The 57,671-nt window shown below is 61.5% G+C and carries 50 protein-coding genes, 1 tRNA gene and 2 pseudogenes (1 of these 53 running past the window's edge); 33 read left to right on the forward strand and 20 right to left on the reverse strand.

The features are described from left to right. Window positions 1–340: 340 nt before the first annotated feature. Window positions 341–730 carry a heavy metal-responsive transcriptional regulator gene (locus HMPREF2943_RS11550; RefSeq protein ID WP_004601215.1) on the reverse strand — a complete coding sequence of 130 codons (390 nt, stop codon included), beginning with the start codon at window positions 728–730 and terminating at the stop codon, window positions 341–343. Between the two features lie 108 nt (window positions 731–838). On the opposite strand from HMPREF2943_RS11550, the gene merA reads away from it, so the two are divergent. The 3 genes from merA (at window position 839) to HMPREF2943_RS11565 (ending at window position 3,926) form a co-directional block, all read left to right on the forward strand. Next, complete coding sequence (gene merA / locus HMPREF2943_RS11555; RefSeq protein ID WP_046648249.1) at window positions 839–2,263, forward strand: mercury(II) reductase; 1,425 nt, start codon at window positions 839–841, stop codon at window positions 2,261–2,263. 146 nt (window positions 2,264–2,409) lie between these two features. Then, on the forward strand, window positions 2,410–2,973 hold the full coding sequence (locus HMPREF2943_RS11560) for a TlpA family protein disulfide reductase (protein WP_070711742.1): 564 nt from the start codon (window positions 2,410–2,412) through the stop codon (window positions 2,971–2,973). Continuing rightward, complete coding sequence (locus HMPREF2943_RS11565; RefSeq protein ID WP_070711745.1) at window positions 2,970–3,926, forward strand: cytochrome c biogenesis CcdA family protein; 957 nt, start codon at window positions 2,970–2,972, stop codon at window positions 3,924–3,926. The genes HMPREF2943_RS11560 and HMPREF2943_RS11565 overlap by 4 nt, the downstream gene beginning before the upstream one ends. A 433-nt stretch (window positions 3,927–4,359) precedes the next feature. Here HMPREF2943_RS11565 and HMPREF2943_RS11570 read toward each other — a convergent pair. From HMPREF2943_RS11570 to HMPREF2943_RS11585, 4 genes and pseudogenes are all read right to left on the reverse strand, one after another. Further along, window positions 4,360–4,739, reverse strand: a pseudogene (locus HMPREF2943_RS11570) (transposase); the annotation flags it as partial. Between the two features lie 202 nt (window positions 4,740–4,941). After that, window positions 4,942–6,228 (reverse strand): MFS transporter, encoded by a 1,287-nt coding sequence (locus tag HMPREF2943_RS11575; protein ID WP_070645313.1) that lies wholly within the window; start codon window positions 6,226–6,228, stop codon window positions 4,942–4,944. Window positions 6,229–6,275: 47 nt separating this feature from the next. After that, window positions 6,276–7,628, reverse strand: a complete 1,353-nt coding sequence (locus HMPREF2943_RS11580) for a dicarboxylate/amino acid:cation symporter (RefSeq protein ID WP_070446994.1) — start codon at window positions 7,626–7,628, stop codon at window positions 6,276–6,278. Between the two features lie 117 nt (window positions 7,629–7,745). Next, a complete protein-coding gene (locus tag HMPREF2943_RS11585; RefSeq protein WP_070711749.1) occupies window positions 7,746–8,816 on the reverse strand; it encodes a lipoate--protein ligase family protein in 1,071 nt (356 codons plus the stop codon). Window positions 8,817–9,285: 469 nt separating this feature from the next. Between HMPREF2943_RS11585 and HMPREF2943_RS11590 the strand changes: the two genes are divergently transcribed. The 5 genes from HMPREF2943_RS11590 (at window position 9,286) to HMPREF2943_RS11615 (ending at window position 16,715) form a co-directional block, all read left to right on the forward strand. Beyond that, window positions 9,286–10,152 carry a PRC and DUF2382 domain-containing protein gene (locus tag HMPREF2943_RS11590; protein WP_070711751.1) on the forward strand — a complete coding sequence of 289 codons (867 nt, stop codon included), beginning with the start codon at window positions 9,286–9,288 and terminating at the stop codon, window positions 10,150–10,152. A 124-nt stretch (window positions 10,153–10,276) separates the two neighbouring features. Next, entirely contained in the window at window positions 10,277–13,549 is a 3,273-nt protein-coding gene (gene fdnG, locus HMPREF2943_RS11600) for a formate dehydrogenase-N subunit alpha (RefSeq protein ID WP_246817315.1), read from the forward strand. Between the two features lie 9 nt (window positions 13,550–13,558). Then, window positions 13,559–14,602: a 4Fe-4S dicluster domain-containing protein gene (locus HMPREF2943_RS11605; protein WP_070711760.1), complete on the forward strand. Its 1,044-nt coding sequence runs from the start codon at window positions 13,559–13,561 to the stop codon at window positions 14,600–14,602. Then, entirely contained in the window at window positions 14,599–15,684 is a 1,086-nt protein-coding gene (gene nrfD, locus HMPREF2943_RS11610) for an NrfD/PsrC family molybdoenzyme membrane anchor subunit (RefSeq protein WP_070446985.1), read from the forward strand. The genes HMPREF2943_RS11605 and nrfD overlap by 4 nt, the downstream gene beginning before the upstream one ends. A 128-nt stretch (window positions 15,685–15,812) precedes the next feature. Next, window positions 15,813–16,715, forward strand: a complete 903-nt coding sequence (locus HMPREF2943_RS11615) for a GDSL-type esterase/lipase family protein (protein WP_070446983.1) — start codon at window positions 15,813–15,815, stop codon at window positions 16,713–16,715. On the opposite strand, the gene selD is transcribed toward HMPREF2943_RS11615, so the two are convergent. Further along, window positions 16,712–17,692: a selenide, water dikinase SelD gene (gene selD, locus HMPREF2943_RS11620; protein ID WP_070711763.1), complete on the reverse strand. Its 981-nt coding sequence runs from the start codon at window positions 17,690–17,692 to the stop codon at window positions 16,712–16,714. The genes HMPREF2943_RS11615 and selD overlap by 4 nt on opposite strands. Before the next feature lie 35 nt (window positions 17,693–17,727). Between selD and HMPREF2943_RS11625 the strand changes: the two genes are divergently transcribed. The 3 genes from HMPREF2943_RS11625 to selB all read left to right on the forward strand — a co-directional run bounded on the left by HMPREF2943_RS11625 (window position 17,728) and on the right by selB (window position 20,921). After that, a tRNA-Sec gene (locus tag HMPREF2943_RS11625) sits at window positions 17,728–17,822 on the forward strand. 24 nt (window positions 17,823–17,846) lie between these two features. After that, window positions 17,847–19,130: an L-seryl-tRNA(Sec) selenium transferase gene (gene selA, locus HMPREF2943_RS11630; protein WP_210384592.1), complete on the forward strand. Its 1,284-nt coding sequence runs from the start codon at window positions 17,847–17,849 to the stop codon at window positions 19,128–19,130. Then, on the forward strand, window positions 19,131–20,921 hold the full coding sequence (gene selB, locus HMPREF2943_RS11635; RefSeq protein ID WP_070446976.1) for a selenocysteine-specific translation elongation factor: 1,791 nt from the start codon (window positions 19,131–19,133) through the stop codon (window positions 20,919–20,921). 71 nt (window positions 20,922–20,992) lie between these two features. Here selB and HMPREF2943_RS11640 read toward each other — a convergent pair whose 3' ends face one another. Then, entirely contained in the window at window positions 20,993–21,859 is an 867-nt protein-coding gene (locus HMPREF2943_RS11640) for a hypothetical protein (RefSeq protein WP_246817316.1), read from the reverse strand. 79 nt (window positions 21,860–21,938) lie between these two features. On the opposite strand from HMPREF2943_RS11640, the pseudogene zupT reads away from it, so the two are divergent. After that, window positions 21,939–22,737 (forward strand): annotated as a pseudogene (gene zupT, locus HMPREF2943_RS11645) (zinc transporter ZupT). A 3-nt stretch (window positions 22,738–22,740) separates the two neighbouring features. On the opposite strand, the gene HMPREF2943_RS11650 reads toward zupT, so the two are convergent. Genes HMPREF2943_RS11650 through HMPREF2943_RS11660 form a run of 3 tightly spaced genes read right to left on the reverse strand, consistent with a single transcriptional unit; the run spans window position 22,741 to window position 24,960 of the window. Next, complete coding sequence (locus tag HMPREF2943_RS11650; protein WP_070711765.1) at window positions 22,741–23,661, reverse strand: DUF808 domain-containing protein; 921 nt, start codon at window positions 23,659–23,661, stop codon at window positions 22,741–22,743. Window positions 23,662–23,704: 43 nt separating this feature from the next. After that, a complete protein-coding gene (locus tag HMPREF2943_RS11655; RefSeq protein WP_070645292.1) occupies window positions 23,705–24,241 on the reverse strand; it encodes a ribonuclease FAU-1 family protein in 537 nt (178 codons plus the stop codon). After that, window positions 24,241–24,960 (reverse strand): Rv1157c family protein, encoded by a 720-nt coding sequence (locus HMPREF2943_RS11660; protein WP_070711768.1) that lies wholly within the window; start codon window positions 24,958–24,960, stop codon window positions 24,241–24,243. The genes HMPREF2943_RS11655 and HMPREF2943_RS11660 overlap by 1 nt, the downstream gene beginning before the upstream one ends. Window positions 24,961–25,229: 269 nt before the next feature. Here HMPREF2943_RS11660 and typA point away from each other — a divergent pair, with 269 nt between their 5' ends. The 8 genes from typA (at window position 25,230) to HMPREF2943_RS11700 (ending at window position 33,010) form a co-directional block, all read left to right on the forward strand. Further along, window positions 25,230–27,140: a translational GTPase TypA gene (gene typA, locus HMPREF2943_RS11665; RefSeq protein ID WP_070711771.1), complete on the forward strand. Its 1,911-nt coding sequence runs from the start codon at window positions 25,230–25,232 to the stop codon at window positions 27,138–27,140. 81 nt (window positions 27,141–27,221) lie between these two features. Continuing rightward, a complete protein-coding gene (locus HMPREF2943_RS11670; protein ID WP_070711775.1) occupies window positions 27,222–28,823 on the forward strand; it encodes an ABC transporter family substrate-binding protein in 1,602 nt (533 codons plus the stop codon). Next, window positions 28,819–29,682, forward strand: a complete 864-nt coding sequence (locus HMPREF2943_RS11675) for a PIG-L family deacetylase (RefSeq protein WP_070711816.1) — start codon at window positions 28,819–28,821, stop codon at window positions 29,680–29,682. The genes HMPREF2943_RS11670 and HMPREF2943_RS11675 overlap by 5 nt, the downstream gene beginning before the upstream one ends. Next, window positions 29,679–30,071 (forward strand): hypothetical protein, encoded by a 393-nt coding sequence (locus HMPREF2943_RS11680; protein WP_070443195.1) that lies wholly within the window; start codon window positions 29,679–29,681, stop codon window positions 30,069–30,071. The genes HMPREF2943_RS11675 and HMPREF2943_RS11680 overlap by 4 nt, the downstream gene beginning before the upstream one ends. Before the next feature lie 50 nt (window positions 30,072–30,121). Next, window positions 30,122–30,445: a ferredoxin gene (gene fdxA / locus HMPREF2943_RS11685; protein ID WP_070443193.1), complete on the forward strand. Its 324-nt coding sequence runs from the start codon at window positions 30,122–30,124 to the stop codon at window positions 30,443–30,445. A gap of 3 nt (window positions 30,446–30,448) precedes the next feature. Continuing rightward, window positions 30,449–31,534 (forward strand): succinyldiaminopimelate transaminase, encoded by a 1,086-nt coding sequence (gene dapC, locus HMPREF2943_RS11690; RefSeq protein WP_070443191.1) that lies wholly within the window; start codon window positions 30,449–30,451, stop codon window positions 31,532–31,534. Continuing rightward, window positions 31,535–32,341, forward strand: a complete 807-nt coding sequence (locus HMPREF2943_RS11695; RefSeq protein ID WP_070711778.1) for a pseudouridine synthase — start codon at window positions 31,535–31,537, stop codon at window positions 32,339–32,341. 105 nt (window positions 32,342–32,446) lie between these two features. Beyond that, window positions 32,447–33,010 (forward strand): GtrA family protein, encoded by a 564-nt coding sequence (locus HMPREF2943_RS11700; protein ID WP_070711780.1) that lies wholly within the window; start codon window positions 32,447–32,449, stop codon window positions 33,008–33,010. A 492-nt stretch (window positions 33,011–33,502) separates the two neighbouring features. On the opposite strand, the gene HMPREF2943_RS11705 is transcribed toward HMPREF2943_RS11700, so the two are convergent. From HMPREF2943_RS11705 to HMPREF2943_RS11735, 6 genes are all read right to left on the reverse strand, one after another. After that, window positions 33,503–33,985 carry a hypothetical protein gene (locus HMPREF2943_RS11705; protein WP_070645320.1) on the reverse strand — a complete coding sequence of 161 codons (483 nt, stop codon included), beginning with the start codon at window positions 33,983–33,985 and terminating at the stop codon, window positions 33,503–33,505. Then, on the reverse strand, window positions 33,978–34,187 hold the full coding sequence (locus HMPREF2943_RS12590) for a helix-turn-helix transcriptional regulator (RefSeq protein WP_070443181.1): 210 nt from the start codon (window positions 34,185–34,187) through the stop codon (window positions 33,978–33,980). The genes HMPREF2943_RS11705 and HMPREF2943_RS12590 overlap by 8 nt, the downstream gene beginning before the upstream one ends. Window positions 34,188–34,256: 69 nt before the next feature. After that, window positions 34,257–35,102 carry a type IV toxin-antitoxin system AbiEi family antitoxin domain-containing protein gene (locus tag HMPREF2943_RS11715; protein WP_070711783.1) on the reverse strand — a complete coding sequence of 282 codons (846 nt, stop codon included), beginning with the start codon at window positions 35,100–35,102 and terminating at the stop codon, window positions 34,257–34,259. 480 nt (window positions 35,103–35,582) lie between these two features. Beyond that, entirely contained in the window at window positions 35,583–37,013 is a 1,431-nt protein-coding gene (locus HMPREF2943_RS11725; RefSeq protein WP_070711789.1) for an amino acid permease, read from the reverse strand. A gap of 123 nt (window positions 37,014–37,136) precedes the next feature. Then, a complete protein-coding gene (gene dapD, locus HMPREF2943_RS11730) occupies window positions 37,137–38,108 on the reverse strand; it encodes a 2,3,4,5-tetrahydropyridine-2,6-dicarboxylate N-succinyltransferase (RefSeq protein WP_070443173.1) in 972 nt (323 codons plus the stop codon). 18 nt (window positions 38,109–38,126) lie between these two features. Next, the gene (locus HMPREF2943_RS11735) at window positions 38,127–39,485 is read right to left on the reverse strand and encodes an amino acid permease (RefSeq protein ID WP_070711790.1); all 1,359 of its coding nucleotides are present in this window, start codon (window positions 39,483–39,485) and stop codon (window positions 38,127–38,129) included. Window positions 39,486–39,576: 91 nt separating this feature from the next. On the opposite strand from HMPREF2943_RS11735, the gene dapE reads away from it, so the two are divergent. The 7 genes from dapE (at window position 39,577) to HMPREF2943_RS11770 (ending at window position 44,519) form a co-directional block, all read left to right on the forward strand. Beyond that, entirely contained in the window at window positions 39,577–40,665 is a 1,089-nt protein-coding gene (dapE, locus tag HMPREF2943_RS11740) for a succinyl-diaminopimelate desuccinylase (RefSeq protein WP_070711792.1), read from the forward strand. A 7-nt stretch (window positions 40,666–40,672) separates the two neighbouring features. Then, window positions 40,673–41,443: an LOG family protein gene (locus HMPREF2943_RS11745; RefSeq protein ID WP_070645270.1), complete on the forward strand. Its 771-nt coding sequence runs from the start codon at window positions 40,673–40,675 to the stop codon at window positions 41,441–41,443. A gap of 26 nt (window positions 41,444–41,469) precedes the next feature. Next, entirely contained in the window at window positions 41,470–42,282 is an 813-nt protein-coding gene (gene folP / locus HMPREF2943_RS11750; RefSeq protein WP_210399741.1) for a dihydropteroate synthase, read from the forward strand. 3 nt (window positions 42,283–42,285) lie between these two features. Next, entirely contained in the window at window positions 42,286–43,023 is a 738-nt protein-coding gene (locus HMPREF2943_RS11755) for a glucosyl-3-phosphoglycerate synthase (RefSeq protein ID WP_070711797.1), read from the forward strand. 3 nt (window positions 43,024–43,026) lie between these two features. Beyond that, on the forward strand, window positions 43,027–43,323 hold the full coding sequence (locus tag HMPREF2943_RS11760) for a DivIVA domain-containing protein (protein ID WP_070443162.1): 297 nt from the start codon (window positions 43,027–43,029) through the stop codon (window positions 43,321–43,323). Between the two features lie 131 nt (window positions 43,324–43,454). After that, a complete protein-coding gene (locus HMPREF2943_RS11765; protein ID WP_010187237.1) occupies window positions 43,455–43,622 on the forward strand; it encodes a DUF3117 domain-containing protein in 168 nt (55 codons plus the stop codon). 9 nt (window positions 43,623–43,631) lie between these two features. Continuing rightward, entirely contained in the window at window positions 43,632–44,519 is an 888-nt protein-coding gene (locus tag HMPREF2943_RS11770) for a methyltransferase domain-containing protein (protein WP_070645263.1), read from the forward strand. Window positions 44,520–44,859: 340 nt separating this feature from the next. Here HMPREF2943_RS11770 and HMPREF2943_RS11775 read toward each other — a convergent pair whose 3' ends face one another. After that, the gene (locus tag HMPREF2943_RS11775) at window positions 44,860–46,317 is read right to left on the reverse strand and encodes a GH32 C-terminal domain-containing protein (RefSeq protein WP_070711799.1); all 1,458 of its coding nucleotides are present in this window, start codon (window positions 46,315–46,317) and stop codon (window positions 44,860–44,862) included. Window positions 46,318–46,328: 11 nt separating this feature from the next. Then, on the reverse strand, window positions 46,329–47,483 hold the full coding sequence (gene glgA, locus HMPREF2943_RS11780) for a glycogen synthase (RefSeq protein ID WP_070711802.1): 1,155 nt from the start codon (window positions 47,481–47,483) through the stop codon (window positions 46,329–46,331). Window positions 47,484–47,649: 166 nt separating this feature from the next. Between glgA and glgC the strand changes: the two genes are divergently transcribed. Further along, complete coding sequence (glgC, locus tag HMPREF2943_RS11785) at window positions 47,650–48,867, forward strand: glucose-1-phosphate adenylyltransferase (RefSeq protein WP_070443154.1); 1,218 nt, start codon at window positions 47,650–47,652, stop codon at window positions 48,865–48,867. A gap of 395 nt (window positions 48,868–49,262) precedes the next feature. Here glgC and HMPREF2943_RS11790 read toward each other — a convergent pair whose 3' ends face one another. Next, a complete protein-coding gene (locus tag HMPREF2943_RS11790; RefSeq protein WP_070443206.1) occupies window positions 49,263–49,910 on the reverse strand; it encodes an O-methyltransferase in 648 nt (215 codons plus the stop codon). 162 nt (window positions 49,911–50,072) lie between these two features. Here HMPREF2943_RS11790 and sigE point away from each other — a divergent pair, with 162 nt between their 5' ends. The 3 genes from sigE to HMPREF2943_RS11805 all read left to right on the forward strand — a co-directional run bounded on the left by sigE (window position 50,073) and on the right by HMPREF2943_RS11805 (window position 51,929). Then, window positions 50,073–50,738 carry an RNA polymerase sigma factor SigE gene (gene sigE, locus HMPREF2943_RS11795; RefSeq protein ID WP_070443151.1) on the forward strand — a complete coding sequence of 222 codons (666 nt, stop codon included), beginning with the start codon at window positions 50,073–50,075 and terminating at the stop codon, window positions 50,736–50,738. Window positions 50,739–50,832: 94 nt separating this feature from the next. Further along, window positions 50,833–51,282 (forward strand): anti-sigma factor family protein, encoded by a 450-nt coding sequence (locus tag HMPREF2943_RS11800; RefSeq protein WP_070711804.1) that lies wholly within the window; start codon window positions 50,833–50,835, stop codon window positions 51,280–51,282. 68 nt (window positions 51,283–51,350) lie between these two features. Then, window positions 51,351–51,929 (forward strand): twin-arginine translocase TatA/TatE family subunit, encoded by a 579-nt coding sequence (locus HMPREF2943_RS11805; protein WP_070711806.1) that lies wholly within the window; start codon window positions 51,351–51,353, stop codon window positions 51,927–51,929. 7 nt (window positions 51,930–51,936) lie between these two features. Here the strand turns inward: HMPREF2943_RS11805 and HMPREF2943_RS11810 are convergent, their stop codons facing one another. After that, entirely contained in the window at window positions 51,937–53,076 is a 1,140-nt protein-coding gene (locus HMPREF2943_RS11810) for an Mrp/NBP35 family ATP-binding protein (protein WP_210398911.1), read from the reverse strand. A 161-nt stretch (window positions 53,077–53,237) separates the two neighbouring features. Here HMPREF2943_RS11810 and HMPREF2943_RS11815 point away from each other — a divergent pair, with 161 nt between their 5' ends. Beyond that, entirely contained in the window at window positions 53,238–54,014 is a 777-nt protein-coding gene (locus HMPREF2943_RS11815) for a hypothetical protein (protein ID WP_070645250.1), read from the forward strand. Window positions 54,015–54,400: 386 nt separating this feature from the next. Next, window positions 54,401–57,671, forward strand: part of the annotated coding region (locus HMPREF2943_RS11820) for a G5 domain-containing protein (protein ID WP_168166191.1) (this coding region is incomplete at its 3' end). 2,807 nt of the annotated region lie beyond the right edge of the window; 3,271 of its 6,078 annotated nt are in view.

Raw genomic sequence — 57,671 nt, forward strand, 5'->3', positions numbered from 1 at the left:
CGAAGGCGGGCCAACCCACCCGAAGAACCTGGTTTTCGCCTGTCGATCATGGTGGTGATGGTGCACAGAATTATGAACGCAAGGGCCCACCAACTACCTGCTCGCGAAGACTGTTCTTGTCCACCGGGAACTGTCTTATTTCCGTCTTCCCGTAGGGGACTATTTTTACTTTGGCTCAAAATGCACCAAAGGTATTATCCTCAACCGCCAAAATGTTACTTCCAGGTAAGAAATAGTCCCTATTTATAGATAGCTCCTGGCGGTTAATCCTGTCATCCTGGCTCTCGTCGAGCTGCAACTCTCGCATAGCGTGGTTGCTAAGGAGGTGTGCCCAATTGGATTACAAATACCTACACACTTGATCGGTGCTGCACGTTTCAGGGTCCGGGTGTGCGGCGTCCTGTCTGAGGTCCGCGATAGTGTCGCGCAGCACGGAGAGCTGCGCGATCTGCTGCTCGATCTCAGCGAGGCGCACGTCAAGCAGGTCGCGCACGTGCTCGCAGGGCGCCTGGCCGCCGTCGCGGATGTCGAGGATCTGGCGGATCTGGGCGAGGGTCAGCCCGGCGGCCTGGCCCCGGTGGATGAACCCGACCCGACCCACGGCATCCTCGGCGTAGTCCCGATAGCCGGAGGCCAATCGCTCGGCCGGAGGGAGCAGCCCCGACTCCTCGTAGAACCGCAGGGTCTTGGTCGTGGTTCCGGTTGCTTCCGCAAGCTGTCCGATCCTCATGTTCGCCGATTCCCCTTCCAATGGCCACCACACTTGACCTTCCATTGTACTGGAAGGTTCACAATGGTTCCATAGGAACTTTTGAACCACAGGGAAGAGACATCTGGAATGACAAACGAAAAGTTCGATCTGGCGATTATTGGTTCCGGCGGCGGAGCGTTTGCGGCCGCGATCCGGGCCACCGGACTGGGCAAGCGCGTCGTGATGGTGGAGCGCGGCACCGTGGGCGGGACATGCGTGAACACGGGCTGCGTCCCGTCGAAGGCGCTCCTGGCTGCCGCGGAGGCCCGCCACGTGGCGTTGGATTCGGCCCGCTTCCCTGGGGTGGCGGCCTCGGCGGGCCCGGTGGACATGCCGGCCCTGATTCAGGGCAAGGCCGCGCTGGTTGAAAGTATGCGCACGGAGAAGTACGTCGATCTGGCCGCGGACTACGGGTGGACGATGATCTCGGGGGACGCGTCGTTCACCGGAACCCAGGACGCACCGCTGCTCCGGGTGATCTCCCCGGATGGTGCAGTGAGAACGATCGAGGCCGGGCACTACCTCGTGGCCACTGGCTCCGCACCCTACGTGCCGCCCGTTCCCGGACTGGCCGAGGCCGGGTACCTGACCTCGACGACGGCGATGGAACTGGACGAGGTGCCCGAATCAATGCTGATCCTGGGCGGAGGCTATGTTGCCCTGGAGATGGCACAGCTTTTCTCCCGGCTGGGCTCCCGGGTGACCATGCTGGTCCGTTCCCGGTTGGCCTCGCAGGAGGAACCGGAGGCATCCAAGGCGTTGGCGGGGGTGTTCGCCGACGAGGGGATCCGGGTGGTCCGGCGGGCCATGGCCGACTCCGTGGCCTCCGGCCCGGACGGGGTCTCGGTGACGGCAAACGTGGCCGGGGGCGAGGAGGTGTTCCGCGCTTCCCGCATCCTCGTGGCACTGGGCCGCCGCCCGGTGACCGAGGGACTGGACCTTGACGCCGTCGGGGTGAAGACCGGCGCATCCGGCGAGATCGTGGTCGATTCCCGCCTGGCCACGTCCAACCCGCGGGTTTGGGCCGCCGGGGACGCGACCGGCCATCGGGAGTTCGTTTACGTCGCAGCGGCCCACGGCGCCTTGGCCGTGGACAATGCGTTCACCGATGCCCTGGCCGAGGTCGACTACCGGCACCTGCCCCGGGTCACCTTCACCAGTCCCGCCATCGGGGCGGTCGGGATGACGGAAAAGGAAGCTGTCGCCGCCGGGATCAGCTGCGAGTGCCGGGTCCTCCCCCTGGAGTACGTGCCGCGAGCCGTGGTCAACCGCGACACCCGCGGCTTCATCAAGGTTGTCGCGGACCGCGACACCGGACGGATCCTGGGCCTCTCCGCGGTGGCCAAGGACGCCGGGGAAATCGCCGCCGCCGGCGTCTACATCCTCGAAGCGGGCATGACCACCGCGCAGGTCGCCGCCGCCTGGAGCCCCTACCTGACGATGGCCGAGGGCATCAGGATCGCCGCCAAGGCCTTCACCACCGACGTCTCCGAGCTCTCCTGCTGCGCCTGAGCTCCAGCCCCCACTACCGAAGCAAAGGAATGCCCTGACCGCCACCGACCAGGCCCTCACCTATCTGTTGTCCCCGAGCACCACCGCACCGACCACGGCACCGCCTGAGTCCCCATCCCCATTCCTGGAAGGAACCACCAGACACCATGACATCCCCGAGATCCCGCCGTTCTCTGTCCGTTCCCCGGCCCAGGCACCTCGCCTCCGCCCTGTTTCTGGCAGCGGTCATGGCACTGACAACCGCCTGCGCCAGCTCACCGGGCGGCCCGTCGGCCGCGCCAGGCGGTTCGTCGCCCGACGCGGCCGGTGCCGTTGCTGTTACGGTCTCCGACATTGACGGCACTACCCGGACCATCCCGGACGGTAAGCCCGCAGCACTGTTCTTCTTCTCTGCCGGATGCGGTGAGTGTGCGGAAGGGGCCGATTCCCTGAACAAGGCCTCCACGGCCCTGGGAAGCTCGGCCGACTACCTCCTGGTGGACGTGGACCCCCGAGAACCGAAGGAGACCATCAACGGATTCCGCGATTACATCAAGGCCCCTGAGCTCCCTGCCGTCATCGACACCGAGGCCACACTGACCACCCGGTACAAGGTCACCTCCATAAGCACCCTGGTGGTGGTCGACGCGAAGGGCGACGTTACCTTCCGGGCCACCGACCCGTCTGCGGAAAAGATCCAAGAAGAACTCACCAAGGCCGGTGCCCAATGACAGCCCTGCTTGCCCTGGCCTTCGCCGCTGGAATGATTGCCCCGGTCAATCCCTGCGGTTTCGCCCTCCTGCCCGCCTGGATAGCCCAGACCATCGGGGACGCCCGGACGCGCCCGCTCGCGCTGCGTCTGGCCCACGGGCTCCGGGCCGGGCTCGCGCTCAGCCTCGGCTTCGCCGGGACCCTGGCAGCCTTCGGGCTGATCGTCAGCGCGGGCGCCAGGACCCTGATCAGCGCAGCGCCCTGGCTGGGAATGGCCACCGGGGTGATCCTTCTCCTGCTGGGCCTGGCCATGCTCACCGGACTCACACCACGGCTCCGTCTGCCGGCCTGGGCCACGAAACCCCGCACACAAGAAGCCGCAGGGGCAGGTCACAAAACCGGGCGCATGGTGGCCTTCGGGATCGGATACGCCGCAGCATCCCTCGGCTGCACCCTCGGGGTGCTCCTGGCCGTGATCGCCCAAGCCCAGGCCGTCGCCAGCTACGCCGGGCTGCTCGCGGTCTTCGCCGCCTACGCCGCAGGCTCGGCCACTGTCCTGATGCTCGTTTCGGCAGGCACGGCCATCGCCGGGGCCGCCCTCGGGCGAAGAATCACCGGCCTGGCCAAGCACAGCAACCGCATCGCCGCCTTCATCCTCACCATAACCGGCGCCTACCTCAGCTGGTATTGGTATCCCGCCGCCACCGGCGGAACCGCACAGGCCAACAGCCTCGCCGTATGGTCAGCCGCCGCCAGCGCCTGGATCAGCGACAACAGCACCCTGATCGCAGCCCTCGCCGCAGCCGTGGTGCTCGTATCGGCATTGGCCGCCCTCAACCGGCGCAGGAGACTGCGCATCAGACAGGGAACGCCGCCCACAGGCGAGGGCCCCGGGCAAAGCGGGGAACCCGACTGCTGCACACCAACTCCGGACAACAACTCGACCGAGGACCGGCCAGGCACGATCCCGTAGCTGGCCGAGGACTCCCAAAAAGCAAGGGGGAGAGGGAACCTTGCCCATCTTCTGGCAAACGAGGCGCCCGCCTATCAGGACAGGTTGGTACAGCGGCATCAGGCCGGAAGTCAATTCGTGCAGAGGACTTCGGGCAATCCGTCAGGAGCCCTCTGTACCGCCCCCGCAATGATGGGAACGTCAGTGTGGTGGACTTCGGAAAGCCACAGTGACACCCACTAGTTGTACTCGACCGTGACGTTGGTGGCACTTTCGGTCTTGTGAAATAGCTAGGCCTCCTGGCTTAGTGGAGCTGTGTTATGTCCAAAACCCTATGGACATAACATGGTTAGTGTTTGTGCTGATGGTGTCTATATTTCTCGGGGTAGAAGTGGGGTGTAGTGGTTGAGGAGGTTGCCTAAAAGCCCATGGCCTCAAGGGTAGAGGCCAGGCCCGAGCGATTGAGCTTTAACACGTGGCACATCCGCTTAACCGAGTACTCGGTTCGATGGTCATAGACAAACTGGAAGCGGATCACCAGCGTGTCTCTTCGGCAAAATATTTCGCGGCCTTACGCAGGATGTCGCGTTCTTCGCGCAGCTTCGAGACTTCTCTTTCTAGCTGGCGGATCCGCTCAGAATCAGTCGTCTCCTGGGCCTTGTCACGCATGGTCTTCGTGCGGGCACGCTTGCCGGTGCCGTACTGCTTAAGCCAGGAATAAAGTGAGGAACGATTGACTCCAAGCTCTGCTGAAGCCGCGTGGAGTGAAAGGTCCTCATTGTTTTCGTAGAGGGCCACAGCATCACGTTTGAACTGTTCGGAGTACCTAGGCATGGTGGTAGATTACCTTTCTTCCCAACCCAACCGGGCTGGATATCAGGTGTCTACCTAACAGGGTTCAGGTCCCCTGGCCCTGCTCGTCGTCTGAAACGACAATTCGGATCGCCAGCGGTCGGGCGATTGACGCTGCCGCTGAAGCTCAAGTGTGGGTCGTTGATGGAAGTTACTACCAGGAGGGGGAGAGTGAGGCGGTGGGCTAGATCTCTTTTAGGCGATTCCGCTTGGAGGCGAAGAGAACGCCTCCGCCGGTGATGATTGCGGCGGCAACAAGGTAATACGCCGGGGCGAGTTGGTTGTCGGTTTTGTCAATGAGCCAAGTGGCGATCATGGGCGCTGTGCCGCCGAAGACAGCGTTTGCCGTGTTGAAGGTGAGAGCAAAGCCGGAAAGGCGAACATGGGTGGGGAACTGTTCGGAGAGGAAGGAGGGGAGGACGCCATCGTTAAGCGCAAGTACGCCGCCGAGGCACACCTGGATGATGATGACCAGGAGGATCCCAGCGCCGTCCAGGAGCATGAAGGCAGGAACAATGAAGAGTCCCATGAAAAGTGCAGCACACAGCATGGTCGTGCGGCGACCCAGGCGGTCTGATAGCAGGCCGGTGAGAAGTGCGAAGCCGACATAGAAAGCGGAAGCGACCGATGACGCAATGAAGGCAGGTGTTTCCGCCATGCCCAGCTCCTGGGAGAGATAGGTCGGCAGGTAAGTCAGGATGACATAGAAACCGATGGCGTTGAGAACTGCGCCCGAGAAGGCGATTGCCAGGGCCTTGGGGTATTTGATGACCTCGCGAAGAGGGGATTCCTCCGTGTCATCTTGATTCTCAAAGCGGGAAGACTCATCGGCGTTGCGGCGAATCCACAGGCCGTAAAGGCCCAGGGGTAGTGCGATGAGGAAGGGGACGCGCCAACCCCAGGAGATGAGGGCATCGTCGTCAAGCACGCCGGTGAGTAGTGCTGCGATGAGGGAGCCCAGTAGCAGGCCGGATGCTGTGGCGGAAGGCACGATTGCGGCGTAGATACCCCGCTTATGCGTCGGAGCGATTTCTGCGAGGTGCGTGGCTGCCCCGGCATATTCGCCAGCCGCGGAGAAACCTTGGACCATGCGCGAAAGCAGAAGTAGCAGGGTGGCGGCGAATCCGATTGCTTCGTAGCTGGGGAGGAAGCCGATCACGGCTGTCGCCAGCGACATCATCGTGATCGATACCGTCAGGGTTTGAATTCGTCCGTGTTTGTCACCAAAGTGTCCCCACACAATTCCGCCGAGCGGGCGGACGAGGAAGGAAAGCGCAAAGAGTGCGAATGTCATGATGAGCGCGCGGCGCCCTTCCATCTCCGGAAAGAAGACTCGGGAGATAATGGCCGACATATAAATGTAGGCCGCATAGTCGAACCATTCGATGAAGGTTCCTATGAAGGAGGCCTTGATGGCGCTGCGGTGTTGTGTGGAATCGGGGTCTGGTGGTGCTTGGGTTGACGTGGACATAGCTTCCACCGTACAGAAACTATGTGTGTTCCACGTCACTTATGTTCCTAAACGTTCACGCTGTCCCGTTCGTTCTCATCAGCGTTCATGATGTCATTGACGCCACCCTCGGCAGCATCCCAGGTTGCTTGGTCTTGGATGCCGGCGCGCTTGGCTACGATCGTGGCACACAGTGCCTGACCGGTGACATTGACGGCGGTGCGGCCCATATCAATGATGGGCTCGATGGCGAGCAAGAGGCCGACGCCTGCCAGCGGGAGGCCCAGCGTGGAGAGCGTCAGTGTCAACATGACGGTGGCGCCTGTCGTGCCGGCAGTAGCTGCGGAGCCAATGACGGAAACGAAGATGATGAGAAGGTATTGGGTCGGAGAAAGGTCAATTCCGTAGAACTGAGCGATGAAGATGGCGGCGATAGCCGGGTAAACGGAGGCGCAGCCGTCCATCTTCGTGGTAGCGCCGAGCGGGATGGCGAAGGAGGCGTATTCGCGAGGCACACCCATGGCCCTCTCCGTAAAGCGCTGGGTAACCGGCATGACTCCCATGGAGGAACGGGTGACGAAGCCGAGGGAGAATACTGGCCATACGCGCTTGTAGAAGCCGATGATTGGAATGCGGTTGAAAGCAAGGACGGCAGGGTAGACCACAACAATGACAAGGGCGAGTCCGACATACATCGCGAGGACGAACTTGCCTAAGGAGCTCAGCGCATCCCAGCCATAGGTGGACACGGCTTTGCCGATGAGGGCGGCGGTGCCAATCGGGGCGAGGCGAATGATCCACCAGAGGACCACCTGGATAACCTTGAGGAAGGACTCGGTAAAGCGCAGGAAGGGATCGGCTGCTTTGCCAGCCTTGACCGCAGCGATGCCCAAGGCCAAGGAAATGACAAGGAGCTGAAGGGCGCCGAAGCTGAGGGAGACTTCGCCGTCGCTAAGCGAAGCTTTGAGTCCAAAGAAGTTGGCGGGGACGAGTTGCTGGAGGAATGCGGTCCAGGAGCCAACGTTGGAGGGATCGGCGGCGGTGGAGGCGTCGACAGTCGTGCCTACGCCTGGCTTCATCACGAGGGCGACGAGAATGCCAGCCAAGACGGAGAAGAAGGCCGTAATGGCGAACCATACAAGAGTGGAGATTGCCAGCGAGGCGGCGTTAGCCACCTTGCGCAGGTTGGCAACCGAGGTGACGACAGCCGCGAAGATGAGCGGCGGGACCATCACTTTGAGCAATTGGACGTACGCGCCGCCGACGCCGGACAAGGTATCGGAGAGCCACGAGGACTCCATGCCGGAAGCGATGAATCCGAGAATAAGGCCGATAATGAGGCCGGCGATGACCTGGGCGCCAAAGCCGGTGGCCCACGAGGGCAGCGTGCGCGAGGATGCGCGGGAGGAAGTGTCGGACACGAGATTTTCCTTCTAGACAGTGTTGTATAGAAATGGACCATTTGGTTCGGTAAAGTCATACCGATCGGTTCATTAGAACATGTAACACCGTACGCTGCCCAGAAATTCCCCCGCAAATTATGGGATGCGCTTGGTCCACTCGTCGTTGAGGAACTTGGTGTCGACGAGGTGGCGGGCGGCGGCGAGTGTGTCGTCGGAAAGCTCGGCGTCGACGGCGCCATAGCGGGTGGCAAACTCGGTAGCCATAGTCTCGATGATTTCCTCGCGCGGCACGCCGGTTTGGCGGCGCAGCGGGTCCACGCGCTTCTTTGCGCTGGCTAGGCCCTTGGAAGAGACCTTGACCTTGCCGATGCGCAAGACCTCCATCATCTTGTCTGCATCGATGTCATAGCTCATCGTGGTATGGTGGAGCACCGCGCTCTTGCGGCGCTTTTGGGCGGCACCGCCAATCTTTCCGCCGTCCGACGTGATGTCATTAATCGGCACGTACCAGGCGTTGACACCAAGCTTTCCGAGCGCCGCGAGAACCCATTGGTCCAGATACTCGTAGCTAGCCTCGTAGGAATAACCGGCTACGAGCGAGTCTGGGGCGTACAGGGAATAGGTTACGCAGTTGCCGCCCTCCATGAACATTGCGCCACCACCGGAGATTCGGCGCACTGGAACAATGCTGTGCTTGTCGACGCCCTCCTGGTCCAACTCATTGGAATAAGACTGGTAGGAGCCGAAGACCACGGCGCGGTCTTCCCACTCCCAGAAGCGGAGCGTAGGGCCGCGTTTTCCTTCCGCGACTTCGTTGAGGAGGACCTCATCGAGGGCGACGTTGACTGGGGTTGGGAGAACTCCTGGGCGCAGGATCTCCCAGTTGTGGTCGGTGAAATCGGTACCGCCGGACAGTGCACGTCTAACTGTGACGGCTAGGTGGTGGGTGTCAAAACCATGGAGAGCCACGGGTGAGTCGATTCGCGCAAGCGCGGCATCGAGCCGGGACTGGACGTCCTCGGTACTTGTGGCGGTAGTGATGCCAACCAGTGCTGGGGCTAGTGTCTCGTAGGCCTCCTCAGGCTCAAGAAAGAAATCGCCGGAGACCTTGGCTGCGGTAACGGTGCTGTGGGTGTCAATATCAAGATCTACGACGAGTAGTTTGCCGCCCGGGACTTTGAGTTCGAAGTGTTTCGTCTGGTTCATGATGTTCAGGGTACTCAATGGTGGAGTTGTGATGATTGGGAATGTAGACCAATTAAGGAATGCGCCGAACGGGGTGGGGGTAGATACCGTTTATTGGTTGTCCCTGTGGGCAACGTAAAGAATTGTATAGAGGATTGCCGTTGGGTGCTGTTTGCGGGTGCAGGTTGATGTTCTTTTGTTTCGGTCTGGGTATGGGGAGGGGGAGAGCTTCGTCGTTCTGGTAAGCTTGTGAGGTGCGTAAATGATCTCGTAATCTAATCGTTATAGCTAATGTGACCTGCGGCAAAGCGCGATTTTGGCAATGGGGTGGACTGCAGCGGTGGCGCATTGTTTATTTGTCCGTATGGTGGGTGACAGCGCAAACGAAATAGCAAATCGCCCCCACTTCTTATGGCATGTGGGGGGTGGTGTCGATGGCTGTGGTTTGCCAGTTTCATATAGACCAAATATAGAAAGGTTTAGAGAAATAATGGGTAAGAATATCAAGGATCTGTTTAACGCAACCGCATACGACAAGACCGGCGACAAGCTGGGCTCTGTCAAGGAGGTCTTCGTCGACGAGCAGTCCGGTCAGCCGACCTTCGTTGAGGTCAACCACGGCCTGTTCGGCATGAGCTCCAGCTTGGTTCCACTCCGTGGTCACGATTTCACCGGTGAAGAGCTCAAGCTGGCCTTCTCCAAGGACCGCATCGAGAACGCACCGGACTTTGACTCCGATAAGCCGCTGACTCCTGAGGCACAGGCGGACATCTTCAAGCACTACAACCTCGAGAACGCACAGGATGTCACCACCTACCGTGACGAGCGTGATGAGCGCGCTGGTGCTGCCGGTGCTGGTGTGGCTGGCGCTGGCGTTGCCGGCGCTGGAGCAGGTGCGCACGCTAAGGATGAGACCGCTGCTACCGACCGTCTTGACACTGACCGCGCTACTGCTACCGGTAACGGCGTCTCCAACAACGAAGGTGAAGTTATCCGCTCCGAGGAGCGCCTAGACGTCAACAAGGAGCGCGTGGCCACTGGTGAGGCTCGCCTGCGCAAGTACGTCGTGACCGATACTGAGACTGTTGAGGTTCCGGTCGAGCGCGAAGAGGTTCGCGTCGAGCGCACCCCGATTTCTGAGGCTGACGCTGCCAACTACACCGGCACCATTGGCGATAACGGAGCAGAAGAAGCCTCCGTCACCCTGCATGAAGAGCGTGTGAACGTAGAGAAGAAGACCGTCCCGGTGGAGAAGGTTAACCTCTCCAAGGAAACCATCAAGGACACCGAGACCCACACCGAGGATCTGCGCAAGGAGCAGATCGATACCGACGGCATCACCGAGACCCGCAAGTAATCTCGGTTAAGGGCTAAGCGGCTGGAGCTGCAAAGCTCCGGCCTGCTGTCGTTTTAGTTCCTTTTCAATTTTTGCTGTCATGAACAGGGTGGAAAACATGGTGGCGAAGCAGTAGGTTTAAGGCATGTCACGTTTTAGCCCACTGAACTGGCCCGTCGTACGCCAAATCCGCAACAAGGATGCCTTCGGCCGCGACCTGTCTACGCAGTCAGCTAAGAGTGAGGACCTGCAGGGACGCACCGTCGATGCGGATCGCGTCGTGCAGTCGGTCTGCCCCTACTGCGCAGTGGGCTGCTCCCAGCGCGTCTACGTGAAGGATGACAAGGTCATCCAAATCGAGGGCGATCCGGATTCCCCGATCTCCCGCGGCCGCCTCTGCCCCAAGGGCTCTGCTTCTGAGCAACTCATTAACTCCTCGACCCGCATCACCACGATCAAGTACCGAGCGCCCTATGCCACTGAATGGCAGGAGCTCGACGAAGAAACCGCGATGGATATGATCGCGGACCGTTTTGTGGAGGCACGCGCGAGGCATTGGGAGGGCGTCGATAAGCACGGGCGTCGTCTCAACCGCACCATGGGCATCGCCGGTCTGGGTGGCGCGACGCTAGATAATGAGGAGAACTACCTCATTAAGAAACTGTTTACCGCGACTGGTGCTATTCAGGTAGAGAACCAGGCGCGCATATGACACTCCGCCACTGTTCCTAGTCTAGGAACATCGTTTGGCCGCGGCGGCGCGACCCAACCGCTGCAGGATATGGCGAATGCGGATTGCATCGTCATCGAGGGTTCTAATATGGCCGAATGCCACCCCGTGGGTTTCCAGTGGGTCGTCGAAGCCAAGAAGCGTGGTGCGCGCATTATCCACGTGGATCCGCGCTACACGCGTACGTCTGCCTTTGCGAACCGCCACATCGGCATTCGCGGTGGCACGGACGTGGTGCTGCTCGGCGCCATTATCAAGTACGTTCTGGATAATGACCTGTATTTCCACGATTACGTGGTGAATTACACCAACGCGGCGTCGATCATCTCGCCGGATTTCCAAGACACCGAGGACCTGGAAGGCCTGTTCTCCGGGTACGACGCGAAGAAGGGCAAGTACGTCACGGACTCGTGGCAGTACGTGAAAAAGCCTGAGGGCTCCTCGTGGAACGTGGAGAAGGACATGACGCTGGAGGATCCAAACACGGTCTTCCAGATCCTCAAACGCCACTACTCGCGCTACACCCCGGAGATGGTGGAGGAGACCTGTGGCATTGCGCCGGAGGACTTCTACTACTTGGCAGACTCGATTGCGCAGAACTCCACCCCGGAGCGCACCACGTGCTTCGCCTACGCGCTGGGCTTTACCCAGCACACCCTGGGCGCACAGTTCATCCGAACCGCGGCGATTCTGCAGCTGCTCATGGGCAATGTGGGCCGCCCTGGCTCGGGCATCATGGCCTTGCGCGGGCATGCCTCGATTCAAGGCTCGACTGATATTCCGACTCTCTTCAACTCGCTTCCGGGCTACCTGCCCATGCCACACGTGGATCAGGAGACCTGGGCGGATTACCTGGATTCCTTCCGGCAGGAAGACCAGAAGGGCTTCTGGCAGTTGGGTGAGAACTACGCGGTCTCGCTCATGAAGTCCTATTGGGGCGACGCCGCTACCAAGGACAATAATTGGGGCTTTGACCTTATGCCGCGCCTGTCCGGCGCGCACTCAACCTATGAGACATTGCTGGCCATGCTGCGCAAGGAAGTGGAGGGCTACTTTGTCTTCGGTCAGAACCCAGCGGTGGCGCAGTCCAACGGTGGTATGCAGCGCCGCGGACTGGCCGCGCTGAAGTGGTTGGTTGTCCGCGATTTCCAAGAGATTGAAACGGCAAGCTTCTGGAAGGATTCGCCGGAAGTCAAGAACGGCGAGCTCAAGACCGAGGAGATCGCTACCGAGGTATTCCTCATGCCTGCGGCAACGCACGTGGAGAAGTCCGGAACATTTACCCAGACCCAACGCATGGTGCAATGGCGCTTCCAGGCGACTCCGCCGCCGGGCCAGGCCCGCAGCGAGGCGTGGTTCTTCTACCACTTGGGCAAGAAGATTAGGGAGCGCTTGGCGGATTCGACCGACCCGCGCGACCTGCCGATTAAGTCCGTGACGTGGGATTACACCGAGGATGAACACGGGGATCCCAGCTCAGATGAGATTTTGCGTGAGATCAACGGCTACTACCTCGATGGGCCAAAGAAGGGCCAATTGTTGCCGAGTTTCACCGAGATGCGCGCCGACGGTTCTACCTCCGGCGGCTGCTGGATTTACACCGGCGTGTATAAGGACGGCATCAACCACGCCGCGAAGAAGGTCCCGGGCTCTGAGCAGAACGAAGTAGCACTCGAGTGGGGTTGGGTATGGCCGGCTAACCGACGCATCCTGTACAATCGCGCCTCCGCCAAGCCGGATGGCACTCCATGGTCGGAGCGCAAGAAGTACATCTGGTGGGATGAGGACCAGGGCAAGTGGGTTGGTGACGACGTCCCGGACTTCCCGGTGACGAAGCGCCCAGACTATGTTGCGCCTGTCGACGCCGTCGGCCCCGACGCCCTCGACGGCGATGATCCCTTCATCATGCAGGCCGACGGCCTAGGTTGGCTGTTTGCCCCGAAGGGGCTGTCCGACGGCCCGCTGCCGACTCACTACGAGCCGCAGGAATCGCCGGTGCAGAATGCGCTGTACAAGCAGCAGCAATCGCCGACGCGGTTGACTATCAAGCGCGCGGATAACCTTTCCCGCCCCGAGCCAGGGGAGCGCGGTGCTGAGGTCTTCCCGTTTGTCTTCTCGACCTACCGTCTGACGGAGATGTACACCTCCGGTGCGATGTCGCGCCGCTTGCCTTACTTGGCGGAGCTGCAGCCGGGCTTGTTCTGCGAGGTGGACAAGGAACTGGCCGCCAAGCGTGGACTTGTCAACGGCGAGTGGGCCACTATTGTGTCGCCGCGTGGTGTCATAGAGGCGCAGGTTTTGGTGACGGACCGCATGGAGATGCTCACCATCAATGGTGAGGACTTCCACCAGATTGGCCTGCCCTTCCACTACGGAGAATCAGAGACCACCGAGGTGGCCGGCGATGGTGCCAACGATCTGTTGGGCCTGACCTTGGAGCCGAACGTGTTTATCCAGAACTCAAAGGTGGGCGCCTGCGATATTCAGCCGGGCCGGCGCCCGCGGGGCGAGGCACGAGTGCAACTCTTGCGCGAGTACCAAGAGCGGGCGCACCTTACCGTTGACTCGGGCAACCGGATCCTGGACGTCTCAGATGCTTTTAGCACGAAGAGCGATGCTTCTGAGGAGAACACCGGCGATGACGCCACCGCAGGCAATGTGGCGGACTATGAAGGCAAAGAAGGCTAAGGAGGACTAATGGCTAATCTTTTCACCGAAAAGGCTGATAAACACGGCTATGAGTCCTATCAGCGCATGGCGTTCTTTACCGATACCTCGGTATGCATCGGCTGCAAGGCTTGCGAGGTGGCCTGTAAAGAATGGAACCGCAACCCGGTGGAAGGCTATGCGGTCACCGGCAATTCCTATGACAACACAGTCTCGCTGGGTGCCAATACCTGGCGGCACGTGACCTTCATTGAGCAAAGCAATGAGCGTATTGAGCAGGCGCGCGAGGATGGGCGCAAGCTCGTCTCACTGGGTCTGCCCACAGTCTCCGCGCCAAGCGTCATCCCAGATACCGATGATTTTCGCTGGCTCATGTCCTCCGATGTGTGCAAGCACTGCACCAATGCTGGATGCTTGGACGTGTGCCCGACGGGCGCGCTCTTTCGTTCCGAATTCGGCACCGTTGTGGTGCAAGATGATGTGTGCAATGGCTGCGGGACCTGCGTTGCTGGGTGTCCTTTCGGCGTCATTGAGCGCCGCGATGACGGCGGCGTGACGCTGAAGGCGGACAAGACCGCCACCGTGGATTACGAGGTGCCTGACCACGCGGGTGTGAACGTGCTGGCAAAGCTGAAGCAGCTTAAGCCGCAAGGTCCAGACCATACGCCGGGACAGGCCATGCCGATCAAAAATTTGGGTGTAGCTCAGAAGTGCACCATGTGTTATGACCGGCTCAAGATTGGTGAACAGCCTGCTTGCGCTAAGACCTGCCCGACGGATTCTATCCAGTTTGGCCCTTACGAGGAGATGCTCGCGGCAGCGCAAGAGCGCGTGCGCGCCCTCCATGAGCAGGGGCTGACCGAGGCCCGTCTCTATGGCGCCAATTCCCAGGATGGAGTTGGAGGGACCGGGTCCATATTCCTGCTCCTCGATTCACCAGAGGTCTATGGTTTGCCGCCGGATCCGCGCGTGCCCACGGCGGATCTGCCGCAGATGTATAAGACTGCCGCGAAGGCAATTGGCGGCATGGCGTTAGCCGTGGCCGGGGCATTCATGTTGGGAGGCCGCAAGTGAGCGAATTTGATGAGTACCGCCCGCCGCAGGAGCCTAGGCGTCGTCGCGGCGGTGGCAAGAAGCGCCGGCGTGGACGAGTCGGCGCCGGCGCACAGGATGGGTCCAAAGAAGCGCGCATGGCGGAGGACTTCGAGTTCTCCTCGTATTACGGCAAGCCCGTAGTCAAGGCCCCGCCGTGGGAGTGGCCAATTGGTGGCTATCTGTTCCTCGGTGGACTTTCGGGAGGCTCGGCATTACTCGCCGCTGGCGCGCAGGCTACGGGTAACGCGCCTCTCAAACGTTCTACCCGATTGACGGCGTTCTCTGCGGCCTCGGTGGGCTCTGTCTTTCTGATCCTCGACCTTGGGCGCCCAGAGCGTCTGCTCAACATGTTCCGCGTTTTCAAGGTGACCTCTCCGATGTCCATCGGCTCGTGGATTTTGGGCAGCTTTGCTTCTGCCGCGTCGCTGCCTGCAGTCGTCGAGGCTGATGAGCTGGTCGGCGGTGTGCTGCCGAAACCGCTTCGCCGATCCCTTGATAAGGCAGCCGGCCCAGCGGGGGCCGTTGCGGGAGTTCTCGGCGGACCACTCGCTGGCTATACAGCGGTGCTGTTGGCTAATACCTCTAACCCGACATGGAACGATGCGAAGAAGCACTTGCCCTATGTCTTTGTTTCCTCGGCGTCGGCCGCGGCGGCGGGTGCCGCCATGGCCTTTACCCCGGTGAAGAACGCTGGGCCTGCACGCGCCCTGGGCATCACGGCTGCAGTGAGTGACCTAGTCGCGACGCGGATCATGGAAAATCACATGGAACCGGAACCCAGGCGGCCGCTGCATGAGGGATTGCCGGGAAAGCTCATGAAGGCTTCTGAATGGCTCATCGCCTCCGGTGGTGTGGGAACGGCCGTAGCTGCGGCGACCAAGTCACGCACCGTGTCGGTATTGTCCGGCCTTGCGCTCATGGCGGGATCTGCGTGCACCCGCTTTGGTGTGCTCAACGCGGGACTGGAAGCGGTGAAGGACCCAGCCACCACGATTGCTCCACAGAAGCGGCGTGCTGAAGCGCGGGGTGACTACGGCACTTCCGTCGTGACGGGCGGATAAGAACCCTCATTTTGTGACGGGAAAGAATTGCAAGAATGGCAAAGGGTTAGCAAAGAGATAGACCAATGTGATTGAGTAGAACGAGGTAAACATTCTCTCGTTCTCCCTAATCGTTCTGTTAAGGAATCATGTCTCTCTCCTTCTCCCAGCGCATCAAGCGTTTTTCCGTTGCTCTTTCCGCAACCGCTTTGGCCTGCAGTGCCGTGACCTTCTCTACCGCTACGGCCTCCGCAGACCCGCACCGCGGCGCCGACGCCGTGTTCTTCGGTGATTCTTTCTTTGCTAACCCCGGCTACAAGCAGGTGGCTGGCGTGCGGTCCGATCTTGTGCGTGCGGGCCTCAGCAGCATCGAGGGCAGCGGCTCGGAAGCAGGCGCTCCATCACCACAAGGCTGCCCGCAAGGAAAGAAGACAGTGGCCGCGGAGTACGGCAAGATCACGGGGCGCTCGGTGGCGAACTATGCCTGTTCGGCCGCCAAGGCTAGCGGGGGCTCCTTCCGGAAGGACTTTGATCAGCAGGTCGTTGGTGCCATTGCCAATAAACACCTCACTGCCGATACCAAGAATGTCTTTGTGCAATTCGGCGCCAATAATCTGCAGGACATTGCTGTCTCGCAATTTAATAATGATTCCTACCGGCAGGCCATGGTGAATAACACGAATCGCATCCGTCAGGCTGCGCCGCATGCCACCATCACGTTTGTGGGGTACCCAGCTATCTCTGCCGCTAATGGCGCGATGTGCCCCGTGCGCTCTGGTACCAGCAGCGAGGTGGGTTTCAACATGGATGTGCTGGGCTTGGTTCGTTTGGGAGAGGACACCATTAACTCCGCGATGCGCACTGCGGCCTCCGCTGCTGGTGCCAATTACGTTGACCTCCGCCGCGCTTCCATCGACCACAACATGTGTGCTCCGGACTCTATTCGCTGGGTATCCGGCATCAGCGAGAAGTCCGTGACACACAATTTGTCCAATCACCTCACGCATGCCGGAGTCGATGGCGTCGCGCGCATTCTGAGCGCGCGTTCCTAAGCAGAGATAGAAATCCGCGCCTCACCCGGCACGGTCCGCCCGATAACTGGGTAGCCGGGTACCTCGCCGATGAGGAGGAGGCCACCGGAGGTTTGGGCATCGGCGAGGAAGCCCAGGTCCTCTTCGCTCAAGTCCGAATCGAGGTGGGGGCGGACCCAATCTAGATTGCGGCGCGAGCCGCCCGGGATGAAGCCCTCCGCCAGGGCTTCCTTGGCGCCGTTCACCGCAGGAACAGCGGAGAAGTCGAGCTCGGCGCCGATACCGGAGGCACGGCACATCTTGTAGAGGTGGCCCAAAAGACCAAACCCGGTGACGTCGGTTGCTGCACGCACTCCTGCCTCCACCGCTGCCGCAGCTGCATCGCGGTTGAGCGTGGTCATGGAATCTACCGCGGCCTGAGAAACCTCACCGGTGGCCTTGTGCTTATTGTTGAGGATGCCCACACCAATCGGCTTGGTCAGCGTGATGGGAAGACCAGCCTCGGCGGCGTCATTGCGCATAATCTTGTCGGGGTGGACGGTGCCCGTGGCAGCCAAACCATAGGTGGGCTCCGGGGCGGTGATGGAGTGCCCGCCAGTAATCGAGATCCCTGCTTGGCTGGCCACATCCATGCCACCGCGCAGGACCTCGCGCAATATATCGAGGCTGAGCTTTTCGCGCGGCCAGCCCACGAGGTTGATGGCGGTGATGGGCGTGCCGCCCATGGCGTAGACGTCGGAAAGCGCATTGGCGGCCGCTACCCGGCCCCAGTCATAGGGGTCGTTGAGCATCGGGGTGAAGAAGTCCGCGGTGGAGATGACCGCCAGGCCGTCCTGGATGCGTACGGCGGCGGCATCGTCGCCGTCGTCAAGCCCCACCAGCACGTTGGGGTCCGCGGTGCCTACCAGGCCCGCCACAGCAGATTCGAGCTCACCCGGGGGAATCTTGCAAGCACAACCGCCACCGGCGGCAAAGGACGTAAGTTTAATGTCAGTCATAAGTACTACTTTAGCCCCGTGTAAGGTGAGCAGACGGAGGCGTACGTGTCCTGGTGGGCGCCCCGGTCTTCAAAACCGGTGAGGCCGAGTATCTCGGTCTGGCAGGTTCGATTCCTGTCCGTCTCCGCCATGAGCGCAGCTAGGAGGAACTTTGATGACTGACCCCCGCCGCTTCATCCCGAAGATGGATGAGATCCTCCAGTACCCGGCAGTGCGCACTGCGCAGGAGCGCAGTGCACCCCATAAGGTGCGCGCGATCATCGACGCCGTGCTTGCCGACGCCCGCTCCGGATCCCTCGACCCCACCCGTTTTCAGCAGGAGCTGGCCGACAGACTCGAAAGCGCACAGCCCTATTCCTTGCGCCGCGTCATCAATGCCACCGGTGTGATCATCCACACGAACTTGGGTAGGGCGCCATTGCCACCAGCCGCGGTGGATGCACTGGTGGCAGCAGCCGGCTATACGGACGTTGAGATGGACTTAGACAGCGGTCAGCGCTCGCGGGATAGGGGACGCGGCGCGGTCGAGGCTGTCCTGGCCGCCTGTCCCGGCGCGGAGGATGCGCTGGTGGTTAACAATGGAGCATCCGCGCTGCTGCTGGCGACCGCCGCCTTGGCCCCTGGCGAGGAGGTCATCATTTCCCGTGGCGAACTTATTGAGATTGGTGCGGGCTTCCGTCTGCCGGAGCTCATCGAGTCCACAGCCACCCGCTTGCGTGAGGTGGGCGCGACGAACCGAACTCACCTGGCGGACTATGAGCGGGCCTTGGGGGAGAACACCGGGGCGATACTCAAGGTGCATCCCTCCAACTTTGTGATCAGTGGCTTCACGTCTTCTGTGCCGGTTGCTGAGTTGCGTGCGCTTACGGATGTGCCACTCATCGTGGATATCGGATCCGGGTTGCTCGCTCCCGATGCGGTGCTGCCTGAGGAACCCTCGGCCAGCGTGGCTCTTCGAGATGGCGCAGACGTGGTGCTCTTTTCGGGGGATAAGCTTCTCGGCGGACCGCAAGCCGGGGTGCTTGTGGGAAAGAAGGAAGCGATCGCCGCGTGTAAGAAACATCCGCTGGCGAGGGCGGTGCGCATCGATAAGCTGCGGCTCAACGCCCTTGAGGCCTCCCTTGCCGCTCCTTCCAATGCCGTGCAGAATGCGCTGCACATCGACGCTCAGCGCCATCGCGAGCGCACCGAGAAGGTCGCTGCGGCGGTAGGCGGCGTGGTTGTCGAGCATGCCGGGCGTGTTGGTGGCGGCGGGGCGCCCGAGGTACCGCTGCCGGGCTGGGCTGTGGCGTTGCCAGAAGAGCTGGCCCGTCCGCTGCGGTTGGGCGAGCCTCCTGTGGTGGCGCGCGTGAACCAGGGCCGCTGCCTGGTGGATGTGCGCTGCGTGCCGGAGTCGCAGGACGCGGAGCTTATTGCTGCGATTCAGGCGGTGATGTAGGTGTACGTTGTGGCTACCGCCGGCCATGTCGACCACGGCAAGTCGAGCCTGGTCAAGGCATTGACGGGGATGGAGCCGGACCGCTGGGAGGAAGAGAAGCGGCGCGGCCTGACCATTGACTTGGGCTTCGTGTGGACGAAGCTTGACTCCGGCGCCGATGTGGCTTTTGTCGATGTGCCGGGGCATGAGAAGTTCCTGGGCAACATGCTGGCCGGGGTGGGGCCCGCGCCGGTGGTGCTCTTTGTGGTGGCGGCCGATGAAGGCTGGCAAGCGCAGTCTACTGACCACCGGGATGCCCTGCGCGCCGTGGGAATCGAGCACGGAGTGGTGGCGCTGAGCCGCGCGGACAGGGCAGATGCCGCCCGCCGCGCTGAGGTAGCCGCGCAGGTCAAGGCAGAACTGGCTGGAACAGCGCTTGCCGACGCCCCCATCGTCGACGTCTCCGCAAAGACCGGCGAGGGCGTGGGGACATTACGCACTGAGTTGGACCAGGTACTCGCCGCTATGCCCGCGCCTGATCCCCAGGCGCGCGTGCGGTTGTGGGTCGATCGCGGCTTTAGCGTGAAGGGTGCGGGCACCGTGGTGACAGGAACGCTGGCGGCGGGGACTGTCTCGGTGGGGGATGAGTTGGAGCTTCATGGGCAACGCGTGACGGTGCGCGGAGTGCACAGTGAAAACAAGTCGGTGGATAGCGCCGGTCCAGTCACGCGCGTGGCCCTCAACCTTCGCGGGGTGGCCGCCGACCAGGTTCATCGCGGGGATGCACTGCTGAGCCCTGGGGGCTGGCGGGCGCTCGAAACCGTGGATATTCGCCGCACCTTTGGTACTGAGATGGCTGAGCTTCCCCAGAACCTCGTGGTGCATATCGGCACCGCGGGCGTTGGTGCCCGTCTGCGGCCATTAGGAGGTGAGTTCGCGAGGTTGACACTGGAAAGCCCGCTATCTCTCACGCTGCTTGATAGGTTCGTGGTGCGCAGCCCCGGCGGGCGACATGTAGCGGCAGGCTTCGAAGTCGTGGACATGCACCCGGCCGCGCTGAGTAGGCGCGGTGCTGCGAAGAAGCGCGCAGCTGAGCTAGAAGCCTTAGAGCCGACCAACCCGTCCGAGTGGCTCAAGCGCTGCGGCTACGCTTCGCGCGACGACCTCCTGCGCGATGGCTTTTCGGTGGAGGAAAAGCCGGCAGGGGTCATTGTTTTCCGCGAGTGGTGGATTGCCGCCCGCCAGGTAACCGCGTGGAAGAATGCCCTCGTTGAGGCAGTGGAAGCACATGCTGCGGCGAACCCGCTGTCCCCGGGGCTGACGAAGGCAGCGGCCATGGACACCCTGAACCTGTCGGAGCCGGCCCTGCTGGGGTTGGCGGTAGCGGCAGCCAAGCTCGAATCAGTAGATGGTGTGCTGCGCGTTCCCGGCAAGACCGTCGACCTTGGCCCTGCAGAGAAGGCAGTAGCTGAGCTCGAGCAACGCCTGCGCGCTGAGCCCTTCGCTGCCCCGGAGGCTGCTGACCTCAAGGAATGGGGACTGGGCCCCAAGGAGCTCGCCGCCGCCGAGCGCGCCGGGCGCCTGCTCCGCCTGGCCAAGGGCGTTGTGCTTCTGCCTTCAGCTCCGCGTGCGGCTTTCGATGTGGTGGCACAATTGGAACAGCCCTTCACCCTCTCGGCGGCACGTCAGGCCCTGGCCACGACGCGCCGGGTTGCCATCCCACTGTTGGAGCACCTCGATGCCACCGGCGCGACCCGCCTGGTCGAAGGTAAGCGCTTCGTGTGTGGGCCAAGGGAAAGAGCACCAAAGTAAAGGCACCATTTGCGGGCGGGTTTCAGAGAAATCCCAGGTCAATGAATTAGTGTAAGCGCATAAGGTGCCAGTTAAAAGGTGTCTTTAGGGGACGTGAAGGTACGCGAGCCGGTGGGCAGTGGTGAGGCAAGGGGATCCGCAGGCGTGGTGAACTCCCAGTCGGCATCAGGGTCGAGTGCCGGCGGGATGGCGGGATTGTTTGGGTCGAGCGGCAGCGGCGGGACCACAGGTGCGAAGAGCTCGGCAGACTGAGCCGGGGCAGCAGCGTCTTCGGGGGCGAGGGGAAGGTCCACTGCGATGCGCCCCGCGGCAGCATAAGCCCGAGCGGCCAGGGAAGCACCTGATTGGGAGGCGGCCGCGAATGCGGTGGCCAGCGCCGGGGTATCGGAGAGCTCCCCGCACGGGCCGAGGACGAGGTTGTCGTGGGTGGCGAGGACGGTGTCGTCGAGAAGCGCAAGCGTCACGAAGAGCTGTTCGGTTCCCATCTCGCGCAGCTGATGTGTAGTGAGCTCTCCCTCCGCGACACGAACGAGAGCGCCGTGCCCACCGCTGAGCAGGGCAGTACCCGCTGGCTGATTGTTCGCGGGAATCATCCACGGGTCGAGCCCCAGAGCAACGGCCACCTCCACCTCAGCGTCCACGATCTCGACGGTCGCATGTGTTGCTGGAGTCATCGCCGCTGTGCGCAGCCGGTTCAGCGCTGGATACTCAGCGGACTCTTCGTCATCGAGCGCACCGAGAAAACCGAAATCCGAGCGCACGCGCCAGCCACCCGTAGTGGGGTCGGGGAGCAAGGAAACGTCGACGAGCGTAGGCTGTTGCGCCAACCCCGGAATGCTCAGTGCGGTGGAAAAGTTGACGTGCTCAAGAATCGCGACGTGCTCGACACCAAAATAGGACGGAGCCAGCGGATACAGCACCATGGTTGCGACAGTCACCTCGTGAGTCAGATGGGAAGCGATGGACTCCTTCCAAGCTTACGCAGAGGCCGGGTTAGACACGCTATAGTTTCCCACTATGGACTTAGCTACCATTGCCTTCGCTTTCAGCCTTGTGCTGCTGTCGGGCTTGTCGACGTCCATCGGAGGCGCCCTGGCCGTCGGAAAGCGGGAGCCAGGCCCGAAGTTCATGGCCACTGCTTTGGGGCTGTCTGCGGGCGTAATGCTCTACGTCTCCTTCATGGAAATCCTGCCGTAGGCCCTGAAGAAGCTAGAAAGCACCCTCGGGGACGAGGCGCGCGCCACCTGGACGATGATGGCGGCATTCTTCGCGGGTATTGCGATCATTGCCATCATTGACCGCCTTGTGCCCGAGGAGATTAACCCGCACGAGCCGGCCACCACCGAGGAGGACGCGCGGCGCAAACGGCTGATGAAGACCGGCATCTTTACCGCCTTCGCGCTGGCCATCCACAACTTCCCGGAAGGCTTTGCCACGTCTCTCTCGGGCCTGGAAGCCCCGGAGATCGCTATCCCCGTTGCCGTGGCTATTGCCATTCACAACATCCCCGAGGGCATTGCGGTAGCGGTACCTTTGCGCAGTGCAACGGGCTCACGCAAGAAAGCCTTCTGGTGGGCCACGCTATCTGGCTTGGCCGAGCCCCTCGGCGCTCTCATTGGCTTCAGCGCTGCTGATGCCTTTTATCGGGCCGATGACTTTCGGCATCAGCTTCGCCGTCATCGCCGGCATCATGGTGTTCATCTCCTTGGATGAGCTTTTGCCCACGGCGGAGGAGACCGGAGAACATCACTGTGCCATCTACGGACTGATCGCCGGGATGGCGGTCATGGCCGTCTCCCTCGCGCTGTTTATCTAAGGTCTATTTCACGCGCTCGGCGGTGGCCTTGACCGCCATGATGATGGTGACGATAACGGCGCCCAGAATAAAGCCGCACAACATCGACAAGCCGGTGTCCGCCAACCAGGCGAGGGCACCGTTGTTGATGCTCTCGGTCACGTGGTGGATAAAGCCATAAGGCTGTTCGGCGCCGAATTCGCTCAGACCCTTGACCACAATGTGGCCGCCGACCCACAGCATGGCGGCGGTGCCGATGATGCCGATGATCTTGAGCACAATCGGCATGCCCTTCACCAAGGCGGTGCCCAGGGCGGAGTCACCATCGTGACGCTTGAGCAGGGCGACGCCGATGTCATCCATCTTGACTAGCAGCCCGACGGCGCCATAGACGCCCAACGTGAGGAGGACACCAACGGTGACCAAGGCGCCGAGGCGCAGCCAGAAGGGCTGATCAATGACCTCGTTGAGGGAGATCACCATGATCTCGGCGGAGAGGATGAGGTCGGTGGTGATAGCGGATTTCACCAGGGAGTCTTCGGCGTCGGGCCCTCTTTCTTCGGCGGGCTTATCGTCTTTTTCCCCGCGGTGGAAAACAGAGTGGAAAATCTTTTCTGCGCCCTCGAAGCACAGGTAAGCACCACCGCACATGAGGATAGGGGTGAGCGCCCACGGCGCGATCCACGAAAGGATGAGCGCAATCGGCAGGATGATGACGAGCTTGTTGATGAGCGAGCCCTTGGTGATGCGCCAAATTATGGGCAGCTCACGCTGCGGCTTGACGCCCTGGACATATTGGGGCGTGACAGCGGCGTCGTCGACAACGACCCCGGCGGCTTTCACCGAAGTCTTTCCGGCCAATGCTGCCACGTCGTCGACGCTGGAGGCAGCGGAGCGGGCGATCAGGGCGACGTCGTCAAGCAGGGCAAAGAGACCACCGGCCATGGCTCACATCCTTTTAAGGTGGGGGAGAAGTACTCACCCTAGGTTACTCGGCGGGAACGAGCTCCACATTTTCTGCCCAAGTAAGGTCCATTCCCAGCGTGCGCAACCAATTCATGGCGTCATCGCCGTAGCGCGTGATGCCTTCGACGGCGGTCAGGGTCCGCTCCATGGCGCGCTCGGCCTCCTCGGCACTGATGAGGCCGTTGGAGGTGGCGGCGGCTAGCTCGTCAATATCGAGTACATCGACTGGCTCGCCAGAGGTGGAGACCAAGTCGACGTAGAGATCGCGGGTGGTCCACACGTCCCCGTCAATATCGATATCGGCAACGTCGATGTAGAAGTCCTGGTGCACATCGACGCCCTCGCGGAAGTGGAAGATGTTGGCGCGCAAGCCAAGGTCCGGCAGCAGCCAAGACTCGAGGTAGCCGAAGCGCGGGTGATTAGCGCCGCGGGCCATGTAGAGGCCAAAGTCGGTGACCCGGTAGGTGTCTACCTCGCGCTCGAAACCTTTCGGGTCGACGTTGATGTTGTCGGTGGTATTAAAGGTTTCTTGCTTGACTGGGTGCAGGTCTGTGCTCATTAGTTCACCTCGAGGTAAGCCGCGGTAGGTGGGAAGGAACACGAGGATTCAGCAGTGTTGACCGCACCGGAGAGGACTGCCACGACGGTACCCTTGCCAGTCGTGGCACGGCCCGAGACCGTGGTTGGCCCATCGGTGTTGATGCCATTGTTGAACAGGGGAGTGGTGCCAAACTGGAAGGTGTCCAGGTTGAACCACTGAACGCGCATGGCGCCCTGCTCTTCCGCGGCGGTCGGGGTGCCCAGCGCGGTGAAGAGGAAGACGGTTTCGCCTTCACCTGCACCTGGGGCCGGCATATCGGTCGGGCCAGGCACAGCGATGGCGGAACCCACCGAATCGCCCTGCCCGCCGATGCACTGCGCGGAGACCGTGGGCCAGTAGAACTGGCGGAAGCCGGGGTTATTTCCCTCCGGCATGGCAACGCCGCCTTCGCCGCCTTCACCGGCGGTGAAATTAAGGGCGGTGAGGATGGCGCTGCGGGCTTCCTGCGGGATCCATGGCTGTGCCGCGAAAGCACGAACGCGCTCCTGCGTCTCCGGGGTGGGACGGCCGAGGCTGTCCAACGGGTTGCTGCTCTGTGGGATATTCACGAGCGAGGAGAGGTCGGGGGCGCCGGCGTTTGCGGGCGTGATGCTGAGTAGGCCCATCATCACGGCAGCAGTGAGTCCGGCGACGCCACGACGGGCGGAGCGGGAAGAGTGCTGTTCGGAAAAGGCCATGGAAAATCCTTGTGTGTGGGTGGGGGCGTGACGGCAGAAACTAAATCACATGCGTCACAATAGTATCTGCAGCCACAATATTCACTTTTTTGATGTAGTCAACTCTCAATAGAGGTCTACTGTGCGGTATGTCGGCTGTTGATATCAATTCGTTACATCTCGTAGCGCTCTGCGGGATCACGCGCGATGCTGCACATCAAAGAGCTAGAGAGTATATTTAAGGGCCGTTCACATCGCTAACGCATCATGCTTTAAGGAGCACCCCACACGTGAGTAATACTGAGTTCCGTAACGTAGCCATCGTCGCGCACGTTGACCACGGTAAAACCACCCTCGTCAACGGCATGCTGGAGCAGTCCGGCGCTTTCGGCGACCATGGCGAACACTCGGATCGCGTCATGGACTCCAATGATCAGGAGCGCGAGCGCGGCATCACCATTCTGGCGAAGAACACCGCCATCCACCGCAAGGGCCTGGGCAAGGACGGCGGGGATCTCATCATCAACGTCATCGACACCCCGGGCCACGCCGACTTCGGCGGCGAGGTGGAGCGCGGTATCTCGATGGTCGACGGTGTTGTGCTGCTTGTCGACGCCTCCGAAGGCCCCCTCCCGCAGACCCGCTTCGTGCTCACCAAGGCTCTGGAGGCGAAGCTGCCGGTCATCATTTGCGTCAACAAGACCGACCGCCCGGATGCCCGCATCGATGAGGTCGTCACCGAAGCGCAAGATCTCCTGCTAGAAATCGCCGCCGGCCTCGAGGATGAGGAAGCTGCTGCGGCCGCTGAGGAGCTGCTGGATCTCCCGGTCCTCTACACCTCCGGCCGCGAGGGCAAGGCCTCAACCGAAAACCCGGGCAACGGCAACGTCCCGAACGCTGATGATCTGCAGGCGCTTTTCGACGTCATCTATGACGTCCTCCCTGAGCCCTCCGCCAAGGTCGACGCCCCGCTGCAGGCGCACGTGACCAATCTGGACTCCGATGACTTCCTCGGCCGTATCGCCCTGCTGCGCATCTACTCTGGCACCATCAAGAAGGGCCAGCAGGTGGCCTGGATGCACTACGACGAGGAAGGGGAGATGCACACCAAGACCGTCAAGGTGGCAGAGCTCCTGCGCACCGTTGGCTTCCAGCGCCAGCCGGATACCGAGGCCATCGCGGGTGACATCGTGGCTATCTCCGGTATCTCCGACATCATGATCGGTGACACCATCGCGGACGTGGAGAACCCGGAGCCGCTGCCGCGCATCAAGGTCGACGAGCCGGCTATTTCCATGACCATCGGCGTCAACACCTCCCCGATGGCAGGCCAGGGCGGCGGCGATAAGCTCACTGCCCGCATGGTCAAGGCTCGCTTGGACCAGGAGCTCATCGGTAACGTCTCCCTCAAGGTGCTGCCGACAGAGCGCCCGGATGCTTGGGAGGTTCAGGGCCGCGGCGAGATGGCCTTGTCCGTGCTCATCGAGAACATGCGCCGTGAGGGTTTCGAGTTGACCGTCGGCAAGCCGCAGGTGGTCACCCAGGTCATCGACGGAAAGACGATGGAGCCGTACGAGATGCTCACCATCGATTCCCCCTCCGAGCACCAGGGCGCTATTACCCAGTTGCTGGCCACCCGCAAGGGCCAAATGCAGTCCATGGATGTCCGCGAGGGCGACTGGGTCCGCATGGTTTTCCGCGTCCCCGCCCGCGGCCTTATCGGCTTCCGCACTCAGTTCATGACGGAGACTCGCGGCTCTGGTATCGCCAACTCCATCTCCGATGGTCTCGATGTTTGGGCTGGCGATATCAAGGCACGCCCGACGGGCTCGCTGGTGGCCGACCGTTCCGGCCAGATCACCGCCTACGCTCTGCAGCAGTTGGCGGACCGTGGTGACTTCTTCGTGGAGCCGGGCATGGAGGCCTACGAAGGCATGGTTGTCGGCGCCAATAACCGTGATGAGGATATGGATATCAACATCACCAAGGAAAAGAAGCTGACCAACATGCGCTCCGCTACCGCGGATGCCACCGTCACCCTCGCCAAGGCTCGGACCCTGTCCCTGGAAGAGGCGCTGGAGTTCTGTGGCACCGACGAGTGCGTCGAGGTCGGCCCGAACGTCCTGCGCGTGCGCAAGGTCGAGCTGTCCTCCACCGAACGCAAGCGTGCGGCCGCCCGCGCTAAGCAGCTCAACAAGTAACCACTGGGGATGCGTGGGGCGTCGTCAAGCGCCGCCCCAGGGTGGTAAAGAAGTACTTTCCGGAATTTGAGGTTGTGTGGAGTGGACCGTTTCCTGCCTCGGCTCGGCGTTATCCTCGCAGCCGCCCTGCTGACGGCCTGCCAGGCTAACCCTGGCCCGCCGCCGGTGGTGGACGAGGATGATCGCAGCGCCACTCCAACGAATTCCAGCACCACCGCCCCGCCACCTGAGGCAGCGCCCGAAGAGGACCTTCTGCCGAAGCGCAGCACCGTGGCCATCGGGGTTGACCCGCTGCGCGGCGGCCTCAACCCGCACCTCGTGGCAAATAATTCTGAGCTGGTCAACCAGATTGCGGAGCTAGTGCTGCCCTCTGCGTTCCACGGCACCGAGATGGACACGGATGTCCTGGAATCTGCCGAGGAGATCGAAGCCCCCGAAGGCGTTGCGATGCGTGTGCGCTATACCATCGCCGCGCCATCCCAATGGTCTGATGGCACGCCGATCAGTGGTTCCGACTTTAACTATTTGTGGTCCCAGATAACTCGCACCCCGGGGGCTAAGAATGTTTCTGGCTATCGGGCGATCTCGGCTGTGCGGACCTCCGGCAATGGGCGGGTGGTGACCGTGGACTTCGACCACCGCGTCGAAGACTGGCACAAACTTTTTGCCCATCTTTTGCCCTCCCACCTTCTAGAAGACAGGGATTTCGCCTCAGTGCTGGCCGACGGGATCCCCGCCTCTGCTGGGCGCTACCTCGTGGAAAGCATGGACCGCGGGCGAGGAATCATCACGCTTAATCGCAATGACCGTTTCTGGGGAGAAGATCCCGCGAACATCGACGTCATCCAGCTGCGCGCGGTTCGCGATACCGCGCAAGCGGTGAATATGTTGCGCTCGCGGCAGATCGGTTTTGCTGATTTCACCCCGCAACAGACCACCCTGGAGAGCCTGAGCCTGCTCAGCAATGTCAATACCGGTGTGGTGACACGGCAACGCCAGCTCCGCTTGGAAATGTCCGCTGCGGAGGGCGCTCTCAACGAGCAGCCCCAGCGCCGCGCATTGGCTTCGCTTCTCGATACCGACCAGATAGCCCGCTTGGCCACTGGCCGTGCCTCAGAGCTGGAGCCTGGGAACAACCCCTTTGACAGTAACGCGGAACTTGCCCCACTGCGGGAGCGGGCGGGACGCAAGCCCGTGCGCATCGGTGTGGATCCTCAAAATCCCACGGCCTTGGCGGCAGCCACCACCATTGTGGACGTGCTGCAAGCCAAGGCTATTGACGCGGAGGTCGTCACCGAACGCCTGACTACAATTACCTCGGATCTGCTTCCGGCGGGCAAGGTTGATGCCGTGGTGGCGTGGGATGAGAACGGCAGGGATGCGATAACCTTGGCCAATTACTTCGTGTGCGCAACGCCGACGCGCCCAGCGGCAACGCTGTCGGGATTCTGCCCAGAAAATTCCGCAGAGTCAGCCCTTGACATTCTTTCAGGCGAACTGGATTCCGAGGCCGCCGAAGAGCGGGTAGAGCACCTCAACAAGGAAGAAGTGCTCTTCATCCCGCTGCTCAATGAGGTGCGAGTCCACGCTTTGGGCAAGGGTATTGTTGGCCCCGGACAAAGCATTAAGGACTGGGATTCCGGTCTGATTAGCGCACCGCAGTGGAGGAAAGACGATGATTAAGGATCTCGCGGGCTACCGCGTCGTGGCTGTTCACGCTCACCCGGATGATGAGGTGCTCTTTACCGGCGGCACGCTGGCGGACTTGTCCGCGCGCGGCGCGCAGGTCACCGTGATTACCGCAACGCTGGGTGAGGAAGGCGAGATCATCGGCGAGCCTTACCAAGGCCTGGCAGAAACCGATCAGCTGGGAGGTTTCCGTGCTTGGGAGCTCAAGCACGCGCTCGACGCGTTAGGGGTCGAGGGCATTCAGCTGGGCGGATTTGGGCACTTCCGTGATTCCGGGATGGAAGGCTCGCCCGCTCACGAGAATCCGCGGGCCCTGGTGAACCGTGTGGACGAGGCCGCAGATTTATTGCGTAGCCACCTTGCTGCGCTGCGACCACACGCGGTGTTGACTTATGGTCCGGACGGCGGCTACGGGCACCCCGACCATATCGCCGTACACAAGGCCGTGCATGCGGCTGCCGAGCCGGAGCAGCGGATCTGGTGGGCCGTCTTCGAGCGCACCGCGCACTATCGCGGCCTCGAGGCTGTCACACCTCCCGAGGGCTGGAGCCTGCCGGACAAGGAGTACCTGGACAACTTCACCAACGCTGGCTGCGATATCACCTACGAGCTCACTGACGCGGCTCTCAGCGCCAAGCGTGCAGCGATGCTGGCCCACGCCACGCAGATCTGGCTTGCCGACGGCTCCCTCACCACCGTCAACCCGCACGCCGCCCAGGCAGGGCTCAAGGATCCCGCGGAGGTTCCCGCAGCCTATGCCTTGTCAAACTTGCTCACCATGCCTCTGCTGCGTCAAGAGTTCTACCAATTGGGGCAGGGTGAACCACAGGATTCATTGCTGGGGGAGAAATGAACGAGCGCGCCATTCGCACTGATTTCTCCCGCGGCGAGCAGGTAGGGGGCCTAGTGTGGCTCGTCTTAGGCGCACTCTGCTCGCTGACTCTCGAGGTGGTTTATCTCACTGCTCGTCTGCCGTGGCCCGGCGAGTCCGGGATGGCCTTTCCCATCACCATCCTCATTGCATTCTGGTTCAACGGAGTGTTGACTCGCACAGCCCGCCTGTGGAGTGAGAATCCCTACATCGCCGGTGTGCCCGGGCTGGCGTGGGTGGGAGGATTTCTCGCGTTCATGCTGGGAGCCGCCATCGGTGACGGTAGCCTGCTGCCCAATAATATTCTCAGCCTGCTGCTGTTCGCCGCGGGAATCGCGGGTAGCGTTTGGCCATTTTTCGCCTCGGAGTAGCATACTGTTAGTCGTAGAAAACCCGTGACACACAGGAGTTTAAACACCTTATGACTTACACCATCGCGCAGCCTTGCGTCGACGTGATGGACCGCGGCTGCGTTGAAGAGTGCCCGGTCGACTGCATCTACGAGGGCAAGCGCATGCTCTACATCCACCCGGACGAGTGCGTGGACTGCGGCGCCTGCGAGCCGGCTTGCCCGGTGGAGGCCATCTTCTACGAGGATGATGTCCCGGATGAGTGGCTGGATTACAACGACGCCAACGCCGCCTTCTTCGATGACCTCGGCTCCCCGGGCGGTGCAGCTGCACTCGGCCCGCAGGACTTTGACGTGCCGATGATCTCTGCGCTCCCGCCCCAGAACCAGGAGTAGAACATGAGCCGCACGCCGCTTGGACACACACTCCCGGATTTTCCGTGGAACTCGCTCGCCGGCGCCAAGGAGAAGGCCCAGGCGCACCCAGACGGGATCGTTGACCTATCAGTTGGCAACCCCGTTGATCCGGTCGCCCCTGGCGTGCAGTTAGCACTGTCCGCAGCGGCCGAGGCTCCCGGTTACCCACAGACCCAGGGCACCCCGGAGCTGCGGGAGGCCATCGCGAAGGCGCTGCAGCGCCGCTACAACATGAATGTGGACGCGGTGCTGCCGGTCATCGGCACCAAGGAGGCTATCGCCTGGCTGCCCACTTTGCTGGGCATGCGTGGCGAGACCGTAGCTTTCCCGACGGTGGCCTATCCCACCTATGAAGTCGGTGCGCTCTTGGCCGGCGCCAAGCCCCTGCGTGCGGACGATGACTTCGAAGACGCCTCGCTGGTGTTCATCAACTCGCCGTCGAACCCGACGGGCAAGGTGTTGGGCGTCGAGAAGCTGCGTGAGATCGTCGCTTGGGCGCGCGAGAACAATGCCATCGTGGCCTCAGATGAGTGCTACATGGGCTTGGGCTGGGATGATGAGAACCCGCCGGTGTCCATCCTGGATCCGCGCGTGACCGATGGGGACAATACGGGGCTTATCGCCATGCATTCGCTGTCCAAGAGCGCGAACATGGCGTCCTACCGCGCGGGCTTCTTCGCGGGCGATGCCAAGCTCATCGCGGAGCTATTGGAGCTGCGCAAGCACGCAGGGCTCATCGTGCCGGGCCCCATTCAGGCGGCCATGGTTGCCGCGCTTGACGACGACCCCTCCGAAGCCCTCCAGCGCCAGCGCTACGCCGCGCGCCGTGTAGAACTCATGCGCGCACTGACCGGCGCGGGCTTTAGAATCGAGCACTCCGAGGCTGGGCTCTACCTGTGGGCAACCCGTGGTGAGAACTGCCGCGAGACCGTTGACTGGCTGGCCGAGCGCGGCATCCTCGTGGCACCGGGTGATTTCTACGGCCCAGCGGGCGAGCAGTACGTACGCATCGGCCTGAACGGCACCGATGAGCGGATTGCCGCAGCCGTCGCGCGCTTGGCTGAGTAGGTGGTCTTTCGCCCGCCGGCGCGGGAGGGGATTAGCCCGCGCAAGGTGATGCTCACCGGCATCGTGCCCGCCACTCCTACCTACTGGGCAGGTGAGGCGGGCGATTCCGCGTTTTCTCCTGGCACTCGCTTGGAGCCCGGCACTCTACTTCCTGGGCCCACGTTGGCGTGGTATCACCCTTCTATCCCGCGTGAAGTGCCCATTCCCTTTGACTACCGGGTGGTATATGAGGACGAGGACCTGATAGTCGTCGACAAGCCGCACTTCTTACCCACGACTTCGAATGGGCGCATCGTCCGCGAGACCCTCCAGACCCGCCTGCGAGTGGATTATGGGGAGGACTTCATTGTTCCGCTGCACCGGTTGGACCGGTTGACGTCGGGGTTGGTGTTGTGTTCGCGCAATCCGCGTACGCGGTCTGCCTACCAGCTTCTTTTCCAGGAGCGTGCGGTGCTTAAGCACTACAGGGCTAGGGTGACCGCGCCCTTCTCCTTCGACGGCACGGTGCGGCTGGGCATGCGGCGAGTGCGGGGCGAGCGCCAAGTTCGCGTGGATCCTTGCGGCACGCCTACGGTGACTCGGGTGCGCGCTCGGGGAGCGGTAGCCGATGTCTGGCCGCTGACCGGCCACACCCACCAGATTCGCGTGGTGCTCAACCACCTAGGCCATCCGATTGTGGGGGATGATACCTATCCGGTGGATCGCGGGTTGTCCCTCTATGACTTTTCAACGCCGCTGCAGCTTTCCCACATTGCGATGAGCTTTAAGGATCCGCTTTCGGGCGAGAAGCGTGAGTTTAAGCTGTGAGATTCGGCTCTCTTGCGGCGCGGGTTTTAGCGTGCGCTTCGCGAGGGACTAGACTCATACGAAGTTTTATTCATCATTTTTGAGCATTTTGCAAAGGACGTGTCCATGGCGGATCTGAGCTTTGCTCGCTTTTCCTCGAATCTTGGCCAGTTCATCAAGTTTGGTCTGGTCGGCGGCTCGGGCACGTTGGTCAACATTGCGACCTCGATTGTGGCTGCGAAATGCGGTTTGGCCTGGTTTGGCGCCACGCCGCATGACGCGATGTTCAATCTCTTCGGCACACAGTTCCACGTGCGCTGGTTCATGCTCTTTTCCACGATTGCCTTCCTCGTGGCGAATACCTGGAATTACCAGCTCAACCGCATGTGGACGTTCAAGTCCGTCAACAAAGTGTCCTGGCTACGCGGTTTTTTCCCGTTTCTCATTACAGGCATCGGTGCATACTTGGTGACCCTCGCGGTGCAGTACCTGCTGATGAATCCAACCTCGCCGCTGCAGCTGCCTCCCCATATCTTCGATGACTCCACGGGCTTCCGCACGATGTACTACTGGGCCAACGCCATCTCCATCGTGGTAGCCATGCCCATCAATTTCATCTTCAACAAGCTGTGGACCTTCCGCTCGACGCCCAAGGCGCCGGTCGTGGTCCACGAGACCGAGCCGGCTTAATTTCGGCCCTTCGCCCCGCCCTGCCTGCCCTTCCGCCAACCCGCTTGCCCTTCCGCAGTGCACCTGCCCCGCGCCTGCCCTTCGCGCTCACCAGCGTTGGCCGCCGGGGACTTTTACATGCTGCGGTGAGCGGGAAGGGGGGGCGTCGGCAAGCAATGCTCCCTTCGCGCTCACCGGGAACCTGGCGTGGAGGCGTGCCATCGCGCTGGTGAGCGCTTAGGGATGGAAGCTGGAGGCCCGCCCTTCGCGCTCACCGGCGTCTAAAAGAATCGCTAGTTCCCGCACACGGTGAGCGTGAAGGGAGATGGCAGCGGAACCGGTGCCAGCGGCGCAGCAGGTACTAATGTTTCGGCAGGTGGGAGGATCATAGCTGCGGGTTAGTGCGGTAGTCGCCTGATTCTCCCTTTGCGCTCACCAGCGCCTGTAAAAACGAGAACCCGCCGTCCGCGGTGAGCGCGAAGGGCGGGAAGGGGATAGGCCGCGCAGTGCGGTCTAATCGTCGAGCTCGGCGTCGAGGCGGGCTTGGTCTCGACGGTGTTGATAGCGGCGGATGAAGGGTGCGAGGATGAGGACGGTGATAGCGCCAACTGCGGCGCCGGCTAGATAAGCGGAGGGAATGTGGCCGTCAGCTGGTGCATAGGCGTTGAATGCGGTACCCGCGATCATCGCGATTATCGGTATGAAGTAAATCGCCATCGCGGACCAATTACGGCCGACAAGCGGAGCGGCAACGCGTTTGCGCAGCCACGTAGTTCCGATGGTATTTCCTAAGACAGAAGGCACGATGACGAGGAAGCTCAGCATGCTCATCTGACCGGGGAGGACCCAGGCAAGGATGGCGGCGACAACGAACTCGAGGAACTGTGCAGGCGGCGCAGAGATGGCGTAGGCCTTGTAGAAAGTCTCGCGCTCGAATTCGTCGCGGGAAGCGCGGTCGATCTCGCGGAGCGTGTAGTTGGCAATGGCGTTAATCATGTTGTTCATCTCCAAAGACTTCTTCGACGGTTTTTCCTAGTTCGCGGCAGATGTCTAGCGCTAGGTAGACAGAGGGCGAGTAGTTGCCGCGTTCGATATTGGCGATAGTTTGGCGGGATACGCCGGCTCGTTCGGCGAGTTCGGCTTGGGACATCTCGAGCCAGCGCCGCCATTTGCGGACCATATTGTGATGCTCGGCCATGTGGCTTCCTTTACAGTATGTCGTGCTTGCGTGACCAAGTGTAAAGAATGCTTGTCATAAATTCAAGAGTTACATACACAAGTGCCATGTCCAATAGGGTTGCGTCACCACAGCCGGCAACGTCGGATTCCGTCCTTTGAGCTGCTCAAGCATGGTTTTGATGAGTAGAACGGCGTCGTCGAGGTGGTAGCGGATATCGTCAGCAGTAAAGCGCAAAACCGTATACCCATGAGCTACTGCTGCGTTCTGTTTCGAGCGATCTGCCTGAAACGCACGACTATGTTTGTGGTGCTCCCAGCCGTCGACCTCCACGATGAGTTTGCCAATCTTCAGGTCAAAGCGGTAGCCCGCAATGAGCGCGTTGTGCTCAGGAAAGATTCCGTCTGCGCTAAGGCCTCGACTGAGCTGGCGCTCCGGCACGCTGTCCGTACCGATGGGCGTGCGGCGTATCGTCTCTTTCAAACGCCGAGGGACCCGACGCATTCTCCGCCGGTCATTGTCCAAACGCTCAGGGCCAGTCTTGCCGCGATAATATTCTTCCAGCAGTTGTCTGCAGTTAGCGGCCATACGACGAGCTGCCCACAGCACCTGAACAACAGGCAGGCCATTCACCTTTGCAGTAGCCGCCAGGCGTGAATGTGTCACCCGAAAATTCTTGCCCTGGAGCGTGCGCGGACCTTCGGCTTCCAGTGGAAAGGTCAGCTTCCTCCCCAAGTGAATCTCCTGCGCGGTCTTGCCCGTGAAATGTATTCGACTGAGCCCGTGCGCCAGAGCCCGCGCCACAGCTAGCGGCGACCACTCGTCGCTATAAATCCCACGGTGCACGCGAAAGAGCGTCCCCGCGCGAAGCTTCCGCCTGATTGCCTCCTTGCTCAAGCCTTGCGCGCGAAGCTCCGCGGTCGTCCATGCCTTCATGACGCTCAAGGTATGCAGTGCTTAACGACGTGTCGACGGTCAATTTCCCGCCTGTGGATAACTCAGCCCCGAGACGCTGATTTCGGCGGTAAAGGTTGTCGTGTCCGCAATTTAGGTAGTTTTACTTCCCTTAAAACCTCTTCGCGCTCACAGGCAGCCTTGGACAGGCTGCCCGATCGATGTCGGTGAGCGCGAAGGATCGGGAGGGGCATTGGATATGACGGCTTCGGGGCCGCGTACCCTTCGCGCTCACGAGGAGGCCTCGGCCGCTGTGCTAGCCATCGCCGGTGAGCGCGAAGGGGTGGAGCTGCGGTGTGAAGACGCGTGCTGAAGGGATTATTCACGCGCTATACCCTTTGCGGCCACGGGGAGCGGGAAAGCAGCGCGACGTCGTGCGCCGGTGAGCGCGAACGGAAGGAGGGGCCCGGTAGTGAGGCGCAGCGCGAGGGGGAGAGGGGCGGCGCGAAGGGTGTGGGCCGGCTAGCGGGCCTCGAGCTCCTCGGCCGTAGGTAGGGGCAGGCGAGACGTCGGGGCAATCCCGCGGGCCTTGGCGTTGATGACACCTGCAACTGCGAGTACCGCGAACATGGTGGCGGCGGAGAAGAGTTGGATGCGGGCTGAGGCGTCGCTAAGCATGAGCACCGCGATGGCTGCGAAGAGAGCTAACGCGAACCACGTGAGGTAGGGGTAGGCCCACATTCGCACCGGCAGTGGGTGGATGGCCTCGAGCTGGGGGCGCAGGCGCAACTGGCTCACCGCGATGAACACCCACACGATAAGCAGCGAGGCTCCAGCGGCATTGAGCATGAAGGACAGCAGCCACCCGGTATCCGCATAGTTCAGGACGACCATCACCGCGGAAAGAATGACGGACAGCGCGATGGCCGCAGTCGGGACGCCGCGGCGGTCGGTGGCGGCGAAGAGCTTGGGCGCCTCACCGCGGGAGGCCAGCGAGTGCATCATGCGCGAAGAAGCGTAAATCTGCGCGTTGAAAGCGGAAAGCAGTGCGAGAACGATGACTACTTCCATGATGGCTGCCGCGCCTGGGATTCCCGCGCGGTCCAAGACCATGGTGAACGGCGACTCGGCGGCCGACTGCGCGGAGCCGAGCGAGGAATAGGGCAGGAGGAAGGTGATGACGAGGACAGAGCCCAGGTAGAACACCGAAATGCGGGTAATTGTAGTGCGCACGGCGTTGACGAGGGATTTCTCGGGATCCTCGGATTCCGCCGCGGCGATGGCGACGACCTCGATGCCACCGAAGGCGAAAGCTACGGCGAGCAGACCAGCGGCCACACCACCGAAACCGTTGGGCATGAAGCCATCGGTAAGGAAAACAGACGTGCCGATGAAGGTATGGCCGGGAAGCAGTCCGAAAATCAATAGTGCGCCGATAATGAGGAAAGCAATGATGACGGCAACCTTAATGAAGGCGAACCAGTACTCGAACTCGCCGAACAAGCGCACGCGCAAAAGATTGATGGTGCCGAAGAGTGCCACGCAGATGGCCGCGGGGATCCAGGGCGGGCAGTTAAACCACGCGCCGATGAATCCGGCGGCGCCGGTGATTTCCGCGCCAAGGACAGCGACGGTGGCGAGCCAGTAAATCCAGCCCTGCGTAAAGCCTGCCCAGCGGCCGATGCCGTGCTCCGCGTATTCGGAAAAGGAGCCGGATGCGGGGATGACCGTGCCCATCTCACCGAGCATCTGCATGACTAGGATGGCAAGGAAACCAGCGATGAGGTAGGCCAAAAGGACCGCGGGGCCGGCGGCAGAAATGCCTACACCGGTGCCTAAGAAAAGGCCAGCACCAATGGTGGAGCCCAGCCCCATCATGGTCAGGTGGCGGACCTTCAAGCCGCTGCCGAGTGAGCGAGAGGAGGAATCGTTTTGAGCAGTCACCTTTAGCATTCTAGGCCGCGGCTGTCGGCGGTAGGGCATCGAGGGGTGCCCGTGGCACAGGGACGTGGGCGAGGGAATGAATCTGGGATCACGAAAGGCCCCCGCAGAAACGGGGGCCTCAAGCAGCAGCGCTTAGTTCTTGTGCAGGTCCTCGTTGAGAGCCACAGCCTCAGACTTCCAATCGACGGCCTCGACGGCGCCGGTCACGGAGTTGCGGCGCAGCAGCACGCCGGAAACACCAGAGAGCTTGGAACCCTTGATGGTGTCGCCCTCAGACAGGCCTAGGGCCGCCGCGATCTTGCCAAAGACGGCAATCTTGGTGCCGGCGGTGACGTAGAGGCCGGCTTCGACGACGGCGTCGTCGCCAAGCGAAATGCCCACGCCGGAGTTCGCGCCGAGCAGGCAGCGCTCACCGATGGAGATGACCTCCTTGCCGCCACCGGACAGGGTGCCCATGATGGAGGCGCCGCCGCCGATATCGGAGCCATCGCCCACGACGACGCCTGCGGAAATACGGCCCTCGACCATGGAGGCGCCCAGGGTGCCGGCGTTGAAGTTGACGAAGCCCTCGTGCATCACGGTCGTGCCCTCAGCCAAGTGGGCGCCTAGGCGAACGCGGTCCGCGTCACCAATGCGCACGCCGGAGGGGACAACGTAGTCCACCATGCGCGGGAACTTATCGACGGAGTAGACGACGACCGGGCCGCGGGAAGCGAGGCGGCCGCGGACCATCTGGAAATCGGCAACCGCGCAGGGGCCGTAGTTGGTCCACACGACGTTGGCCAGCTTGCCGAAGATCCCGTCTACGTTCAGGCCGTGAGGCTTGACTGCGCGGTGGGAGAGCAGGTGCAGGCGCAGGTAAGCGTCGTAGGTGTCGGCGGGAGCCTCGTCCAGATCCTTGATAGAGGTCTCCACCGCGATGCGGGCGACGCCGCGCTCCTCGTCGGGGCCCACCAGGTCAGCGAACTGCTGCGGAACCTCCTCCAAGCGCTCGGTGCCGCTGGCTTCTACAGAGATATCGGTGTGAACTGCGGGGAACCAGACGTCCAGGACGGTGCCGTCGTGGGTAATGGTTGCCAGGCCGCGTGCGGATGCTGAAGTCATAGGCTCACACCCTAGCAGTTACGCGTCCGCCCCGCGCCTTGAGTTACCCGGGAGTAGGTGGAATATCACAACCAGGGCCACGGTCAGGATGAGGACGGCGAGGACTTGGTTGCGGGCGGAGGGGTCGAAAAGCATGAGGATTGTAAGACCCACCAGCGCCAGGGCGGTGATCCATGGCAGCCACGGGAAGCACGGAACACGCAGCGTAGTGAGGTCTCCATTGGCCTTCATGTGAGGGTGCAGCTTGATGTAGGAAGCCACGATGAAGCACCAGATGATCAGCAAACAACCGCCCACCGCGTTGAAGAGGAAGGCCAGAAGTCCCGGCGGGTTCCAGTACTGCAGAGCTACCGATGCAAAGGCGAAGACGATGGAGAGCACCACCGCATAAATGGGGGAGCCGGAGGCGTTGGTCTTCAAAAAGACGTGGTGCGCGCTGTGGTCCTTAGCCATGTCATAGACCAAGCGGGAGGTGGCGTAGATCTGCGCGTTGAAGGCGGAGAGTAGCGCCAGGGCAATGATCGCCTCCATGAATCCCGCGGCGAAGGGGATTTTCGCGGCCGCAAGGACCAACGTGAAGGGCGAGTCCGCGGCCACATCGGCGTCCTGGATAGAGCTGAAAGGCAAGGCCATGGTGATGACCAGGATGGAGCCGATGTAGAAGACCATGATGCGCACGATGATGGCGCGCACGGCAGTGGCCACGTTGTGTGCGGGGTCTTCGGACTCAGCTGCGGCAATGGTGACCAGTTCGATGCCACCGAATGCGAAAGCCACGGCGAGCAGGCCGGCAGCAAAGCCGGGGCCGCCATTGGGGAGGAAGTTCTCCGTAAAGTTGTGGCCCGCCACCGAGAGATCCATACCCGGCAGGATGCCCAGTGCCATGAGCACGCCGATGCCGAGGAAGGCCACGATGGTGGCAACCTTGATGATGGCGAACCAGAACTCGAATTCGCCGAAGCCGCCCACGGCGGCAAAGTTGACGATGGCGAAGAGGATTACGGCCACCAATGCTGGAATCCAGGGGTCTACCCCGAACCAGTTGGAGACGATTGCCGCGGCACCAGTAATCTCTGCGCCCATCACCATGACCAGCATGAACCAGTAAATCCAGCCCAGCGTGAACCGCGCCCACGGCCCGAAAGCCTGGCCCGCATAAGTGGAAAACGCACCCAATGAAGGGCGGGCGGCAGCCATCTCACCGAGCATCCACATCACCAAGGCGATGAGCGCACCAGCCACCGCATAGGAAATAAGGACGGAAGTGCCGGAGACCTGGATGCCCAGGCCGACGCCCAGGAAGAGGCCCGCGCCCACCGCGGAGCCGAGGCCCATCATGGTGAGGTGGCGGGTTTTGAGTTGAGTGGCCGCAGCCATAGGGAAATCACCTTCAACGCTGTTGATTGTTTGCAACGGGAAGTACTTTACGCAATGCACTAAGCAACCGGGGGCGCTAGCATGGCGGGTTGTGACTTTAAATCTCTTCTCCAATCCCATTGAGCTGACCAAGGCCTTGGTGGATATCCCCAGCCCTTCACACCACGAGCAAGCGATCGCCGATGCGGTCGAAGAGGCTCTGCGTGGTCTGGACCAGAGCAAAGTAGAGGTGGAACGCTACGGTAACACCGTCTGTGCCCGGACGAATCGGGGCTTTAAAAGCCGCGTGGTCCTCGCCGGCCACATCGATACCGTGCCCTTAGCCGATAACGTGCCCCACACCATGTTGGAGGATGGCAGCATCATGTATGGCTGCGGCACCGTTGACATGAAGTCCGGCATGGCTGTCTACCTCAACGCTTTTGCGCAGCTGTACAATTCCGATGAGCTCAAGCACGATCTCACGGTTATTGCCTATGAGGGCGAGGAGGTCGCCACCGAATTCAACGGTCTGGGCCACCTGCAAAAGGATCACCCGGAGTGGCTGCAGGGAGACCTAGCCCTGCTGGGTGAGCCTTCCGGCGCCATGATCGAGGCCGGCTGCCAGGGCACCATCCGCGTGCGCGTGACCGCCCACGGCACCCGCGCGCACTCAGCCCGCGCCTGGCTCGGCTCCAATGCCGCGCACACGCTGGCACCGGTGATGCTCAACGTGGCCAACTACCAGCCGCGCGACGTCGAGATAGACGGCTGCACCTACAAGGAAGGCCTCAACATCGTCCACCTCGAATCCGGCGTGGCCACCAATACCATCCCGGATGAGGCCTGGATGTTCGTCAACTTCCGTTTCGCCCCCGACCGCAGCTCCGAGGAGGCGCTGGCGCACCTGATGGAGGTCCTCGGCGAGCACGAGAACATCACCGTGGAGGTCGATGACATCGCGGGTGCGGCCTTGCCCGGTTTGGGCCAGCCGGCGGCACGCGCGCTTGTCGACGCCGTCGGCGGCAACGTCCGCGCCAAGTATGGTTGGACCGATGTGGCCCGTTTCTCCGAGATGGGGACCCCAGCCGTCAATTTCGGCGCCGGGGATCCGGGCTTTGCCCACAAGAAGGACGAGCAAGTACCCGTCGTTCAGATCACCGAAGTCTCGACCGCACTCTTGAATTACCTGAAGGGATAAGACCACTATGACGCCTGAGCAACTGCGCACTCTGCGCGGACCTCTTCTCGTGCGCACTGCTGGAGAGCAGTCCTCCACCTTTGACCAGCGCCTGCTGCAGTCCGGTGCGGATCATGAGTGGCAGCACGCCGATCCCTGGCGCGTCCTGCGCATTCAGGGCGAGTTCGTGGACGGCTTTGACGCGCTGGCCAAGCTGCCCAAGGCCGTGACCGTCTTCGGATCTGCGCGCACCCCGGAGGATGATCCGAATTACCAGCTGGGCGTTGCCTTGGGCCGCCGCCTAGTAGAGGCCAAGTACGCCGTTATCACCGGCGGCGGCCCCGGCATCATGGAGGCGGCCAACCGCGGCGCGCATGAGGCCGGCGGACTGTCTGTGGGCTTAGGCATCGAGCTGCCGCACGAGCAGGGCCTGAACCCCTACGTCGATCTTGGCCTGAACTTCCGCTACTTCTTCGCGCGCAAGACCATGTTCCTCAAGTACTCCCAGGCCTTCATCTGCCTACCGGGTGGCATGGGCACCATGGATGAGTTCTTCGAAGTCATGTGCATGGTCCAAACCGGTAAGGTGACCAACTATCCCATCGTGCTCATGGGCACCGAATATTGGTCCGGCTTGGTGGAGTGGATGAAGAAAACCTTGGCCGAGGGCGGGTTCATCAACCCTGAAGACCTTGATCTCTTCTTGATCACCGACGATATCGACGAAGCCGTCGCCCACATCTTGGCCGCGCACAAGGTGATGTCGGACAAGCGCCTGCGGGAGCAAGAAAACAAGTGACCCAAGCGCACAACCTCGCGCGGGTCATGGCGATTGTGAACCGCACACCCGACTCCTTCTACGACAAGGGCGCCACCTTCGAGCTCGACCCCGCCATCCAGCGCGCTGAGCAGGCGCTTGACGACGGCGCCGCCATCATCGACATCGGCGGAGTCAAGGCCGGCCCGGGTGAGCACGTCGACGCGGCCGAGGAGATCGAGCGCGTCGTGCCCACCATCGCGGAGCTGCACCGCCGCCGCCCGGAGGCGCTGATTTCCGTGGATACGTGGCGCGCTGAGGTAGCAGAAGCGGCTATCGCCGCCGGTGCTGGTCTGGTCAACGACACGTGGGCCGGCTGGGACCCCGAGCTCATCGAGGTGGCTGGCCACCACAAGGTGGGCTACGTGTGCTCGCACACCGGTGGCGTGACCCCACGCACCCGCCCGCATCGTGTGCACTTCGACGATGTGGTCGCCGATGTCATCACCGAGACCACGCGGCTAGCTGAGCGCGCCGCCGACCTCGGCTGTCCGGAGGAGTTGACGTTCATCGACCCCACACACGACTTTGGCAAAAACACATTCCACGGTTTGGAGTTGTTGCGGCGCATAGAGGAGATCGTGGCGACGGGCTGGCCGGTGCTCATGGCCTTGTCGAACAAGGACTTTGTGGGTGAGACCCTCGACCGCGCCGTGGACCAGCGCGTCGCGGGCACACTGGCGGCAACGGCATGGTCGGCGGCACGGGGCGTCGCGGCATTCCGGGTCCATGAGGTGGCCCCGACACTCGATGTCATTCGCATGACCGCCGCCATCCAGGGCCAGATGGCGCCCTTGGCGACGACCCGGGGGCTAGCCTAAGCCATGTCTGTCAGCGTTTCTGTAGTCATCCCTGCGCTTAATGAGGAGCGCACCGTCGCCCACGTGGTGCGCTCCTGCCTGGCGGACGATCCGTTAGAGGTCATCGTCGTCGACGCCGACTCCACCGATGGGACCGCAGCACAGGCAGCCGCGGCCGGGGCTCGGGTGTGCAATTGGCGCGACGTGGTGGAGGAGCCGCCGCAGCCTGGCAAGGGCGAGTCCTTGTGGCGCGGGGTGGCCGCGGCCCGGGGCGAGGTCGTCGTCTTCATCGATGCGGATTTAGAATCCGCCGCCCCCGGCATGGTGACCGCGCTAAGTGAGCCTTTTGTGGACCCCCACGTGCAGCTGGTCAAGGCGCGCTATACACGCAGCCTGAACGGTCAGCCCACAGGTGGCGGGCGGGTCACGGAGCTGAGCGCCAAGCCGCTTCTGCGCATGTTTTTCCCAGAGCTCGCGCACATTGATCAGCCTTTGGGCGGGGAGTATGCAATTCGCCGCGATGCGGCTGTGGGGTTGCCTTTCGTCGCGGGCTATGGGGTGGAAGCGGGGTTACTGATAGACGTCGCCAAGCGCCACGGCCCCCACGCCATCGCCGAAGTGGACCTGGGCACTCGCGCCCACCGCAACCGCCCGCTCCATGAGCTATCCCCGATGGCCGATGTAGTTTCGCGCACCATCCTCTCCCGCGCGGGCGTGGTCGGGCCTGTTACCCAACGACCGCCGCTGCTGGGTAAGATTTAGCGCATGTTGTCCTGGATGCTGCTGTTCGTTGTCCTCATCGCTCTCGTGATCATTGGCACGTGGGCGTGGGGAAGCCTGGTGGGGCGGGGACCTGTTATGGAGGCCCCCGACAAGGCTGTGGACACCGACTATGAAAATCTGTGTGCCCTCGACGAGGGGCGTTTCGACGACCTGCGTTTCGACGTGGTCGCGCGCGGCTACCGTCAGGACCAGGTGGATGCCCTCCTAGCTGCGGTGGAGCGCCGTTTAAAGGCAGCGCCGGCGACAGCGTCTGACGCTTCTTCCGAACCTTCGGCTTAACCCTTTGACTCGTCCTTGGACGAGGCCTTGAGGGAGTTTGCGGGGAAGCCTGTGGGAACGAGCCTGCCGCCGTCGGCTGAAAAAGGGCTAGACTAGAGGGACGTACAAAACTCAGTCGAAGGAGACTCAATATGGCAGCGATGAAGCCCCGTACCACTGGTGGAGAGATGGAAGCGGTAGAGGAGTCCCGCAAGATTGTCATGCGCATTCCTTCTGACGGGGGTGGGCGCATTGTTATTGAGCTCAGCAAAGAAGAAGCAGCGGAGCTGGGTTCACTCCTCGTAGCAGTTTCTAGCTAGTCTAGGAGCATGCTTTCACATATCGTCGATATTCTGGCCGATCCCGCCGATGGCAGCGCCCTGCAGGGTGCGGATGATTTTTCCCGCCTCGTGTCGGAGACCGGCCATTCCTATGATGTGGCCAAGCAGGGCTACGTCACGCTGGCAGCCGGTGCCGGTTTGAAGCACCAAGGCGATGATGCCGCGATGGTCAACGCCCGCGAAACCTACCTGGCCATGGGACACTTTGCTCCCTTCGTGGAGGCAGTCACCGGTGCGGTGCAGGATTCTCTGGAGACCCAGGATGCGGCTGAACATGCGGCTGGCCTGAATGCGGACACCGCCCCTGCGCTCCTTGAGGTCGGCGCGGGTACGGGTTACTACCTCGCACACACCCTTGATTCGATTGAGGGCGCACGCGGCGTTGGCCTGGATATCTCTACGCACGCGGCTAAGCACCTGGCCAAGTCGCATGAGCGAGTTGGCGCCGTGGTTGCGGATGTATGGGAGCGCCTTCCGCTAAAGGATGATTCGATTCACGCCATTTCGGTGGTCTTTGCCCCGCGCAACCCGGCGGAGTTCCAGCGCGTTCTCGCACCGGGCGGGGAGGTCATCGTGCTGACTCCACAGGCGGGCCATCTGGACGAGCTGCGGGAGCCTCTGGGCATCCTCGGCGTGGAAGAAGGCAAGGTGGAACGCCTTTACGCGCAGGCGGAAGGTTTCTTGGAGCAGGCGGCCGACCCGGTCGATATTTCCTTCCCCATCGTCTTGGATAAGGCCTCCATCGCCGCACAGGTTGGTATGAGCCCGTCGGCGCGCCACATCAGTCCGGAAGAGCTGGCAGAGCGCATGGCCTCCTTGCCGCAGTCGCTGACCGTGACGGCTCACGCTCGCCTGGATCGCCTGCGCTCGGCCTAATTGCTGACGCTCCTTTTTAGGGCCTTCCTTCGCTGCTTCTCTTCGAAACCACCCTTCGCGCTCACCGGGGATGAGCGTGGAGGAAGTTTATGGTCCGCGGTGAGCGCGAAGGGCGGGGTGAGGCCCGGCCTGGCTCGTTGTGGCTCTGATGTTGCGTGGTCTTGTCGGCGCTCGAAGGCATCTGCATAGACCTCCGCCTCAATCTCCTTTCGCGCTCACCGGCAGCGCCCGCGGTGGTTGTTTGAGAACCCCGGTGAGCGCGAAGGGTAGGGGGGCGCATTAAAAAGAGGACCGAGACAACTCGGTCCTCCTCCTATATGCCGTCTCGCAGTCGATGCGATTAGGAGCGCTTGGTACCCTTGCGGCTCCACGATTGCTCAATGACAGCTTCGCCATCGGTGCTGACCTCGATGGCGGAGCAACCACCATCGAAGTAGACACGGGAGCTCATGGCCACCAAACCGCCGTCGACGAAGACCTCAACGCTGGCACCATCCTGAATGACGGTGAGGGTATCCGAATCCCCCTCAGCCAGCGGCGCTACCGCAGGAGCGGAGTCCTTGAAGTAGTTATCGAAGGCCTTGGACATGGAGCGGTCCAGGCTGATTTCTTCACCAGTATGGCGAATGACCGCAGCGGTATCGCCAGAGCCGTCCTTCAGCGTCACGGTCACGCTCGAACCCGTAGGTACTTCGAGGACGCCCGTCCAAGACTGTGCGTAATCCGAAAGCTTTACAGCATCCGGCAGCCCCTCCGCCGGGGTTTGGAACAGCACGCCGCCCTGCAGCGTCACCGCGCGCGGCAGGGACAAGCTATTAGCCCAGCCCTCAGCCTCCCACGTGGGGTGCTTGGTGGCATCATCGCCGCGGCCGTTGCCGTTGAGCAGACCGAGGATGACTGCGCGGTCGTAGCGGCAATCCTGCGGAATTGTTCCGGTCGTGGTGTTGGTGTTGCGCGGGCGGGAGAAGTCATGGCCAAAGTCCACGCGCTGGAAGCCTTTCGCCACGGTGAACACAGTGCCATCAAGGCGGCCCACGATATATCCGGAGACATCGCGGCCCTCGCGTTCCAAGGTCACGAAGAGAACGTCGTAAATTTCCCTATCCACCTCGTCGCGCAGGCGTACCAGACGCGGTGAAACCACCGGCGGGATGGGAGAGGTGGCCGGAACTTCGCCCTCCTTAAAGCCAGGATCACCATCGAAGCTCAAGGGGCCGAGGAGCGTCCAGGATTCGCCGTTGGGGCTGTCCAGGATTACCGGTACTGGTGCGTCGGAATGCCCGGTCAGCGCCAGCATAAGCCAGCCATCGTGTCCTTCTTCGCGGTCTTCCTTGGCCCAGTCCGGGACCACGGAGGGCGAGCGGAAGCGGTCATAATTGGTGTGGGCGCCTACGGCTTCCCCGAAGCGGACAACGTCTGGGTCGAGCGCCGAAGGGTCATCTGACACGATGCATTCATCGGCGTAGTCGGTGTAGCGCGCCAAGCGCACGCTAGTGCCGACCGAGGTCACCGACGTGAAGTACAGGTTGAGAGCGTCCTTTCCTTCCGCCACGGATCCTGCACGCAGCGATAGCTCGCCGCCGACGGTGGCGAGGACGTCGTCGCACTCCAGCCACTCGAAGGCCGTTTCCTCAGAGGTGGAATGGCCCCAGCGCGCAGGCTGGCCGGCATCAGGACGGTACTGGTGGAACAGGTGCCAGGTATGACCGTCCCGCACGATCCCTGCGGGGGCGTCGAGGATCCCGCTATCGGGAACGAAGTGAAGTTCTGGGCGATGGTGCGTTTCTTTATGCGTCACGGCAGTCCTTCCTACATTAACGAGCGGTAAATGTCCACGGTCTGCTGCGCGATGGTAGCCCACGAGAAGTCCTCGATGGCGCGCTGGCGGCCGGCGGAACCGAAGCGTAATGCCAGCTCTTTATCGGCGGCGACACGGTTCACAGCGGCAGCCAGATCAGCTTCAAAGGTGGCTTCGTCATTTACGTCATAGTTGACCAGAACGCCGGTTTCGCCGTCCACGACGACCTCAGGGATGCCACCCACATTGGAGGCCACAACCGCGGTGCCACAGGCCATTGCCTCAAGGTTGACAATCCCCAGCGGCTCATAAATAGAGGGGCACACGAAAACGTCCGCACCGGAGTAGACCTGCTTGATCTGCTCGCGCGAGAGCATGTCCTTGACCCAGTACACGCCGTCACGTTGCTTGCGCAGTTCCTCCACGAGGCCTTCGGTCTCTGCCGCAATCTCCGGTGTGTCCGGCGCGCCAGCACACAGCACAAGCTGAATGTCTGCATCAAAGCTCTGGGCAGCCTTGAGCAGGTGCTTGACGCCTTTCTGCCGAGTAATCCGGCCCACGAAGGCAACGATGGGACGCTGCTTGTCGACGCCCAGCTCATCCAGCACCGTGGATTCACCCGGCTGCCAGACCTGAGTATCAATGCCGTTAAGGACTACATGGACCTTGTCGGCGTCAATGCGGGGGTAGGCATCCAAGATGGAATCTTTCATCCCGGCCGACACGGCGATGACGGCATCGGCATATTCCATAGCGTTCTTCTCGGACCACGAGGAGATCTCATAGCCACCACCGAGTTGCTCGCGCTTCCATGGGCGGTGCGGTTCGAGCGAGTGCGCGGTGACCACGTGGGGGATGCCGTATAGGCGGCCGGCAAGGTGGCCACCTAGACCGGTGTACCAGGTATGGGAGTGAGCCACATCGATATCAGAAGCGGCATTGGCCATACGCAGACCCGTGGAAAGCGTCTGCACGGCGGCATTGGCCTCCTTCAACGCAGGATCAATGCCATGTACAAAGACGTCCTTCTCATCGCGTTCAGAACCCATGCAGTGCACAGAGACATCAATAATCTCGCGCATGAAGCGCGTGAGCTCTGCGACGTGGACGCCCGCTCCGCCATAAATCTCTGGCGGATACTCCTTAGAAAATATTCCGGCTCTCATACTCGCCAGAATACGGATTATCCACAGCTCGCGCTAAACCTTGATGGACAGGTCGGTGCGGTGGTTCGTCGGAAAGCAGCGGGCGGGGTGTGAGGTGGACAATGGGGGGGTAGAAACAAACGCACTTCTTCTGCGCGATCCAGAAAACGTCTATAAATTGGGTGGTGTGAGAAGCCTTCCTAATGTCCTTGCTATTGTCCTTGCCGGCGGCGAGGGAAAGCGCCTCTTTCCGCTGACGGAAGACCGCGCTAAGCCCGCCGTTCCTTTCGGTGGTTCCTATCGCCTGATCGACTTCGTGCTGTCGAACCTTGTCAACGCCGGATTCCTCAAAATTGCTGTGCTGACCCAGTACAAGTCCCACTCTCTGGACCGCCACATCTCCCAAGCGTGGAACCTGTCTGGTCCGACTCCGCAGTACATCGCTTCCGTGCCCGCTCAGCAGCGCCGCGGTAAGCGCTGGTACAACGGTTCGGCCGATGCGATCCTGCAGTCGCTGAACCTCATCTATGACGAGAAGCCGGATTATGTCATCGTCTTCGGTGCTGACCACGTCTACCGCATGGACCCAGCGCAGATGGTGGAGGAGCACATCGCGACTGGCCTGGACTGCTCGGTGGCGGGCATCCGCGTCCCGCGTTCTGAGGCTTCTGCCTTTGGCTGCATTCAGGCGGATGGGATGGGTACGATTACGGAGTTCGTCGAGAAGCCTGCCAATCCTCCGGCGACCCCGGACGACCCGAACATGACCTACGCCTCCATGGGCAACTATGTCTTTACCACGCAGGCGCTTATCGACGCTTTGCTGGAAGACGAAAAGGATGAGGACTCCGCACATGACATGGGCGGCAACATCATTCCTTATTTTGTGGAGCGTGGGCAGGCGCATGTTTATGACTTCATGGCCAATGAGGTGCCCGGTGCCACGGAGCGTGACCATGGCTATTGGCGTGATGTTGGCACCATCGACTCCTTCTATGAGGCACACATGGACATGATTTCGGTGCACCCGATTTTCAACCTGTACAACCGTTCGTGGCCCATTCACTCCACGGATGATTCCAACTTCCCGCCGGCGAAGTTTGTGCAGAACGGTATTGCGCAGTCTTCGATGGTGGCTCCGGGCTGCATCGTCTCCGGTGGTACGGTGCGCAACTCCGTGTTGGCTTCAGACGTGCACGTGGCGGATGGCGCGACGGTGGAAGGCTCCGTCATCCTGCCAGGCGTGCGCATTGGCCGGGGCGCGGTAGTTCGTCATGCCATCTTGGATAAGAACGTGGTGGTCAGCGACGGGGCCATCATTGGTGTTGACCGCGAGCGCGATGAGGAGCGATTCAAGGTGTCTGAGGGCGGCGTGGTTGTCGTGGGCAAGAACGTAAAGGTCTAAGCCGCGAGACAGCGCAGCGCCTTTAGCGGGCGTGTGGGTGGATTGAAGTCCACTCCACGTCCGCCTTTCGTGGTTTTGGTGGCGCCGACGAGTCTCGGAATGCTTCAGGAGCCTGCGCAACAACGCCCTGCAACACCGCACCTTTCAGTACACTCCCTTCGCGCTCACCGAGAGCGCGCAGCCCGCCTAGCGAAGCCCCCACGGTGAGCGCGAAGGGTGGGGGGAACGGAGAAGGAATAAAAAGTCGGCGCAAAAAGGACACCGACGACACAGGGCGGGGTTTAGCTCGGAGACGTATCAGTGGCTAAACCAACGGTGCCCTAGATGACGAAAATCTCCGTGCCGATCGAAAAACGGGCGATGGTTTTGGCAGATCGGGCAGTTTCAGAAGGCGACTACAGCTTGGTGATGAGTGTTAGGCCCGCCCCATACGGCAGGCGAGTGACGGCAGCACCCTCGAGAGAGCGAGCGTATTCGTCGGCCTCGCGGGCGGCGGCGGTGTCGCGGTCGGTGCGGGAGGGGTCGGCGACGGTGCCGTCGAGAAGCGCATTGGCCAACACCAAGGTGCCGTGCTGATGCAGTAGAGGCCAAGCGGCCTTGAGCAGCGCGGGCATATCGAGCGCTGGGACCTCGGCGTAAATCACCTGGTAGGTGTCATTGGCTAGGCGGCCCATGATGTCGAGGGGACGCGAGGGCAAGAAGCGCCCACGGCTAGGGGAGTAGCCGGCCTCGCGGAAAGTTCTCTTGGCGCTGGCCTGGTGCTCGGCTTCCGGGTCAATGCAGGTAAGGATTCCGTTCTCCGGCATGCCGGCGAGCAAGTAGAGGCCCACGACGGATGCTGCGGGAGTGATCGCTACCGCTTGCGGGCGGGAGGTGGTGCCGGATGAAGCCGCCGCGAGCGTGCTGAGCAGCTGGCCGGTGGCTTCATCCGGGGCCGGCAGGCCGTACTCCTCCGCATGGGCGCGGGCGCCGGCGAGCACCTCGGAGACCTCGCTGGTGGATTCGATATAGGTACGCATTGCGTCATAAGCCGTAGTAGTCACAAAGAAAACCATAGTGAAATCGCCTCAGCTGCGTGCCGAGAATCGCCCGCAACTCTCCTCAGCTGTGACGCAAGAAGCGCATGTAAGAGGTGTGACGGATTCACAGGCTGCTCACAGGGCCGTGGCTGGAGTTTCGACGCGCACTATAGAAAGATATTCGCCATGACCACACAGCAGCGCGAGTTTGAGCACGCTCACCGTTCCACCGATTCCTCTGCCACTGGCAGCCATGCTGTCAGTGCTGAAGTTGAGGAGTTGACCGGAACCGCTGCATTCGACGCCGGCCAGGCCGAGATGCCTTCGTGGAGTGAGCTCGTAGCTGAGCACGCCGATGATGTCTATCGCTTGGCGTATCGCCTGTCTGGTAACCAGCACGATGCCGAAGACCTCACGCAGGAAACCTTCATGCGCGTCTTCCGCTCCTTGGATAAGTACCAAGCAGGAACCTTTGGGGGCTGGCTGCACCGGATTACCACCAATCTCTTTTTGGATATGGTCCGCCACCGCTCCAAGATCCGCATGGAGGCGCTGCCGGAGGATTATGAGCGTGTCCCAGGTACAGATATGACCCCGGAGCAGGCCTATACGGTGGCCAACCTGGATCCGGCGTTGCAGTCAGCCCTGGATAACCTGGCGCCGGACTTCCGTGTGGCAGTGGTTCTCTGTGATGTCGTGGGCATGAGCTACGACGAAATCGCTGAAACCCTCGGCGTGAAGATGGGTACTGTGCGTTCGCGCATCCACCGCGGCCGCTCCCAGCTGCGTGCCGCGCTGGAAAAGGAAGCCCAGACAAACGCAGACACGCGCAGCCTGCTGCGTACCCGCTAGACTGGGCCGCGTTTGAATCTTAGAGGGCTAGACTCCCGCAGCTAAGCACTAGGCCACTGCAGAAGAGCATGCACTGAGGTGAGGTGACGTTGAGGTGAAAGCAGAAGGACATAGCAGCGACGGGCATTCCCTGAGCCTGTCCGGGTTCTTCACCGAGGCCCAAGCCAAAGTCCGCGATAAGGCAAAGTCCCGCGCCCAGCGGGCAGATACTATCGGCCATTTAGGGCCCGAGGCGGTCGTCGCTTTTGTCGACGGCGAAATGCCGGCCAAGTATGCCCACCGCGTACGCATCCACCTCGTGCACTGCCCGGAATGCCGCGCAGAAATTCACCACCAGCGCAATGCTGCCGAGTGGGTGCGCGAATGCAGCGTGGAATCCCACGTCAAGGCGCCGGATTCACTCATGGCGAAGCTCGCGGGCATCGCCCACCAGGGCGCCGGCCCCGGGCCGGATGCGGAAGCGCCCACGCACCAGCCACGCCAGGACTTTCTGGACAAGGTGGAGATGGTCGTGCGCGCCATCCGGCACAACCAAAGGGGATAACTCAAACCCCGAAGCCTCCCGCGCGCCCGTCGCCCAGTCACCACTAGCTAAGTAGTTAAGATAGTTTCGTGTTTTCCTCAATTGGTTGGGTAGAGATCCTTGTCATCGTGCTGCTGGGTCTGGTGATCATCGGTCCCGAGCGCCTGCCCGGCGTGATCATGGATGTCCGTGCGGCTATCTACGCGGCGCGCAAGGCCATTGCGAATGCCAAGGCGGAGCTCAACGGTGAGATGAGCGGTCTCGGCGCGGAGTTCGACGATCTCCGGGTGCCTTTGAGTCAGGCGGCGGAGTGGACGCGGATGGGACCGCGCGGGGTCATTACCAAGGCGCTTTTCGACGGCGACGACTCCGCCTGGGATGATTTCAACCCCAAGAAGATGGCGGAGGACATCAAGAAGAGCACCAGCCCGTATGAGCACGATGCGGATATGAACAACCAACCCGCGCACACGCAGCAGGGTCTGGCGCAGCCAGCGCCGCAGCAGACCCCTGGCCGGCCGACTTTTGATTATTCGCAGGTCTACCCGGACCTGAACGCCGGAGTACAACAGCCGACGGGGGAGAAGGCGACTAAAACGACACAGCCCCCGCGCGGTGGGAATGCGCCCACCGGCGAGGGCAGCTCCTCCTGGGAGGATGTCACCTAAAGGCTATTTAGCCTTTGCGGGTCACACCCAAGCCGAGCTTCTTACCCACGAGGGAATCGGAGCGCACCGCAATGGAATCCGCCACCTTGGTGATGGCTTGGGTAGCGGGGGAGTCGGGCGCGGAAATGACGATGGGGGTTCCGGCATCGCCAGCCGCGCGCAGGCTCGGATCCAGCGGGATGCTGGATAGGAGAGGAACCTCGTGGCCCAGCAGCACGCTGAGGCGCTCGGCCACCACTGTGCCGCCGCCGGAGCCGAAGATATCCATGGTGGAGCCATCCGGCATGACCATCGCACCCATGTTCTCAATCACGCCGGCCACGCGCTGGCGCGTTTGCTGCGAGATGGAACCGGCGCGCTCAGCCACCTCGGCCGCAGCAGCCTGCGGGGTGGTCACAATCAGCAGTTCAGCATTCGGGATGAGCTGGGCCACCGACAGGGCAACGTCGCCAGTACCCGGCGGCAGGTCCAACAGGAGCACGTCCAGGTCGCCCCAGAAGACGTCCGCGAGGAACTGCTGGAGGGCGCGGTGGAGCATCGGCCCGCGCCAGACGACGGGCGCGTTGCCCTCCACAAACTGGCCAATCGAAATGTGCTTGATGCCGTGGGAGATGGGGGGAAGCAGCATTTCGTCGTCAAGCACTGTGGGGCCCGCCGTGGAACCCAGCAGGCTGGGGACGGAGTGGCCGTAAATATCGGCGTCCACGATTCCTACCTTGAGGCCCTTCTTGACCAAGGCCGCGGCAAGGTTCACCGTAACGGAAGACTTGCCCACGCCACCCTTGCCGGAGGCCACCGCAAAGACTCGGGTGGTGGATTCCGGCTTGGCAAAGGGGATCTCCGGCTCGGCTTGGCCGCCGCGCAGCTTCTGCTTGAGTTCTTTACGCTGCTCGTCGCTCATCGGCGTCATGGAGATGCTGATGTCGCCGACACCGTCGAGCTCTGCGACGGCCGCGCGGGTATTGGACTCGATGGTGCCCTTCATCGGGCAGCCGGCGATGGTGAGATAAAGCTCGATATCCACGTCCGAACCGTTAACAGTCACGGACTTCACCATGCCGAGCTCCGTGATGGGGCGGCCGATTTCTGGGTCATCGACGCGGGTGAGCGCGTCGCGAACGGAAGATTCAGTAATAGCGCTAGTCATAACGGGCATTAGTCTAGTCACGTGCTATCGGGGAGAGCCACCCCGCCGTCTGGCCAGCGGGGCGTGTAAAATTCAGCCAGATGCTGCGGCCCAGCGCTGCGGACTTTGGACCCTGAAGAACAGCGACATGTGTGCTCGACATGTCCGGTTGAATAGAAAGAATGCGCCTGATTCTGATGCCCCGCCTTATTGCACATTCCCGCACCTTCGCCCGCATTGTTGGGGTGGCCTTGGTGGGGGTTGTGGGGGCGTCGTTAAGCGCCTGCTCTGGGTATGAACCCAAGCCGGAACCGAACCCAGTGAACTCGGCGCCGATCACCATCATGATTGATCCGACTTCCCATGAGCAGCGCGTGCTGGCGGAGATCTATCGCCAGACCCTGCGCGATGAGGGACGCGCGGCTACCGTTTCTCAGAAGCCAATGCTGGTGCGCCAGGGAGGGGAGCATGTCAGCGGGGTAAGCACTAATGGCAACTTTTTCGTCGGCTGCACGGGTGAATTCTTAAGCGTCTACAACCCGGAGGAAGCCCGCGCGGTTTCCAAGGACTACGTGGCTGCCAAGGAAGAAGGCACCAAGGACGTGGATTTTTTGGAGCGCACCCACATCGCTCTCATGGCCTCCTTGCCGCCAGAGGTCTCCGTGGTGGAGCCAGCCGGTGCTGAAGGTTGCCCTAGCTCTAAGTCGGAGCTTCCACAGAATTACGTCGTGGTCTACCAAGACGGGCTATTCAACCGCGATGAGAAGCTGGAGATAGCCTCCTTTACCAAGTTCCTCACCACGCAGGATCTTGATGAAGTCGTGCAGGAAGTGGAAGATGCCGAGGACTTTGAGGCGGCCGTGCGTGCCTGGATGGAGGCCAACCTCATGCAGAACCTCAACGAGGAAGGAGACTCCAACTCGTCCGGCGGGTCCGACTTGGTCCACGAGGAATCCTAGAAGTGACAAGCTAGGGGACGCAGTCCTCGGCGCCAGGGGGACAACCTAGGACTGTATAAAACGGCGATGGGCACGCCCTGCTTGGCGACGTCTCCCCGCACCGCCCGCCTTCTACGTGCAGAAACCGGAGAGTATCTCACAGAGCTGGCGATTCTGGGAAATCTATACTTTCCATATAGTTGTGTTTATTATTAAAAATTGCAGGTAAAATCCCTTTTTTATTGCGACTTTATGTGTGGGAGGGTATTATTTTTAGGGTTCACCTGCCTTTTTCCTGTCACCTCTCTAGGAAATCTGTGAGGAACTGTCCTGAGAGGTCTCCGCGGCTTTCGGGTTTCCGCACTGTGGGGGTGGAGCAGGGTACTGCATTTGAAAGGACCTAAAGAATGAATGCATCAAGGAACGGCGCCGCTCGGCGACGCTCTTCCCGTAAAGGAGTGGCAGCTCTTTCTGCTATTACACTCGCGCTCAGTGGGCTGAGCATCACCTCTTTTAACACGGTGATGCCCGAGGCCACCGCTGCCACGCTGAGCGGCGGCATCCGCGACAAGTCCGGCGCGGTAGAGAAGGGCGCCCAGAAGGCCTCCGACCTGCCGGCCGGATCATGTGTTGTTTCAGAGACCGACACCGCTAACCACAGCCAGGCTGGTTTCAGCTGGAACACCCTAGAGCCAGGTACAGATAGCCCCGACAAGACCCTGTGGGGCTTAAGCGTCTCCTTTGATAACTCGAAGGACCGCACATTCGCCGATTGGTCCTTCACCAATGGCGCGAACCTTGGCAAGGTCTTGGGTACCGGCAATGTGCCTTCAATGGAGGCCGGCCAGACCTTCCTTGACAAGAGCGTCACGCACAAGGCTGACGAAAGCATCGAAATTACTGGTTCTCGCGACCAACGAAACCTAAATCTCTACGCAGATCTCACTGCTGAGAAGGTCAAGCAGTTCGCTTCGGCCACTGCCGAGAATCCCGTGCGCTACGCCTGGCAGAGCAACTACAAGAAGGACAATCCTTCGGGCCTGAAAGCCACGGAAGGTGACAGCTCTGCATTCAGCGCTACTGTAAACCCGTGGCCGAGCGAGAACATTGAATGTAACCCGATTACGGTGTCGTGGGAGAACTGGGAGAAGCACGTCATCGTGCCCGGTGACGAAACCAAGGTCGGTACCGTCAACATTCCTGCTGTGCAGAACGACGGCGAGGACGACTCCATGTCCCGCATGGTCGTGGAGGCCTATGACGGCAACGGCAAGTTCATCGGCACCACCGACCCGGAAGCCTCCGGTGGTACGCAGAACCTGCGTATCGACGAAAAGACCGGTGACATCTACTTCACCTGGCCGGAGTACCGCGGTACTGACCTGGCGACCGACAAGAACGTCAACTTCTCCGTTTTGGCGAAGCCGCGTACCGTTGACCAACTCCAGGCCGCTGCTGACCACAACAACGAATGGGGCGAAAATAAGGCCTTCGACAGCTCCAACTCGCTGACACGCTACAGCAAGGCGAACGTCATCGACTCTAAGGCGTTCTCGCTGGATGACACCGAGTACCACGACCCGAAGTACGACAAGACGGACGCTGCGATCATCTCCGGCGTCGATAGTGCTACCGGCCCTCTTGCTACCGAGCCGCAGAAAGTTACCTTCACCCAGACCCCTGACCTGATCAAGGAGCTGGCCAAGAAGAAGGGTGACAACGGCTACGAGGCCAAGGTTGAGCTGGACGAGAAGTACGTCTACGAGGGCTGGACCGTCGACATCGACGATGACTACAACGTCACCGTCACCGCTCCGGAAGAGCCGAAGCCGGGTAGCTTTGCACGCCCTGTTGTTACGGTGGAGTACTCGAACGGTTCCACTGACAAGCTGGAACTGCTCGTGGTTGTTGATCCGAACAACACCCAGGTCACAGACCTCGTGCGCCCTGGCCTATCCAAGGGCAAGTTGAATGAGGACATTACCGCCCAGGTGGGCACCAAGTCCATCATGAAGGGCCACAAGCCGGTCCACCCGGCCAAGTTCGAGATTGATCAGTCCACTGTCCCTGAGGGATGGACCGTCACCGTCGATGACACCGGCAAGGTTACCGCGAAGGCAGATGACACCGTCACGCCGGGCAGCATCATTACCCCGAAGGTGAAGGCAACCTACCCGGACCAGACCACGGATGAGATCGAGACCCAGTTCCAGGCGATCGTGGACATCAAGATCCCGACGTACGACACCAAGACTGGTCAGCCGAACGCAAGCGTCAGCCTCACTCCCGAGATCCCGGAGCGTGGTCTGAGCGGCAACACGACCGATGAGGCCCCGACGCGCTACACCTTCGAGGATGGAACCAATGAAACCACCCTCACCAGCAAGGACGGCAAGACCTGGACTGTCTACGTAGACGAGAATACTGGTGAGATCACGACCACGATTCCGAAGGGTGCGCAGGAAGGCGACATCCTCAATGTTCCGGTCCAGGCTCACTACAGCGATGAAGGCAAGCAGAAGCCACAGACGGTTGTAGGCACTGTCGTCGTCATCAAGGGCGACATCGAGGCGAACTACAACGTTCAGACCACTGCTCCTGGTCAGGAAGTCAAGCACCAGGTTGAGGACACTCCTGACAACTCTACGTTCTCCTTCGGTAACAAGAATGGCAAGCCGGTTCTTACCCAGGAGGTTAACGGCTGGAAGTACTCCATTGACCCGAAGACCGGTGAAGTTTCCTCCACGCCGCCGGCCGATGCCAAGCCGGGTGACAAGAACACCGTCACGGTAACGGTTAACGCCCCGGGTGGTTTGACCACCCAGGCCCCGGTCACCACCGTGGTGAAGCTGACCAATAGCTGGGAATCTGAGCCGGTTGTTCCGTCGCAGACGGTCTACCCGGGTGGTACGGCGACCTCGCCGATTGGCGTCGAGAAGCCTGCAGACATCAACCTCGATGCGGACAAGCCGTTCACTATTGATCCGAAGGGCAAGGGCCTTGAGGCCACGGGTGAGAACAACGAGTTCGGCAACCCGACCTACAAGGTGAAGACGGCAAACGGCGACTGGATCGTTGGCCTGGATGACAAGGGCAACGTCATCTCCACCGCGCCGGAAACTGCGAAGCCGGGCGACAAGATCGACGTTCCAGTCATCGTGACCTATGAAGACGGCTCGAAGGACAACACCACCGCGACGGTCAACGTCATCGACGTCCCGAAGCGTGAGGTTCCGTTCGATGTTGAGTACAAGTACGACGACTCCATCCCTGCTGGCACCTACAAGGTTGAGACCGAGGGTGTGCCGGGCGCAGAGAAGATGAACAAGGACGGAACCTGGGAGCGCACCACGGAGCCGACGAACGAGGTCGTTGTCATCGGCACCAAGCCTGCCGAGAGTGCCAAGGACGTCAAGTGGACGTTCCCGATTCCGTACCCGACTGAGGTTCGCGAGAACCCAGAGCTCAAGCCTGGCGAGATGAAGGTTATCCAGGAAGGCGAGAACGGCGAGAAGACCTACACCGCTAAGTTCACCTCCAAGGGTTCTGAAGCTCAGGTTGCTGAGGAAGAAACCACCAAGGAACCGGTCACTCGCATCATCGAGGTCGGCCCGGGCATCCCTGATCAGGAGCTGACCAGCAAGAAGACCCAAGAGGTCCCGTTCGAGATCGAGTACG

It is taken from the genome of Corynebacterium sp. HMSC072D12, assembly GCF_001813925.1.
Taxonomy (GTDB): domain Bacteria; phylum Actinomycetota; class Actinomycetes; order Mycobacteriales; family Mycobacteriaceae; genus Corynebacterium; species Corynebacterium aurimucosum.

Bases quoted from the DNA above. Each gene is read 5' to 3' on its own strand.
- HMPREF2943_RS11550 (WP_004601215.1), bottom strand. From the start codon at position 730: ATGAGGATCGGACAGCTTGCGGAAGCAACCGGAACCACGACCAAGACC.
- merA (WP_046648249.1), top strand. From the start codon at position 839: ATGACAAACGAAAAGTTCGATCTGGCGATTATTGGTTCCGGCGGCGGA.
- HMPREF2943_RS11560 (WP_070711742.1), top strand. From the start codon at position 2,410: ATGACATCCCCGAGATCCCGCCGTTCTCTGTCCGTTCCCCGGCCCAGG.
- HMPREF2943_RS11565 (WP_070711745.1), top strand. From the start codon at position 2,970: ATGACAGCCCTGCTTGCCCTGGCCTTCGCCGCTGGAATGATTGCCCCG.
- HMPREF2943_RS11575 (WP_070645313.1), bottom strand. From the start codon at position 6,228: ATGTCCACGTCAACCCAAGCACCACCAGACCCCGATTCCACACAACAC.
- HMPREF2943_RS11585 (WP_070711749.1), bottom strand. From the start codon at position 8,816: ATGAACCAGACGAAACACTTCGAACTCAAAGTCCCGGGCGGCAAACTA.
- HMPREF2943_RS11590 (WP_070711751.1), top strand. From the start codon at position 9,286: ATGGGTAAGAATATCAAGGATCTGTTTAACGCAACCGCATACGACAAG.
- HMPREF2943_RS11605 (WP_070711760.1), top strand. From the start codon at position 13,559: ATGGCTAATCTTTTCACCGAAAAGGCTGATAAACACGGCTATGAGTCC.
- HMPREF2943_RS11615 (WP_070446983.1), top strand. From the start codon at position 15,813: ATGTCTCTCTCCTTCTCCCAGCGCATCAAGCGTTTTTCCGTTGCTCTT.
- selD (WP_070711763.1), bottom strand. From the start codon at position 17,692: ATGACTGACATTAAACTTACGTCCTTTGCCGCCGGTGGCGGTTGTGCT.
- selA (WP_210384592.1), top strand. From the start codon at position 17,847: ATGACTGACCCCCGCCGCTTCATCCCGAAGATGGATGAGATCCTCCAG.
- HMPREF2943_RS11650 (WP_070711765.1), bottom strand. From the start codon at position 23,661: ATGGCCGGTGGTCTCTTTGCCCTGCTTGACGACGTCGCCCTGATCGCC.
- HMPREF2943_RS11655 (WP_070645292.1), bottom strand. From the start codon at position 24,241: ATGAGCACAGACCTGCACCCAGTCAAGCAAGAAACCTTTAATACCACC.
- HMPREF2943_RS11660 (WP_070711768.1), bottom strand. From the start codon at position 24,960: ATGGCCTTTTCCGAACAGCACTCTTCCCGCTCCGCCCGTCGTGGCGTC.
- HMPREF2943_RS11680 (WP_070443195.1), top strand. From the start codon at position 29,679: ATGAACGAGCGCGCCATTCGCACTGATTTCTCCCGCGGCGAGCAGGTA.
- fdxA (WP_070443193.1), top strand. From the start codon at position 30,122: ATGACTTACACCATCGCGCAGCCTTGCGTCGACGTGATGGACCGCGGC.
- dapC (WP_070443191.1), top strand. From the start codon at position 30,449: ATGAGCCGCACGCCGCTTGGACACACACTCCCGGATTTTCCGTGGAAC.
- HMPREF2943_RS11700 (WP_070711780.1), top strand. From the start codon at position 32,447: ATGGCGGATCTGAGCTTTGCTCGCTTTTCCTCGAATCTTGGCCAGTTC.
- HMPREF2943_RS11705 (WP_070645320.1), bottom strand. From the start codon at position 33,985: ATGATTAACGCCATTGCCAACTACACGCTCCGCGAGATCGACCGCGCT.
- HMPREF2943_RS12590 (WP_070443181.1), bottom strand. From the start codon at position 34,187: ATGGCCGAGCATCACAATATGGTCCGCAAATGGCGGCGCTGGCTCGAG.
- HMPREF2943_RS11715 (WP_070711783.1), bottom strand. From the start codon at position 35,102: ATGAAGGCATGGACGACCGCGGAGCTTCGCGCGCAAGGCTTGAGCAAG.
- HMPREF2943_RS11725 (WP_070711789.1), bottom strand. From the start codon at position 37,013: ATGCTAAAGGTGACTGCTCAAAACGATTCCTCCTCTCGCTCACTCGGC.
- dapD (WP_070443173.1), bottom strand. From the start codon at position 38,108: ATGACTTCAGCATCCGCACGCGGCCTGGCAACCATTACCCACGACGGC.
- HMPREF2943_RS11735 (WP_070711790.1), bottom strand. From the start codon at position 39,485: ATGGCTGCGGCCACTCAACTCAAAACCCGCCACCTCACCATGATGGGC.
- HMPREF2943_RS11745 (WP_070645270.1), top strand. From the start codon at position 40,673: ATGACGCCTGAGCAACTGCGCACTCTGCGCGGACCTCTTCTCGTGCGC.
- folP (WP_210399741.1), top strand. From the start codon at position 41,470: ATGGCGATTGTGAACCGCACACCCGACTCCTTCTACGACAAGGGCGCC.
- HMPREF2943_RS11755 (WP_070711797.1), top strand. From the start codon at position 42,286: ATGTCTGTCAGCGTTTCTGTAGTCATCCCTGCGCTTAATGAGGAGCGC.
- HMPREF2943_RS11760 (WP_070443162.1), top strand. From the start codon at position 43,027: ATGTTGTCCTGGATGCTGCTGTTCGTTGTCCTCATCGCTCTCGTGATC.
- HMPREF2943_RS11765 (WP_010187237.1), top strand. From the start codon at position 43,455: ATGGCAGCGATGAAGCCCCGTACCACTGGTGGAGAGATGGAAGCGGTA.
- HMPREF2943_RS11770 (WP_070645263.1), top strand. From the start codon at position 43,632: ATGCTTTCACATATCGTCGATATTCTGGCCGATCCCGCCGATGGCAGC.
- glgA (WP_070711802.1), bottom strand. From the start codon at position 47,483: ATGAGAGCCGGAATATTTTCTAAGGAGTATCCGCCAGAGATTTATGGC.
- sigE (WP_070443151.1), top strand. From the start codon at position 50,073: ATGACCACACAGCAGCGCGAGTTTGAGCACGCTCACCGTTCCACCGAT.
- HMPREF2943_RS11810 (WP_210398911.1), bottom strand. From the start codon at position 53,076: ATGACTAGCGCTATTACTGAATCTTCCGTTCGCGACGCGCTCACCCGC.
- HMPREF2943_RS11815 (WP_070645250.1), top strand. From the start codon at position 53,238: ATGCGCCTGATTCTGATGCCCCGCCTTATTGCACATTCCCGCACCTTC.